Source organism: Peptococcus simiae, assembly GCF_046097595.1.
In the GTDB taxonomy this organism is placed as follows: domain Bacteria; phylum Bacillota; class Peptococcia; order Peptococcales; family Peptococcaceae; genus Peptococcus; species Peptococcus simiae.
In genome coordinates this window covers 230,687-288,357 of the sequence record NZ_JBJUVG010000002.1, presented here as the reverse complement: position 1 = coordinate 288,357, position 57,671 = coordinate 230,687, and the positions used below count along the sequence as shown (strand labels likewise).

The window sequence follows — 57,671 nt, the reverse complement described above, 5'->3', positions numbered from 1 at the left end:
GTTCCGGCGCAGCCATTTCTATGCCCGGGATGATGGATACCGTTTTAAACCTCGGCCTGAATGATGAAACTGTGAAAGGCTTTGCTGCCCTTACTAATGATGAACGTTTTGCCTTAGACTGCTACCGTCGGTTTATCCAGATGTATGCCAATGTGGTTATGGGAATCGATGGCTATAAATTTGACCAAATCATTGAACGGATTAAAAGTGACCAAGGGGTCGAGGTGGACTATGAATTAAATCCCGACCACCTGCGCCAACTCATTGAACAATACAAGGCACTGGTGAAAAAAGAAGCCGGACAGGACTTTCCCCAAGAACCTTCTGAACAGCTGGTCTTAGCCATCTCTGCTGTTTTTGAAAGCTGGGGCAACCCGCGGGCTATTGTATATCGCCAAATTAACCGGATTCCTGATGACATTGGTACCGCTGTTAATATCCAATCTATGGTTTATGGGAACATGGGCAATACCTCCGGTACGGGGGTAGCCTTTACCAGAAACCCGGCAACCGGCGCCCGGGAGTTGTATGGGGAATACCTGATCAATGCCCAAGGGGAAGACGTTGTGGCCGGAATCCGGACCCCCCATCATATTTCCGAACTGGAAAAAGAATTACCGGAAGCCTTTAAACAATTTACAGACACCTGCTCCTTGTTGGAAAACCACTATAAAGATATGCAGGATATTGAATTCACCATTGAAAACGGGTCCCTCTTTATTCTCCAGACCCGGAATGCCAAGCGGACCACCCAAGCGGCTGTCCGGAGTGCAGTTGAAATGGTTAAAGAAGGCCTTATCACTCGGGATGAAGCAGTGGCCCGTATTGATGCCTATCAATTAGATCAATTGCTCCACCCCTCCATTGACCCGAAGGCCGACCTGGATGTCATGACCAAGGGCCTGCCGGCCTCTCCGGGGGCTGCTGCAGGTAGCATCGTCTTTACCGCTGATGAAGCCGAAGCCAAGGGTAAGGCTGGTGAAAAGGTCATCCTGGTCCGGAACGAAACCACCCCGGATGATATCCATGGGATGGTCATGTCTCAAGGGGTTTTAACCAGCCGTGGCGGGATGACCTCCCACGCAGCTGTTGTCGCCCGGGGCATGGGGACCCCTTGCGTTTGTGGTTGTGAAGGCATCAAGGTTGACCTGGACAAAAAGGTTATCCAAGTTGGCGACTTGACCCTGGCTGAGGGGGACATCATCACCATTGATGGGTCCACCGGGAATGTCATCAAGGGTGAAGTCCCGGTTATCCCCCCGGTCATTAGCGACTATTTCCAACAAATCCTGGATTGGTGTGCTGAAATCGCCGATGAAGGCGGTATGAATGTTCACGCCAATGCAGATACCCCGGCTGATGCCCGGAAGGCCCTTGAATTTGGGGCCAGAGGGATTGGTCTTTGCCGAACAGAGCACATGTTTATGCAGGTAGACCGGCTCCCCTATGTTCAGGAAATGATCCTGGCTGAAAATGCTGACCAACGGCGGGCTCCGTTGGAACATCTCTTAAAATTCCAGCAGGAAGACTTTGTCGGTATTTTAGACGCTATGGCCGGTCATCCGACCACCATCCGGCTTTTAGACCCGCCCCTGCACGAATTCCTGCCTAATATGGAAAATCTCATGCTTGAAATCAATGACATGAAACATACCGGTGCGGACGCCAAGGTCATTGCCGAAAAAGAAGACCTCCTGCGGAAGGTCCGTGGTCTTCATGAAGCCAATCCCATGCTTGGTCACCGTGGCTGCCGCTTAGGGATCACCTATCCGGATGTCTACCGGATGCAAGCCAGAGCTATCTTAAATGCAACAGCTGAGCTCATCAAACAGGGTAAGGATATTCATGTCGAAATTGAAATTCCTTTGGTCATTGACCCCAAAGAAGTGGCAATCTTACGGGCTGAAATTGATGACGTCGCTAAAGAAGTCAGCGCTGAAATGGGCATGGAAATTCCCTATAAGGTTGGGGCTATGCTCGAGCTGCCCCGGGCCTGCCTGGGCTGTGATGCCCTCACCGAACACTGTGACTTTTTCACCTTCGGGACCAATGACTTAACTCAGACGACCCTGGGCTTTAGTCGTGACGACGCAGAAGGGAAATTCTTGCCGATTTATATTGAGCAAAAAATCCTGAAAGAAAATCCATTTGCTGTATTGGATAAGCACGTGGCTGAATTGGTGGCCCTGGCTGTTCAAAAGGGCCGGAGCGTCAAACCGGATATCTCCTTTGGTATTTGCGGTGAACACGGGGGGGACCCGGCCTCTGTTGCCAAATGCCATGAAGCCGGCTTGACCTTTGTCAGCTGCTCCCCCTACCGGGTGCCGATTGCCATTGTGGCTGCTGCCCAAGCCCAAATCAAGTCTCCCCGTCAATAATGACTTGTTAACGCAACTGTGACTTTTGCCGCAGTTGCGTTTTGATGTTTTTGTGAAAAGGAGGCGTGACCCTATGGATATTCGAGAGACCATTCTAGCCGGAGAAAAAGCCAACCTATCCCCGCTTGCAGCCTGTGCAGCGGATACTTGCGGCCGTGAAAATCCTGAGCCGGAAGATAATATTCGCACCGTGTACATGCGTGACCGCGACCGCGTCATCCATTCAAAGGCCTTCAGACGGTTAAAGCACAAGACCCAGGTCTTTATTTCACCGGGCAGTGACCATTACCGGACCCGGCTGACCCATACCCTGGAGGTCAACCAAATTGCCAAGACCATTGGTCGGGCCCTCAACCTCAACCTGGACTTAATCGAAGCCATTGCCCTGGCCCATGACGTGGGCCATACCCCCTTTGCTCACTGCGGGGAAGAGGTCTTAAACATGCGGATGCAGGAGGGCTTTAAGCATAATGAAAATAGCCTGCGGGTCCTGAAACGGATCGAAGCCCATGGCAACCGCCGGGGGCTCAACCTCACCCAGGAAGTCCTGGACGGTGTCCTCCACCACAGTGGCTTTTCTGCTTCTGGCAAGGCCTTAACCCTTGAGGGGCAGATTATCCGCTTTGCAGATAAGATTGCTTACGTCCAGCATGATATTGACGACACCATCCGGGCCGGTTTATTAGAAGAAAAGGACCTGCCCGATAAGTATACCGATGTCCTGGGCCACAGCCTTTCTGACCGGCTGACCACCCTGGTTGAAGACCTGGTCCAGGAAGGGCTGGGCTTGAGCCTGGGCCCTGCAGGCGAAAAGCCCAAGCTCTCCTTTAGCCAACCGGTCCACGACGCCTTGACCGGCTTGCGGGCCTTCCTCTTTAAGGAGGTCTATACCGGGGATGTCTGCCAAAAAGAGCGGGAACGAGCTAGTTTTGTGGTTGACTTTCTCTTCTCTTATTACCTCAGACACCCGGAGAAAATGCCGGACTTTTACCGGCAAATCGCTGTTCTGGAAGGCCGGGAGCGGGGGGTAGCGGATTACATCTCCGGCATGACGGATAATTTCTGTATTGCCCTATATAAAGACCTCACCATGCCCCGGTCCTTCATAGGTTAAGTGTCTGCTTGCTGATTTCACTTATTTGTGCTATAATTATCCTTTAATTCCTTAAGTATATGTGCGTGGAGAAAACCTCCGGAGGCATAGTCCTGCGGAGTTTTTTTCACGAGGAAAACAGCATAGGAGGCATATCATGTCGGAAGAAAGAGGCTTGATTCCGCAGGAAATCATTGATGAAATTAATGAGCGTACTGATATTGTCTCGCTTATCTCTAAATATGTATCCTTAAAACGCACCGGGGCCAACTATATGGGGCTCTGTCCCTTCCATGGTGAAAAAACGCCCTCCTTTTCTGTATCACCGAGTAAGCAGATTTTTCACTGCTTTGGTTGTGGCATTGGGGGGAATGTCTTTAAATTCCTCATGGAGATTGAGCACCTGTCCTTTCCCCAAGCAGTCCGTCGGCTAGGGAAGGAGGCCGGCGTTGCCATTCCGGAGCCCCAGCTGAGCCCGGAAAAGAAAAAGGCCCTGCAAGAACGCAACCGGCTTAGGGCTGTTAATGAAAAGGCCCTGGCTTTTTACCGGCAGGCCCTAGTGGCCAACCGGGTGCCTGTCATCCGCCAGTATTTGACAGCTCGGGGGGTGCCGGCGGAAATCGAAGAAAAATTTGAACTGGGGGCCTGCCTGCCGGGCTGGGACCATATGACCCGGGCTCTGATGCAGCAAGGTGTCTCAACGGATGACCTTCTCACCCTTGGCTTGAGTGGTCGCAGCCGTAAAACGGGGCAGCTCTATGATCGTTTTCGTGACCGCTTGATCTTCCCTATCCGGAATGGGTCTGGTCATGTGGTGGCCTTTGGCGGTCGGATTTTAGACCCGGACGCTGCACCACAAAAATATCTCAACTCACCGGAAACCCCCCTTTTTCATAAGGGGTCTGAACTCTATGGCCTATATGCAGCTAAAGACGCCATCCGCAAAGCGGACCAGGTCATCATCGTTGAAGGCTATATGGATGTCCTGGCCTGTCACAAGTGGGGGGTGCAGAATGTCGTGGCCCCGCTGGGAACGGCCCTCACAGACGAGCAAATCAAACGCCTTTTGCGCTATACCTACCACTTCACCACGGCCTTTGACGGCGATGGGGCCGGTATTCGGGCGACCCTAAAAAGCCTTGATCGGATTGAGGCGCTGGGTGGCCATGTAAGGGTTTTACAGTTGCCTGAGGGGCAAGACCCGGACGAATTCTTACAGGCAGAGGGGGTAGAAGCCTTTTACAGCCGAATTGGCGAGGCGCCGGAAGGCTTGGCCTTCCGGCTCAAGCTTATGACCAAGGATGCAGACCTGTCCAGGATTGAGACGCAAATGGGCCTTCTGGAAAAAAGCCTACCGACCTTGGACCTCTGTAAGACGCCGGCAGAAAAGGACCATGCGATCCGCCTGATTGCCAACTTCTTAGACCTATCTGAACAGGTCGTTACAGATGAATATAAGTACCGGATGCGGTACGGCCGTAACCGCAAAAAAGAAGCACCGGAAGTGCCTGCGCAGGAGGTACCTGCCCCGGACCTGACCGGGAGAGAGTGGTTGGTTTTGACTTACCTGCTTATGGATGCAGAGAACTTTGCTCCTATTGAACATTATGGGGGGCCAGCCTTGTTTGATAATGCGGCAAATAGTTTATATCAACTAATGAAGGAGTCTTACCAGACACATAATAAAATATCAGCTGGTTTCCTCCCTGTGATGTATGGAGAGGGGCTGGCAAAAGCCTTGAGCTATATAGAACGACACATACCTGCTGAAAAATACCAGCAGCATTTTAATCAATTAATAACCGAGTTAAGGCTTAACCGCTTGGAGGCACAGTATGCAGCCGGTTTACAAGCCTTGAATGAGAGTGTCGATAGCGATGGTGATCAAGCGCGGGAGATATTGGATCGGTTGGAGGCACTGCTCATTGAGAAAAAATTATTGGAACAAGGGCCGAGAAGGGAGACCTAGTATATGCCGGATGTGAAAAAGGAACGCAAAGAAGTGAATAAAATAAACGATGCGATTTCCAAACTTTTGGCGCTCGGTCAAAAAAAAGGTGAACTCACTTATGAGGAAATCGGAGATTCTTTAGAGAAAATGGAGCTGTCCGCAGAAGAAATGGACAAGCTCTTTGACCAGCTGAATCAATTTGGGGTGGACTTGAGAGGTGGGGATATCGTTGAAGATGAAGACGAGGAACCGGATGACGCCACCCTGGAAGATGAAGAAAAAGAATCTAAAGAAGTTGAAATCGACCTGAGTGTCCCTGATGATGTGGGGATCGATGACCCGGTCCGGATGTATTTAAAAGAAATTGGCCGGGTGCCCTTGCTGCGGGCAGAAGAAGAGGTTGACCTGGCCAAACGGATGCAGGCCGGCGATGAATCAGCTAAAAATGAGCTGGCAGAAGCCAACTTGAGATTGGTTGTCAGCATCGCCAAGCGGTATGTCGGCCGAGGCATGCTCTTTTTAGACCTCATTCAAGAAGGGAACTTGGGCTTGTTAAAGGCTGTTGAAAAATTTGACTACACCAAGGGCTTTAAGTTCAGTACCTATGCCACCTGGTGGATTCGTCAGGCTATTACCCGGGCCATTGCTGACCAGGCCCGGACCATCCGGATTCCTGTTCATATGGTGGAAACCATCAATAAGCTGGTCCGGGTATCCCGTCAGCTCCTCCAGGAATTGGGTACAGACCCAACACCGGAGCAGATTGGTAAAATCATGGAATTGACCCCGGAACGGGTCCGAGAAATCCAAAAAGTTGCTCAAGAGCCCGTCTCTTTAGAAACGCCCATCGGTGAAGAAGAAGACAGCCACTTAGGCGACTTTATTGAGGATGAAGAGGCCCAGGCACCGGACGAGGCTGCCAGCTATATCCTCTTGAAGGAACAGCTGGAAGAAGTTCTTGAAACCTTAACGCCGCGTGAGGAAAAGGTGCTCCGCCTGCGCTTTGGCCTGAATGATGGCCGGTCCAGAACCCTGGAAGAAGTCGGCCAGGAATTTGGTGTCACCCGGGAACGGATTAGACAGATTGAAGCGAAAGCCTTGCGTAAGTTACGCCACCCCAGCCGGAGTCGGAAACTAAAAGACTACCTTGACTAGTCTTTTACTTATTGTTATAATTTCTATTGCATTTACGGGGCAACCCGTACTCGGGCCTATAGCTCAGCGGCAGAGCATCCGGCTCATAACCGGGCGGTCCCTGGTTCGATGCCAGGTGGGCCCATGATAGGGGTGTTTCAGTTTACTGAAACACCCATTTTTTATAGGAGGAAGTTATGTACCTAGCGGATTCTGAAGCGACACGACAGGCCGGTCAGGCCCTGGCAGCTGTCTTAAGACCCGGTGACCTGATTCTTCTGCAAGGGGACCTGGGCGCCGGCAAAACCACCTGGACCCAGGGGCTGGCCGAGGGCCTGGGCGTCCTTGAATCGGTGACCAGTCCCACCTTTGTGATTATTGCAGAATATGAGAGTGGCCGTTTGCCCCTTTATCACATTGATGCCTATCGGCTGGAAAACCCTATGGAAGCAGAGCTTTTAGGGATTCTAGACCTGATTGAGGGGGAGGGCGTTACAGTTATTGAATGGCCTGAGCGGTTAGAGGGCTACCTACCTGAGGATGCCCTGGTGATTTCCTTAACCTATGAGGGTGGGGCCCGGGCCCTTTCAGCTATCGACCAGGGCCATTCAGATATCCTTAAGCGGGGAGGTCAGTCATGTATATTTTAGCCTTAGATACCTCATCTATTACAGGGTCTGTGGCCATCTGGGCCGATGGCCAGGTCAGGGCCGAGATTTTTTTAAATACAGGCTTGACTCATTCTGAACAGGCCATGCCCATGGTTGACCGGGCCTTGGGCTTAACGGGTGCTGATATAGGCACGATTGATGCCATCGCTGTGACTTCCGGGCCGGGGTCTTTTACCGGCTTGCGGATTGGGTTAGCCACAGCCAAGGCTCTGGCCCAAGGACTTGGTGTACCCATCGCTACAAAAACCAGCCTGGAAGTCCTGGCCAGCGGTCAATTGCCCTATGTGGGCTACATTTGCCCTATTTTGAATGCCCGGCGTAAAGAGGTCTACACAGCCATATATCAGGCTGAGGGAGACGGGATGATCCGGGTTGCCGGGCCCCAGGCCATTTCTCTGGCTGCCCTTTTAGAAGAAGTCGGAGAGGACCGGGTGCTTTTTTGTGGCGATGGGATTGATGTTTATGGGGCGGCCATCCAGGCAGCCATGGGCGACCAGGCCTTCTTTGCTAGTGGCCTCAACCGCTATGTCCGGGCCGGTGCCCTGGCAGAGATCCTGGCCCCTATTTTTATGGCGGGCCAGGGCCAGACCTACCTGGATATAGAGCCCTTCTATCTCAGACAGTCTGAAGCGGTTTTAAACTGGGAGAAGCGTCATCCAGGTGAGAGCCTCTATGATTGAAGTTAGACCCTGTACTTTTGCCGACCTACCGGCCTTGATCCGCGTGGAGCAAGAGACCTTTGCCCACCCCTGGACCAAGGAAAGCTTACATACAGCCCTATCCGCCCGGGAAACGCACCTGGCCTTGCTGGCGGCAGAGGAGGGGCAAGTCTTTGCTTATGCCCTTTTTCAATACCTCCTTGACGAAGGAGAACTGTGGCGGCTGGCCAGCTTGCCGGCCCAGCAGAACAGGGGCCTGGGCCAGCGCTTGCTGGAAACCGGCCTGGATGCCCTCCAAGCCAAGGGGGTTCACCGGGTCTTTTTAGAAGTGGCAGCGGATAATGGGCCAGCCATTCACTTATATGAAAAACTAGCTTTTGAACGTATTGCGGTCCGGCCCAACTACTATGGGCAGACGGACGGCTACATATATAGATGGGAGGGGTAGCATGTCTCTGACAATCCTGGCCATAGAGTCTTCTTGTGATGATACCGGTGTTGCCATTGTCCGTGATGGCAAGGACCTGCTTGCCAATGTCGTTAGCTCACAAATCCAAATCCATCAAAAATTCGGTGGTGTTGTCCCGGAAGTGGCTTCCCGGGAGCATTTGACCTATATCAACAGGCTCATCGATAAGGCCTTGGAAGAAGCCGCCCTGTCCTACCAGGACATCGACCTGGTGGCAGTTACCTATGGTCCTGGCCTGGTTGGGGCCTTATTGGTTGGGGTTTCTACAGCAAAGGCCCTGGCTTATGCAATAAAAAAACCGCTTTTGGGTATACATCATATAGAGGGGCATATATACGCCAACTTTCTCGCCCATCCGGACATTCGCCTGCCGGCCTTATGCCTGGTTGTCAGCGGTGGGCACACCAATATCATCAAAATCAACCGCCATGGCGAATATCTGAGCCTGGGCCAGACCCGGGATGACGCTGCCGGAGAAGCCTTTGATAAAGTGGCCCGGGCTTTGGGGCTGCCCTATCCAGGGGGTCCTGAAATTGACCGGCTTTTTAAGGTCGGCAACCCGGAGGCCATTACCTTTCCAATCGCGAAGCTGGACAACCCTTATGACTTTAGCTTCAGCGGCTTGAAAAGCGCTGTTTTGAACTACTTAAACCAGGAAAAGATGAAAAACCGACCGATAGAGGTCCCGGATGTCGCAGCCTCTTTTCAGATGGCTGTGGTCAAGGCCTTATGTGAAAAAACCTTTCTAGCCCTGGAAAATGAGCAAATGTCCACTCTCCTACTGGCTGGTGGTGTGGCTGCCAATAGTCAGTTGCGTGAAAGTTTGGCTAAGGGGTGTGCCGAGCGGGGCATTCAATTTTACTGCCCGCCCATGGCTTATTGTACAGACAATGCCGCCATGATTGGTGCCGCTGCCTATTACAAGGCCCAGGCCGGTCAAGTCAGCGACCTGACCCTCAACGCCCACGCCCAACTACCCTTTTCAACCCTATAGGGTATAAAAAGCTTGACAACTGATATCTCATATATATACTAGGGTTAGTATTGAATTGGCATTCTCTAGGGAGGTGTCCACATTGAAGTTTAAACGTTTAAGCGATGATAAGCTGCAAATCATCATTACCCAGGACGACTTAAACCTGCACGCTCTGAAAAAATGGGAACTGGCGCCCTACAATCCGCAAGCCCAGGAACTTTTTCAAGAAATTTTGGAAAAGGCCAACCGCGACTGCGGCTTTGAAGTGCACAGAGATAGCCAACTCATGGTTGAAGCCTATCCCATTTCAAGCGAAAGTATGATTATGACCATTACAAAGGTTTCTGAAGGTAGACTTCCCTTTGACTTTGATCAAGCCAGTGAATCATCCGATGATGCGCTGAAAGAAAATCTTGCCCAGTACATGGACGCAATTGAGGATGACCTTGTGACAATCTACGAATTTGATAGCTTAGAGTATGTCATTGAGACAGCTCATGCCTTAGATGGCTTTTACCAAGCAGAAAGCCAAGTATACAAGGGCCGCGATGGCCAGTATTACTTGCTCTTTGGTGATATGGGGGCCTTGGATGGCAGAGTCCTCGGCCACTTACTGGAATACGGCAATCGAACCCGCTATTCCCGCGCCTATTTAAGTGAACACGCACATTTAATAATTGCTGACAAGGCGATTGAAAAATTAGCATCTGTGTAATTGATGCTGCACCCCTCCTTGAGCGTGGTGCAGCTTTTTTGTATAAAAGGAGACCGAATGACTGAACGTGAATGGGCCATACTTGACCGCTTAAAAGAGGAATACGGAGACATCGGTTCCGGCTTGCGTTTTAATAACCCCTTTGAACTGCTGATCGCCACCATTCTATCCGCCCAATCAACGGATGTGCGGGTGAACATGGTGACCGAAGACTTATTTAAAAAGTACCCTACAGCGGCGGCCTTTTTATCTTTAAATGAAGAATCTCTGAGCCGGGAAATAGCCAGCATCGGCTTATACCGGTCAAAGAGTAAAAATATACTCAAGACCTGCCAAATCCTCGTCACAGAATACGGGGGAGAAGTGCCTGATGACCGGAGTCGGCTCGAGGCCCTGGCGGGGGTCGGACGGAAAACAGCCAATGTTGTCCTATGCAATGCCTTTCACAAGCCGGCCTTTGCAGTGGATACCCATGTCTTCCGGGTGACCAATCGGCTGGGTTTTGCCAACCACAGTACGGTTGTTGGTGTAGAGAAGCAAGTCACTGAACGTATACCTGAAGACCTCTGGTGTGATGCCCACCACTGGTTTATCTGGCATGGACGGGGCCCTTGCAAGGCCCGCCAACCGAAGTGTAAGGCCTGCTTCTTAGCGGATTTATGTGAATGGTCAGATAAGCATAAATATCAATAAAAAGTTAAAAATTGATTATTTAGAAAAGTTTTCGCTTTTATACTATACAATTTTTCATTCAAGTGCTACAATTTTCACAGATAGATAAGGAGGGAAGGCTGTGCATGATGCAAGCGTTTGGACAGTTGTCCACCAGGCACTCGGTGAACATAGGAGCGACTTATTACTCATTATGCGCGATTCTTGGTCCGCCGAGACGGTTTGGAAGGCCCCCTTGTCATTCTTTAAAGAAAATTATCCAGATGTGCCCATGGCTGTTTGGGAAAGATATGAAACACTTCGGCAAAAGGCGGATTTAGCCTTGCGGGAGCAATGGCTCCATGACCGCAAGGTTCAATTGGTTTTCCGCGGGGATGCCGATTATCCGATGGCGCTGGAGGGTTTATACGACCCGCCGGCTCTTTTGTATTCTCGGGGCGCCTTTGCGCCGGACAAGCTTCACCTGGCCATCGTTGGCAGTCGCAAGGCCACCTATTATGGTAAAGATGTGGCCCAGCAGCTGGGGGCGGAATTGTCCAGCGAGAATTGTGTGGTGGTCAGCGGCCTGGCCCGGGGCATTGATGCCCGGGCCCATGAAGGGGCCTTGGAAGGTGGTGGCGGCACAATTGGCGTCCTGGGTACCGGCATTGACCGGGTCTATCCCAGGGAAAATAAGGACCTTTATGAAAGAATCCTGCACCACCCCCATGGGCTTATTTTAACGTCCTTTCCACTGGGGGCAGAGCCAAAGGGCCACCACTTTCCCCGTCGGAATAGGATTATCGCCGGCTTATCTGCTGGCCTGGTGGTTGTTGAAGCGGCCAGCAAAAGTGGCGCCCTCATCACCGCCAACCTGGCTTTAGATAATGGGCGGGATGTCTTTGCTGTACCGGGGATGATCACCAGTCCCCAGTCTCAAGGCTGTTTACGGCTTATCAAGGATGGCGCAAAAATGGTTTGCGACGTCAATGATATTTTGGAAGAATACGGTCAGCAGATGCTTTTTGAAGGGGAAACAGCGGTGTCCGCCCAGGCGGATGATCCGCAAACCCGATTAATCATGGACCAGCTGAGCGCTGTGCCTGTATCTCTAGACTATTTACTTCAAGAGCTGGACATGCCCATTGAAGATTTGTCGGCCCAATTGAGTTTACTCTCTATTCAGGGCAAGGTTGAGGAGTTGCCCGGCCGGCAGTTTAGAAAAAGATAAGTAGGAGTAGGTATTTACATGGCAAAAAGAGCTAAAAATTTAGTCATCGTAGAGTCGCCGGCAAAGGCTAAGACCATTGAAAAATTTCTTGGTCGCAGCCATTATCAGGTCGTCGCCTCTATGGGACATGTGCGAGATTTACCAAAAAGTCAACTTGGCGTAGACATTGAAAATGACTTTACGCCTAAATATATAACCATCCGGGGCAAGGGCCCCATCATTGCTGATTTAAAGAAGGCCGCCAAAAAGGCCAATAAAATCTACCTGGCCAGTGACCCTGACCGGGAAGGGGAGGCCATTGCCTGGCATTTATCCCAGCAATTGGGCCTGGATGAAGATGATAAGTGCCGGATTACCTTTAATGAAATCACCAAGGACGCCGTCAAAAACGCCGTCCAAGAGCCGCGGACCATCGACATGGATCTGGTCGATGCCCAGCAAGCCCGCCGGGTCGTTGACCGGATTGTAGGGTATAAACTATCCCCGCTTTTATGGCGGAAGGTAAAAAAGGGCTTTTCCGCCGGCCGGGTCCAATCCGTGGCCCTACGGCTTATCTGTGAGCGGGAAGAGGAAATCAAAAATTTTGAACCGGTAGAGTACTGGTCCCTGACCTCGACTTTTAGCAATAGCCGCAAAGATACTTTTACCGCTAAACTCGCAAAAATTGACAATAAAAAAGCGGAAATCCCCAATAAAGAGGCCATGCAGGCCATCCTGGATGACCTTGAGGATGCTTCTTACCAGATTGGCAAAGTCAAGAAGACCATGCGGAAGAAAAATCCCCCGCGGCCATTTACGACCAGCGCCCTCCAGCAGGAGGCTTCTCGCCGCCTGAACTATACGGCTCGTAAGACCATGCGGATTGCCCAGGGCTTGTACGAGGGGGTAGCCCTTGAAGGCAGTGGCCCTGTCGGTCTGATTACCTATATGCGTACCGACTCTGTTCGGATTTCTACTGCGGCCCAGGCTGAAGCCCGGGACCTGATTACTGCCGATTATGGTCAGAAGTATCTGGGCGGCTCGGCCAAGAGGGCTAAGGCCGCCGGCGGCAATGTGCAAGATGCCCACGAAGCTATCCGCCCCACATCAGCCATGCGCCGGCCCCAGGATGTCAAACCCTACCTATCCAATGAACAGTATAAACTCTACAGCCTTATTTGGACCCGGTTTATTGCCAGCCAAATGGCGGCTGCTGATATCCAGCAAACGTCGGCAGCGGTTCTTGCCAAGCAGTATACCTTTAGCGCAACCGGCAGCGTCATTATTTTTGACGGCTATCTGAAGGTTGAGCAGGAATTTAATAAAGACAAGAAGGAAGAAGGTTTTCTGCCGGAATTGAACGATGATGAAGCGGTCCAGCTCAAGAAGCATGAGCCCAAGCAACACTTCACCCAGCCGCCGGCCCGTTATAATGAAGCCTCCCTCATTAAAACGATGGAGGAACTGGGCATTGGCCGGCCGTCCACCTATGTGGCCATCATTGAAACCATCACAGGGCGAAATTATGTGGTCAGGGAAAATAAGCAGTTTTACCCGACTGAGGCCGGTGAACTGGTCAATGACCTTTTAGTCACCCATTTTGGAGATACCATTAACGTTGACTTTACCGCCGAGCTTGAATCTGAATTGGACGATGTGGAAAGTGGCGACCGCTATTGGAAGGACGTCATTCGGGCCTTTTGGCAGGCCTTTGAGCCCCACTTGGAAAAGGCGGAAGAGAATATTGGCGATGTCAAGATTGAAGATGAAGTGACCGATATCATCTGTGAAAAGTGTGGTAAGCCCTTTGTCATCAAAATGGGGCGGTTTGGGAAATTCCTGGCCTGCTCCGGTTTCCCGGATTGTAGAAATACCCGGCCCCTCTTAGAAAAAATTGGGGTGGTTTGTCCCAAGTGCCGTGAAGGAGATGTGGTCAAACGCCGGAGCAAGAAAGGCCGGGTCTTCTACGGTTGTAGCCGGTATCCGGATTGCGACTTTGTCAGTTGGGACAAGCCGACTGGCGAGACTTGCCCGGCATGTAAAGAGGGCTACCTGGTTGAAAAAAACACCAAACGGAGCCAGCGGATTGTCTGCAGCAACAAGGACTGTGGCTATAAGGTAGAGAAAGAGGCCGATCATGAATAAGGTAACCATTATAGGTGGCGGCCTGGCCGGGAGTGAAGCCGCTTGGCAATTGGCCAAGCGGGGGATGCAAGTAGACCTTTATGAAATGCGGCCGGACGTCATGACGCCGGCCCATGCCAGCGGGGACCTGGCTGAACTGGTTTGCTCCAACTCCCTGCGGGCCAAGGACCTAACCAATGCAGCGGGCCTACTGAAGGAAGAGCTGCGGCAGGCTGACTCCCTGGTCATGCAGATGGCCGACCGGCATGCCATAGGGGCAGGCGGGGCCCTCGCCGTTGACCGGGAGGGCTTTCAAAAAGGGGTCACCCAGGCCCTGATGGACCATCCCCTGGTCAACTTAATCCGGGAAGAAGTTAAGGCAATCCCTAGAGAAGGGGTCAGGATTATAGCCAGTGGGCCGCTGACCTCAGAGCCCCTGTCGGCAGATATCCAAAAAATCACCGGGAGCGACCAGCTCTACTTTTACGATGCGGCTGCCCCCATTATCAGCAAAGAATCCATTCATATGGAAGATGCCTTTTGGCAGTCCAGGTATGACAAGGGACCAGCCGAAGATTACCTGAATTGCCCCTTAGACGAAGACCAATACGCCGCCTTTTATGAGGCCGTCCTGGCGGCTCCCTGGGCCCCGACCCGGGACTTTGAAGATGAAGTCTTCTTCGAAGGCTGCATGCCCATTGAAACCATGGCCGGTCGCGGCCGGGACACCCTGCGCTTTGGCCCTATGAAGCCAGTTGGCCTGGTTGACCCTAAAACCGGGGAACCCCCCTATGCGGTGGTCCAACTGCGGCATGACGATGCCCACGGCCAATTGATGAATATCGTCGGCTTTCAGACCCGGATGCGCTGGGGGGCCCAGGGAGACATCCTCCGGATGATTCCCGCCCTAAGGGATGCGGAAATTGTCCGCTACGGGGTCATGCACCGGAACACCTATATTAAATCACCGGATATCCTCCTGGCAACTGGGCAACTGAAGGCAGATCCTCAACTCTTCTTTGCCGGACAAATGACCGGGGTAGAGGGGTATGTCGAATCAATAGCCGGCGGGCTAGTGGCCGGAGTCAATGCCTACCGCCTTCTGCAGGGGCTAGATCCGCTGACCTTCCCCCAGACCACGACCCTTGGGGCCCTGATGGGCTATATCAGCCATTCTCTGAGCCCCAACTTCCAGCCGATGAATGTGAACTTTGGCCTGCTGCCCCCCTTAGAGAAGAAGGTGCGGAATAAAAAAGACCGCAACAGCCAGTATGCTGACCGGGCCCTGGCGGACTTCGCTTCCTTTTTGAAGGAGAATGATCTTGATTAATGATCAGTTAACCCTTTTCTTAGACTATCTCGCCTATAACAGGCGGTTATCCCCCAATACCTGTGCAGCCTACGCCCGGGATTTAAACCAGTACAAGGCCTGGCTAGAGCGGGAAAAGCTTTCTTTTGCGGAAGTAAGGGCCAATGATGCCCGGCTATACGTCTATGAGCTGGGCGACCGCCAGTATGCCAAGACCACCGTTGCCCGGAAGCTGTCGGCCATCCGGGCCTGGTATGATTACCTGGCCCGGACCGGGGTCATTAGTGAAAACCCCTGGCAGGACATGACCGCCCCCAAGGCTAGCAAGCACCTGCCTGTAACCATCACAGAAGCGGAAATGGCCAAATTTCTAGACCAAATCCGACAGGATACCAGTCCCTTGGGCCTGAGGGATGCCGCCATCTTTGAATGCCTATATGGGTCCGGCTTACGGGTTTCCGAGCTGGTCGCCCTCAATCTTGGTGATATTCAAAAGGCAGCAGCCTTTCCCATTTTGAAAGTTACCGGCAAGGGGCGGAAGGAAAGGATGGTCCCCATCGGGCGGCAGTCCATGGCGGCTTTTACCGCCTATATCGACAAGGGCCGACCGGCTCTGGTTAAAGATCCAGAGGAAGCGGCCTTATTTCTGAATTTTTTGGGTAAAAGATTAACAAGACGGGGGGTCAATTACCTCCTGGATGAATACATAAAAAAAGGAGCCCTCAAGTTTCGGGTCTCGCCGCATGCCTTCCGGCATAGCTTCGCCACCCACCTTTTGGACCATGGTGGTGACTTGCGGATGATTCAAGACTTGCTGGGTCATGAAAGTCTATCGACCACCCAAATTTATACGAAAGTATCTGCGCAACGATTACGCGATGTTTATTTACAAGCACATCCCAGGGCACATGAGAAATGAGATGATCAAATGAGTCAATTCCATGCAACAACAATTGTTGCTGTCAAAAAGCCTGAAGGCGTTTCGCTCGCCGGCGATGGACAAGTCACCATGGGCGAAACAACAATTATGAAAGGAACGGCACGCAAGGTTCGCAGACTTTATCATAATCAAGTGCTTGCCGGCTTTGCCGGTTCGGTGGCAGATGCCTTCACCCTTTTCGATAAGTTTGAACAACACTTGGAAGCCTCCGGCGGCCACCTGGTCCGGGCAGCCATTGCCCTGGCCAAGGAATGGCGAACAGACCGGATGAGCCGGCAGCTGGAAGCCTTACTTATTTTAGCAGACCGGGATAACCTCCTGATTGTCAGTGGCGGTGGGGAAGTGATTGTACCGGAAGATGGCATTTGTGCCATCGGTAGTGGCGGCAACTATGCCCTGGCCGCTGCCAAGGCCCTAAAAGCAAACACCGACCTCCCTGCAGAGGAAATTGCCCGCAAAGCCATAGAAATTGCAGCAGATATATGCGTGTATACCAACCACAATATTATTGTCGAGACACTTAAAGGAGGGGATGCTGATGAATAGTGACCGACATGTACCCAATTTGTTGCCTAAAGAGATGGTGGCCTACCTGGACCGGTATATTATCGGCCAGACGGAGGCCAAGAAAAGTGTCGCCATCGCCATCCGCAACCGCTACCGCCGGAGCCGGCTGCCGGAAGACTGGCAGGAGGAGGTTGCCCCCTCGAATATCATTATGATGGGGCCCACCGGCGTTGGTAAGACAGAAATTGTCAGGCGGATATCAAAGATCCTTGGCACCCCCTTTGTGAAAGTGGAAGCCACTAAGTTTACCGAAGTCGGCTATGTCGGCCGGGATGTGGAATCCATGATTCGGGACCTGGCTGAAGCAGCGGTGCGAACCGTCCGCGAGCAACGATTTGAAGAAGTTAAAGACCAAGCCCAGCGCCTGGCCAATGACAGGTTACTCGACATCCTAGTCCCTAAGAAAACCCTGCGCCAGCGGGCATCAGATGCCGGTAACCCCCTGGAGCTCATTTTTGGGGGCACAGCTGATAAAGATAATCCACTCCTGACCGATAGTGTTGATGAAGTCAATGAACGCAATGACAAACGCACTATTTTCCGTGAGAAACTCAAGCGAATGGAACTGGAAGATGAAGTGGTTGAAATAGAAGTCGAAGAAAAACCGATGACCAATGACCTCATGGCACAGTCCGGTATGGACCAAGTCATGGACAATATGAATGACCTCATGAAAAAAGTCATGCCGGATAAGAAGAAAAAACGTCGGATGACCATTGCTGAAGCCCGGAAGATTTTAACCGAGCAGGAAGCAGACAAGCTCCTAGATGACGATGCCGTAGCAGAAGAAGCCATCAAGCTGGCTGAAAACCACGGAATTGTCTTTATTGATGAATTGGATAAGATTGCCAATGCTCAGGGGGGGAGCGGCCCGGATGTTTCCCGCGAAGGGGTACAACGGGATATCTTACCCATTGTCGAAGGGTCTGTGGTTAAAACCAAGTATGGAAACTTGCGGACAGACCATGTGCTTTTTATAGCGGCAGGGGCCTTCCATGTCGCCAAACCGGATGATTTGATCCCAGAGCTCCTGGGCCGGTTTCCGGTCAAGGTCCGGCTGTCCAGCTTAAGCGAAGAAGATTTTGTCCAAATTCTGACCAACACAGACTATTCTTTAATTGATCAATATCGCAAGATTCTCGCCACAGAGGACTGTGAAGCAGAATTTACCGAAGACGGTATTGCTGAGCTGGCCCATATCGCCTACCTGATGAATGCGTCAGAACAAGACCTGGGCGCAAGGCGCCTGGTGACCGTTATGGAGGATATGCTGACCGAGGCCTTGTACCAGGCCGGCGAAGAAGCTTGCACCCTCCAGATTAACCAGGCCTATGTGCGGGCGCACGTGGCTTATGCCGGAGAAGAGAACGATTATAGCAAGTACTTAATTTAACTGTAAATAGGATGGATACTGCAAGGGCTTTCAAGAAAGGAACATTATGTCTGAATTATTAGAGAAAACACGCCGATTAAATAAGTTATTGCAAGAAGGCTCCGAAAATGACAGCACCTACATTGATTTTAATAACATTGCCGATATTTTATCGGATATGATCGAGTGCAATACCTATATTTTAGGGGAGCACGGGGCCCTCTTAGGTCACCACTTTATGGATGACTTCAATTGCTCTTTAATGGAACAAATCATCCTTAAGGATAAGCGGATGCCTAAAAACTACAATGATGACTTGATCAACACCGATGCAACCAAGGCTAATGTGCCCAATACCGGTGACCGCTGCTTCTTCAGTGAAAAGAACTGTGATTTTGGCGGCAAAATCACTACAGTGATTCCGATTGTCGCCGGTAAGCGCCGGCAGGGGACCCTGCTTTTAGCCAAGTTCAAAGTGGAGTTTACCGATGAAGACCTGGTCTTAGCTGAATATGGCGCTACGATTGTTGGTATTGAAATCATGCGGAGCAAGGTGGAGCGTGATGAAGCCAAAGGCCGGGAAAAGGCCGCTGTGCAAATTGCCTTGGATACCCTGAGCTATTCTGAAATGGAAGCCATCGAACACATCTTTAACGAATTAGATGGGGAAGAAGGCCTGCTGGTTGCTTCTAAAATTGCAGACCGCGTTGGCATCACCCGGTCTGTCATCGTTAATGCCCTGCGGAAGTTTGAAAGCGCAGGGGTTATTGAATCCAAGTCCCTGGGGATGAAGGGGACCTATATCCGTGTCCTCAATGAATTCCTACTTGAAGGCATTGCCCAGCGGACCAGCAAACACTAGTGACCAATAAAAAAAGAGCCCTAGGGCTCTTTTTTTATTGCTTATTCATATCTTAGGGCGTCAATCGGGTTCAGCTGGGCCGCCTTGTTGGCTGGGTAGTAACCGAAGAAGACCCCAATTAACATGGAGAAGCCGGTTGCCAGGAAGATGGCCAGGAGGCTGGGCCCGGTGACTGCTTTTAAGGCCAGACTGCCTAAAAATCCGAATAGCCCGCCGGCTAAGATACCGATTAAGCCGCCGATGACACAAACAATGATGCTCTCGACGATAAACTGGAGGCGAATATCAAAGTTGGTGGCCCCCAGGGCCTTGCGAATCCCGATTTCCCGGGTCCGCTCTGTGACAGAGACGAGCATAATATTCATGACGCCGATCCCGCCAACCAATAGGGAAATACCGGCAATAACAGAAATAGCCAGCTTGACACTGTTTAAGGTGGCATTGACTTGGTTGGTCATTTCTTCAACGCTCTGGGTCAAGACTTTGAACTGGGAGTTGTTGGTGTAGTACTGGTTCATATAGTCTTCCAGCTCTTTAGTAAACTTGATGGTGTTTTCGCTGGTGGCGGCGGTGACGGTAACCTGGCGGTAGCCCTTGGAACTGTCATTGGTCAGCCGCCCGGCGGTGGAGACCGGGATATAACAGGCCGTTGTTTTGCTATTTGGGTTGCGCCCGTTCATGGCGGCGGTCATGGGGTCGTCGTTGTATTCATAGATGCCGACGACGGTAAAGGTATGCATTCCCGAGGCTCCCCGGACCTCAATTTCCTTATTGAGGGCCTTGCTTAACTTATCTCCGTAGAGTTCCTTAGCCATCTTATCGGAAATGACTGCTGTATTGCGCAGGTTTTGTACGTCGGCCTCCCGGATAAAGCGACCGGCTAGGATTTTGATATTATTACTTTCGGCCGACCCGGGGCTCACCCCGTTTAAGGTGATGTTGGCCTTCCGGTAGCCATGGCGGACTTCGCCGCTGCCGGCAGACTTCTCTAAGCTCACGCCGACAATCCGGTCACCGAACCGGGCCTGCATGGACTCAAGCATTTCCGGCGAGATGAGGTCTTGCTCAGAAGGCTCATACATGTAGTCATCATCCCGGCTATTGACATAGAGGTAGACGTTTTGGGACCCGAAAGTCGAGAGGGAGGAGCTAATGCTCGAGGTCATGGCATCCCCGATGGTGAGGATGCTGATAACAGACGCGATGCCGATGATGATCCCCAGCATAGTAAGCAGGGACCGGATCTTATTGGCCCGGAGGCTTTCTAGGGCTAGGCGGATATTTTCGGTAATATTCATTGGCTCGCTGCCTCCCCCTCAAAGAGATACCCATCCTGCATGGTTAACTTCCGTTCTGTCTGGTCGGCCAGTTCAGGGTTATGGGTGATGAGTAAAATGGTCTTTTTAGACTCTTCATGGAGGCGGTGGAAGATATCCATGACCATGTGGCCAGTGGCTGTATCCAGGGCCCCGGTGGGTTCGTCAGCCAGGATGATGGCTGGATCATTGACCATGGCCCGGGCAATGGCGACCCGCTGCTTTTGCCCCCCGGAAAGTTCATTGGGCTGGTGGTTCATCCGGTCTTTCATGCCCACTAAGTCCAGGAGGTATTCAGCCCGTTCCCGGCGTTCCTTGGCAGGGGTGCCGGCATAGAGCATGGGAAGCTCTACATTCCTGAGGGCACTGGACCGGCCCAGGAGGTTAAAGGTCTGGAAGACAAAACCGATGAGGCGGTTGCGGATGCCGGATAGGTCCCCATCGCCGGCTTCGGCAATATTTAAGCCGTTGAGGAAGTAGCTCCCTTCAGTAGGTCGGTCTAGGGCGCCGATGATATTCATCAGTGTGGATTTACCCGACCCGGATTGACCGACAATCGATACAAACTGGCCCGATTCAATGGTCAAGTCAATCCCGTGGAGGATTTCCAGTTCATTGGGTTCGCCAATATAGTAGCTCTTGCGGATATTCCGCATGCGGATTAAAGAGGACTCACTCATAGGCTGCTCCCATCCTCGCTGGTCTCACCCTCGTCTGACTTCAGCTTGTCGCTGACCGTTACCCGACTGCCCTCGGTCATTTCCTCAGGGTCATTGAGGATTTTCAGGTGGTCCTTTAAGGCCTTACCGGTAATCACGACATTGACGTCATTTTCCAGCTCTGTTTTGACCGGGATCTTCTTTAATTCATAAACGCCTTCCTTGCCTTGGACCGGTTCCAAGGCCATGACATGCTTGCCCTGGTCGCTGTCGATAATGGCTCCGAAGGGGACGGCATAGACGTTTTCATCTTCGGCGGTGATGATATTCAGGCGGACCTTCATACCGGATAGCAGTTCTCTAGGTGCCTTTTCAATCACGATTTTTGCCGTAAAGGTGGGGTTGGCATCGCCGCTGGCACTGGGGGCAGCCCCATCGGCAGAAGGCATAGCGCTGGCTGCACTTTGGGTGGCTGCATTAGCGATAGAGACGACCCGGCCATGATAAACTTTGTCGCCGGTGGCGTCAGCCTTGATTTCAACAGACTGGCCAACGCGGACGGTCCGGAGGTCAAATTCCTTAAGTTCGGTCTTGATGACCAGGGCGTTTAAGTTTTCCAGCTTAAAGAGAGCGCCACTGGGCACACTGCCTTGCTTGGCAAAAATCTTGGTGACGGTGCCGGCCATGGGGGCCCGGATGGTCATATCCTGGAGGTCTTCATACATGGTGGCCAGTTCCACTTCTGCAGCGCTGGTATCGCCGGCTGCGGCTGTGGTGGCGATATTATCTTCATAGGTATTGATTTCTTCATTGGCTGCGACCCGGGCGGCAGCTAGGCTCCGCTGGGCCTGGTCATAGTTGCTTTTAGCGGTTTCAGCTTGCAGCTTGGCTGTGCTCAGGTTGTCTTGCCGGGCCTTGGCGGACTTGCCGCGAAGGTCCTTCTGGAAGTTTTCATTTTCAAGGGCCTGGTCATAGGCCAGCTGGGCCTGAGCCAAGGCCTCTTCCCGGCTGGTGATTTGGCTCTCCCAGGAAGACTTATTGGCATCGGCGCTGGCATACTTAGACTCGGCATCAGAGAGGGCCGTCTGGGCTCTGGAAAGGTCATTGTTGAGTGAATCCAGGTCACCGTACTGGGCATCGTTGGCCGGGAGCTGGCCCGGTACTTCCTGGTCCTGGTAGATGGGGTTGCCCGCTTCATCCTTGCCAATTTCGACTTGCTTGGTGGTGGTATAGCCGGCAATATCTCTTTGTTTTTGGGCAATGGCGGTTTGGGCATTATCCCGTTCGGTCCGGAGCCGCTGCCGGTCTTGGTCATATTGCTTGGCATCGTTAACCGCTTGGTTGTACTTGCTACGGGCTTCGCTTAACTGGGCCTTAGCTTGGTCTAAGCGTTGGGCCGCATTTTCCCGGGCTTGCTTGCTGCTGATTTTTGCTGAGGATTCATTGGTCAACTCAGGGTGGTAACCTTCTTCCAGGGCCTTTTTCATGTCCTGGTAATTTTTTTCAGCGGCATCCCAGGCATACTTGGCTGATTCGACAGCATTACCGGCAGAAACCAGGGTTGCATTGGTCCCGTTGTTTAAGGCCCGGGCCGCAGCATTATACCGGTTACGGGCGGCCTGGACTTGGGCATGGGCACTGCGGGCACTGACGCCGGCAGCTGCTTCCCGCTGGCGGATTTGCTGGCGGAGTTTCTTATCGTCCAACTTGGCTAGGACTTGGCCCTCTTCGACTTTTTCCCCTTCTTCAACGAAAATTTCTTTGATGGGGGCGGTTTGAGAGGTATAGACCTCCACATCCTTATCGGTTTGAATTTCCCCTGTGGCAGAAACGGTGGTGGAGAAGTGGGAGGGGGTCAGTTCGGTAACCCGGTCTGCAGCGATGGCCTCATCCCGGCCCTGGTTTAAGGCCGCATAGGCGACCCCACCAATGAGGAGGGCGATGACAACGCCACTGGCAATCAACCGTTGTTTTCGGGTAAACCGGCTTTTCTTTTGCCCTTGCTCGCCTTGACTCGCTGAGGCTTCTTTTTTAGAAAATGGATTTTGCATGGTGTCTATTCCTTTCATATTTCTTGGAGTGAAATCATTGTATCGCACCAATGGTACAATGTCAATTCAGGAAAGGGAAGAAGGGGAAAGAAGCCTATTCATTATAGCTATTTTATGGTAAAATATTAATCGCATAAATTCGTAAATATAATGAAGGTGATATTTTGTATTGTAATCATTGTGGCAATCAATTATCTGCAGGTGACCTTTTTTGTTCCCAGTGTGGGTCCAAGGTGGAACAAAAGCCGGTTGAGCCCTGGGATTTAGATGATAATGATTTTGATAGTACCCGCTTATATGATCCCCAGGAAACCCTGGACCAGCTCAATAAGACCGCACCGGTGGAGGCGTCCCGGTATAGTAGCCAGGCGGAAGAGCGGCCATCTGTCGGTCATCGGCCTTACAGCAATTACTATGAAAGGGAATCCAGCGCCCGGGCAGCCCAGCGTTTAAGCCGGCGCTGGCAGGATGCCAAAGAGAGTGTTTACACCCCTAAGGCTGACCAGGCTCCGATAGCAGAACGACCTGAACCGGTTCAAAAAGAAAGCAAGGAAAAAGAGGGCTCCCTGTTCAACCGCTTTTCAGCCAAGCTTGGCTATGGGCCGGAAGCTCAGCCAGCCAGTGATGACCACGTAGCGGCCAAGGCCAAGAAGAAGGCCCGGGTCAGTGAAAGAAAACAGGCCAAACAGCGTCATCGTCAAGAAGGAGAAGCGCCGAACTATCGGAGCCTATATGCTGGAATTGTTATTTTAGGGATTGTGATTGGGGTTATCTTAGGGCTCTTATTGGTTAAGCCCTGGAGTAATGGAAATCCGGAGCCCCAGCCGGTTGCAACCGGTGTGGTCGCCCCAGTTGAGCTTGCTCAAGCAGGTGAATAAGCGCATAGAAAAAAGGGTCTGCAGATGCAGGCCCTTTTCTTTTATTTAATCAGTTTGGAAATGGCTTTAAAGTCGGGGTGCTCAGAGGTCCGGCATAATTCGAAGAGGACGGCTTCAACTGTGGTTAGGCCGATGCCCTCGTGCATCATCCGTTTTAGGCCAATCTTGTGATCTAGCTCATAGCGGCTGGAGCAGGCATCCACCACGAGAAAGACCTGGTAGCCGGCAGCGGTCATGTCAATGGCGCTTTGGGCAACGCAGATATGGGTTTCAATCCCGTAGAGGAGGATGGTCTTCGGCGCCCGGTCTTTTAAGTCCTGGCGCAAGTCATCAGCGTCATAAATGCTGTAGCTCCGCTTGTCGTAGACCGGTGCGCCTTCTAAAACTGGCCGGAGGTCAGCAACGGTATCTCCCAGGCCTTTAGGGTATTGCCGGGTCACAGCGACCGGGACTTGCAGAATGTTGAGCCCTTCAGTGAGGATCCTCGCCCGGGCAAGGATGCGGTCAGCCTCCCGCATAACCGGTAGGAGTTTTTCCTGGTAGTCAATGGCGTAGGCAAGGGTTGAATCGGGAAATAGTCTCATAACATTACTCCTTTTTTGTAAATGCGTCAGGGTTTAAGGGGAGGAGGTCCTCGGGTAGAAAGAGACCGTCATGGCGAATGCATTCACCATCAAAATAAATATCGCCACCGCCCCATTCCGGCCGCATAATAAGGACCAGGTCCCAGTGGACATCGCTCTTATTACCATTGAAGGCGTCATCGTAAGCTGAGCCGGGGGTCAGGTGGATGCTGCCTGCAATCTTCTCATCAAAGAGGATATCGTTCATGGGATTGAGGATAAAGGGGTTACAGCCCAGGGCAAATTCCCCCAGATAGCGGGCCCCTTCATCGGTGTTAAAAATAGCTTCTAAGAGGTCGGGGTGGTTGCCGTCGGCATGGACAATCCGGCCATTTTTAAAGGTCAGGGTGACGTTTTCAAAGGTGGTGCCCCGGTAGCGGGAGGGGACATTATAGCGGATGACCCCGTTGGCGCTATCCTTGACAGGGGCGGTGTAGACTTCGCCATCAGGGATATTGCATTCACCGGCGCACTTGACGGCGTCAATCCCCTTGATGGAAAAGGCAATATCCGTTCCCGGGGCAACCAGGCGGACTTGGTCGGTCTGGTTCATCCTTTGGACCAGGGCATCCATGGCGGTGCTGAGCTGGCTATAGTTTAAGTTACAAACCTGGAAGTAGAAGTCTTCAAAGGCTGCAGTGCTCATATTAGCGGACTGGGCCATGGCCCCATTGGGGTAGCGGAGGATGACCCAGCGGGACCGGTCCACCCGGTCCCGGAGGACGGGGCTCATGGCCTTGGCATACCGGGCCAGCTGGGCTTGGTCCACATCGGCCAGTTCAGCGGAATTATCGCCGGCGCGGACGGCAATATAGGCGTCCATTTTTTTCATCCGGGCCAGTTCTAAGTCAGCCAGGTCAAGCATTTGGCTTTCCCGGGCCCCCTTCAGGTAGGCCCGGGTGAGCCGGGGTTCTGATAGCTGGAGGTAGGGGTTGGCCCCCAGGTCATAGCTGGCTTCCAAGAGGGCCTCAGCCAGGGGTAGGGCATCATGCCCGGAAATATCCAGGAGGACATTATCGCCTTCCTGGAGGTTTACCGAGTAGCCGGTGAGGTTTTTGGCGAGTGTTTTAATCCGATCATCCATTGATTTAACTCCTTAATTAATCTGCCACTGTTTTTTATCGAGGGTGCGGTACTGGATGGCTTCTGCAATGTGCCGTTCACTGATCGGGCCCCCGGTATCCAGGTCTGCTATAGTCCGGGCCAGTTTCAAAATCCGGTCGTGGGCCCGGGCCGATAGGCCTAGACTTTCAAAGGCCTGGCGCAAGAGGGCCTTAGGCTTGGGGCCCAGGGCGCAAAACTGCCGGATGTCCTGGTGACTCATGCTGCCATTGGCAAAAATAGACCGGTCGGCAAAGCGGTCGAGCTGGAGCTTTCGGGTGGCGATGACCCGCTTGCGGATCGTTGTGGAAGATTCAGCTTCTTTTTTATCATATAAGTCATTAAAGGCCACCGGGCTCAGCTCAATTTGAATATCAAAGCGGTCCAGAAGAGGGCCGGAAATTCGCTGGCGGTAGCGGCTGACCTGGGCAGGGGTGCAGGTGCATTCGTGGTGGGGGTCATTTAGATAGCCGCAGGGACAGGGGTTCATAGCGGCTAAAAGGATAAAATCACAGGGGTAGGTCACCTGGGCACTGACCCGGGAGACGGTGACCTCGGCATCTTCCAGGGGCTGCCTTAATCCTTCCAGGACCTCCCGGCGGTACTCCGGCAATTCATCCATAAATAGGACCCCGTGGTGGGCCAGGGAGACTTCACCCGGCCGGGGGATGCGGCCACCGCCAATGAGGCTGGCCTGGGAGGCGCTGTGGTGGGGACTGCGGAAGGGGCGGTCGGTGACGAGAAAGTGTTGGTCCGTTAAGAGGCCGGCCACAGAATAGAGCTTACTGGTTTCTAAACTTTCGGCCTGGGTGAGCGGGGGCAAGATGCCGGTAAAGGCCCTGGCCAGCATGGTCTTACCAACGCCAGGCGACCCGATAAATAAAACATTATGGGCACCTGCAGCCGCAATTTCCAGGGCCCTTTTTGCCTCATCCTGGCCCTTGACATCTGAAAAATCATACTTTAAGGGACGGTCGGCCTGGAGGATCTGGTCTATATCCGGTTTCGGCTCACAAGTGACATCTGCCGGATCCTTCAAAAAAGCGACCACCTGGCTTAAGTGGTTAAAGCCGTAGACCGGGGCATCGCTTAGGGCCGCCTCCTTGGCATTGGCAGCCGGCAGGACCATTTTAAGGCCGGCGGACTTGGCCTCCAGGGCTGCCGGTAAGACGCCATGGACCGGGTGCAGGGCCCCATCCAGGCCCAGCTCACCTAAGACCATAAACTGGTCAAGGCCTTCGGCCGGTAGCTGCTCGGTGGCAATTAAAATAGCCAAGGCGATGGGCAGGTCATAGCTGGGCCCTTCCTTCTTTAGGTTGGCAGGGGCCAGGTTGACCACAATCTTCCGTGGCGGAAAATCAAATCCGGCGTTTTTTAAGGCAGTATGGACCCTTTCCTTGCTTTCACGGACGGCAGTATCCGGCAGGCCGACGATATCCCAAGAGGGTAGGCCGCGTGCGGCATCTATTTCAACAGAAACGGTATAGACCTCTAAGCCGGTCAGGCAGGCACTCTTTAATTGGGCAAGCATGGGATACCTCCTAGGAAGTGATCTGGTAACTGGTCCATAAACTGGAAGTGACGGCGTGCATCATCCGGTCTCTGATACCGGGGTTGTCTTTCGCCAGCTGGGCAATTAAGGCCTTTTCCTCTGACCGCTTGGTAAAGCCGTCTGCCGGGCAGGCATTATGCATAATCGGCAGGTCTAACTTTCTGACGATCCGGCGGATATCGGCCTCTTTTACAAAGACCAGGGGCCGGATAACGGTGAGGTCCGCCCGGCTCAAGTAGGCCCTGGGGGCAAAGGTGTGGAGCCGGCCCTCAAAGAAAAGACTCATGAGGAGGGTCTCAATGACATCATCTAAATGATGGCCCAGGGCGACCTTGTTACAGCCATTGGCTGCGGCCCAGTTGTTGACTGCCCCTCGCCGCATCCGGGCACAGAGGGAGCAGGGATTTTTTTCCTGGCGCTCTTCAAAGACAATGGGGCCAATATTAGAGGGCACCACTTCAAAGGGAATGGATAATTCTTCACATAAGGCCCGGTGGGCGGTATAGTCGTTTTCCCAGCCCAGGTCCACGCTCATGGCCTTAATTTGGAAGGGGGTCGGCAGGGTCTTTTGTAAGACTGCCAAACTATAGAGAAGTAGGGTGCTGTCCTTGCCGCCGGATAGACCGATACCGATACAGTCACCAGCTTCAATCAGTCCGTAATCCCGACTGGCCCGGCGCATAGGGGCAAAAAGGTCCTTATTATAGGCCCGCCAATTTCGCTTCATATCATCGCTCCTTTTCTTTATTATAGGAAAGGCACCGGTAAACAGCAAGTAAGAGGAACAAAAAAGAAACAGTTGCCGGGAAAACTTGAGGGGCGGCTCCCCTTCAGCTATAGTAAAGGTAAAGACGATTGAAGGAGGTTTCCTAATGCTGAAAAAAAGAATCATGGCCCTCATGGCCGGGGCCCTATGCTTAACCGCCTGGTCCCTGGCCACTGCAGAACCAGCCCAGGCCCAAGTGGTCCGGTCTGAACCGATTGCGCCGGGTGTTGTGGAAGAAATGCACCACTGGCAGAATGCCCGTATTGGGGTGTGGCGGTGTGACTTAACCAACCCCAACACAGACTTACGCCTGGTGGCCGGTGCCGGTGAGTATACCCGGCGGGCAACGGTCGGCCAAATGAGCGCTCGGACCAATGCCGTCGCCATGATGAATGGCGATTACTTCAACATGGCCCTGCAGGGCTCGCCCATAGGTCCATCTATTGTGAACGGCCGCCTGCAGAGCTCGCCGGCGGTGATTATCGGCCTTTACTCCCTGGGTATTGATGCCGGCGGTACAGCCCATATCGAAGCCATGACCTTTAATGGTGGCGTCAAGGCCGCCGATGGGGCCAGTTTCCCTCTGGATGGTCTGAATAAGACCTACTACTGGCATGACCCATCCGGCCAAGAAAGCCATACCGATACCATCCAGATGTACAATGATTTCTGGGGCAGCGCTTCCCGAGGCCATGCCACGAATACTGAAGTTCTTATCGGTCCTGATGGCACGGTCGAGCAGATTTCCTATGGGAAAAACCTGCCCTATCCGGTCCCGGATGGAAAGATCATCTTACAGGCCAATGGCCAAGGGGAGCTTTTTGTCAAAAAACACCTGAAAATCGACCAAAAGGCTCAAGTCTGGGCCGGCGTCCAACCGGACCGCCAGTGGAAGTTCCTGGTTGGGGGCCATGCCCTCCTGGTCAATGACGGCCAGCTGGTACCCTACACCAAAGATATCAATGTCTTAGGGGGCGTCCGGGCCCGGACCGCCGCCGGTATTTCAGCTGACGGCAAGACGGTCTACTTTGCTTGTGCAGAAGGGCGGACCAGCCGGAGCGCCGGCCTTTCCTTGGGCCAGCTCAGCCGCTTTATGCAGGCGCTAGGGGCTGATAAGGCCGTCAACCTGGATGGGGGCGGGTCCAGTACCCTGGTGAGCCGGCCTCTGGGGAGTTTTAACCGGCAGGTGGCTATTGCCCCGGAAGGCTTTGGGGCCCAAAGGGCTGTGGTCAATGGCATCGGGATATTTAATGAAACGCCGGAAGGGCCTGTTGTAGCCGGAAAATTATCCGGCCCCAGCCGGCTGGTACAGGGAGAAAGTGGCCAGTTTGGCTTGGCAAGTGCCTGGGACGCCAATTACCACCCTAAGGCCACCCAAGGCCTGGCCTTAACCTATACAGATGGTGGCCAAAATGGCATCTGGGATGGTCCCTGGTTTGTAGCCCTCCAGCCCGGTACGGTTTCGGTCAAAGCTCTGGCTGATGGTCGGGAACTTGCCCAGAAAGACTTGGTCATCCAGGGCCCGGAAGCGGTATCCGGTATCCGAATTCAGTTGGACAAATTTATGGTTCAGCCCGGTGACTTCGTCAATGCCCGGGTCTTTGCTAAAACCCTGGATGGTCGGTCTATAGAGCTATCTCCTCGGGTGATTAATTGGCAGCTGGAAGGCTTTACCGGCGACATTACCGGCGAGTATGGGGCCTTCGGGATTAACCAGCTCAATAACCTAGCAAATGGTAAAATTAAGGCGACCTTTGGCAACCATACCGCCGAAGCCTACCTGGGTAACCCAGCCTATCGCTTGCTAGACCTGGGCATTGGTCAGAGCCAGTATTGGCTGGATGGCCAGGCTCATCAGCTGGATGTGGCGCCCTATATTCATGAAGGGCGGACCCTTGTGCCCTTGCGGCTCATTGCTGAAGCCTATGGTGGAGAAGTGACCTGGTCCGATGAGCGGCGAGAAGTGGAAGTGGCCCTTGGCCAAACCCGGATTATCCTACCGGTTGATGAAAACCGGGTGACAGTGAATGGGGACAGCCGACCCATCGATGTATCCCCGCAGATTCGTAATGGCCGCACCTTCGTACCCATCCGCTTTATTGCTGAGACGGTAGGGATGCAGGTGGAATATAACGACCAAAGTCGGACCGTTAGCATCATTGCGCCAAAGGAATAGCCTGGTAAATAATCCTTGGCGAAAATAAAAAGCCGGGCCGAATGAGCAAATCATTCGGCCCGGCTTTTTAGCTGGCTTAGTCTTCGTCCGGGGCTGTCCATGTTTTAAAGGTCATCATATTGAGGGGGACATCCTTGACCAGGGGAATTAAGTCGGGGCGGCCCCAATATTTTTCCTTGTTTTCGATGGATTCTAAGAGGACCACCACAGGGACCTTCCCGCCAAAGCCCTCATGATACTGGAGCATCCGCTTGGCCCGGGTTTCAGGGTCTAGGTCTAAGAAGTTATTTTCAACGACAGCGACGCCAATAACGCGTTCTTCGGTTTTTACCAGAGCACCGTTAAATTTCATTTTATCACCTCAGCTGCCATTATATCATAGGCGCGAAAAGGCGCAACTCTGTTGCCGAGATTCCTTTTACAGGGTAGTATTAAGGGGAGGAGGGGAGCCTGATGCGTCGAATCTTACATATTGATATGGATGCTTTTTTTGCCGCCGTTGAGCAACGGGACCATCCCGAATGGCAAGGCAAGCCGGTGATTGTTGCCGGGGCTTCCGATACCCGGGGCGTGGTTACGACTGCCTCCTATGAAGCCCGGGTTTTTGGCGTTCATTCGGCGATGCCCGTCATGCGGGCCAAACGCCTTTGCCCGGCAGGTATTTATGTACCGGTTAGGAAAGATGCCTACCGGCAGGAGTCCAAGGTGATTATGGGCTTACTGAGCAAGGTCACCCCCACCATGGAAATTTTATCTGTCGATGAGGCTTTTTTAGATGTGACCGAACAAACAGCAGATATGGCAGCCGCCATTCGCCTGGCTAAGGCCATCCAGTACCGGATTCATGCCTTACGAGGTCTGACCTGTTCGGTAGGAGTATCCTATCAGAAGTTTGCTGCCAAGCTGGCCAGTGATTTTAATAAGCCGGCTGGCTTGACGGTCATTAACCAGGAGAATTTCAAAGACCAGGTCTGGCCCCTACCGGTCGGCCGGATGATGGGGGTTGGTCCCCATACCCAGGCCCTTTTGGAAGGCGAGGGGATTTATACCATAGAAGACCTGGCTAAAAGCAACGTACATAGCCTTGCCCGCTTACTGGGCAAGCGGGCAAGCGATATTTATGACCGGGCCAATGGCGTTGACCCCCGGCCGGTCGTGACCGTAAGGGAGGCTAAGTCCATTGGCCGGGAGCGGACCTTTTCCATCGATATTGCCGATAAAGAGGCCTTGAAAAAAATCCTGGCTGACCTGGTCCAGGATGTATCCAAGCGCTTAAGGCGGGAGGCCTTACTGGCAAAAACCGTCACCTTAAAATGGCGGCTCAGCGATTTTACCACCCATACCAAGCAGGTCCAGCTGCCCTGGCCGGTCAATGGCTTTAAGCCCCTTTGGCAGGCGACAAATGCCCTCCTGAATGACTGCTATACCGGGGCCCCCCTGCGGCTCATTGGCATGACGGCCTCCCAGTTAAGTGGTGAAAATGATCCGGATGTCCAGCTGGCCCTTTTTAATGAAAGCGGTGACCTAGATGACCTGGACCGGCTGATTGAACGGCTCCAGATCAAGTATGGCAAGGACAGTATGATGCGGGCCATACATTTACCGAAAAAAGGGGACCATCGTCCAAGATAGGAGGTCAATATGACTTTTGATAAGCAATCCATCGCCCAGGTGAAAACGCAGGTGAAAAACATGGCCCCGGTAGACCAGGAAGCCCTCATTCCAGCCTTACGGGCTGATGCCCGCCGGGGCCTCCAGCTTTTAGCTGACCAGCTGGAAAGGCAAATGGTGCAGAGAAAGGTAGAGGAGGACCGGCTGAGGGCCCTTTGGGCCCATGAGAACCGGCTAAGAAGCCAGGGCTATATTCGGATTGCCGGGACCGACGAGGCAGGTCGCGGGCCTTTAGCGGGACCGGTTGTTGCTGCTGCTGTCATCCTGCCGGCGGGGATCCTCCTACCGGGCTTAAATGATTCTAAGAAACTAAGCGAAAAAAGTCGGCAGGGCCTGGCCAGTCAAATTCGGGGCCAGGCCCTGGCCTATGCCCTTGGGCAAGCGAGTGTGGAAGAAATTGACCGGCTCAATATCCTCCATGCGGCGGAGTTGGCCATGAACCGGGCCCTGGGGGCCCTGGGTGACTTTTCGATTGTCCTGGTAGACGGCACCAACCGGCTGGCGCCGGCATTTAAGCAAGAAAATATTATCGGCGGTGACCAGGTCAGTGCCTCTATCGCAGCGGCCTCTATCTTAGCGAAAGTCCACCGGGATGCCCTGATGGTCAAGTTGGATGAGCTATACCCGGGCTATGGCCTGGCCCGGCACAAGGGCTATGGTACCGCCGACCACTATGCGGCTCTCCGCGAGCTGGGTCCCTCTCCCTGTCACCGACGGTCCTTTAACCTGGGCCATACAAAAAGATAAGGAGTCCCGGGAGGGCTTGCACCGGATTTTCAGGATACTTGAGCAAATAGAGGGATTTTTCGCCTTTTTTTCTTAAAAGAAATTTATGCCTACTGAATCGTTTTGGAAAATGCTGCAATTAGGGTACAATAGTATATATTAGGATGATGAGGAGGTGCCTATGGCCAAGCCCCGTAAACGGCCCGCAAGACAAAGGCCGCGGCAAAAAAGCAAGGGACGGAAAAGAGCCACCCAGCGGCGGTCCCAAAAAAGCAAAAGTCGCCTGGCGATTATCGTCGTCTTCTTTGTCCTCCTCGCCCTAGCCATCATGCTCAATAACCCCTCCAGTCCGGAGGCGGTCACCGTTGAATATACCGGTAACCATGAATTTTACTTTGAACAGATGGCGCCGATTGCCCAAAAATATGGCAAACGACAGCATATCCACCCCTCCCTTATCCTGGCCCAGTCAGCTCTGGAATCCGGCTTTGGTCAATCGGACCTCGCCCGCATCCACAATAACTACTTTGGCATCAAGCGGACCGATAAGGAAAATGCAGCCACCTACGACACCGAAGAAGTGCTGGGTGGGGAGTCCATTACCGTTTCCGCTGAGTTCCGGGCCTATGATTCTGTAGAGGCGTCTGTCAAGGATTATACCAAGCTGGTCGGAACCCTGCCCAGGTATCGGGGTGTCGTGGAGGCAGAGACCCCTGAGGCTGCAGTCAAGGCCCTGGTCAAAGGCGGTTACGCCACTGACCCGGCTTATGCTCAAAAACTCATTCAAATCATCCATACCTATGAACTGGACAAGTATGACCAATAAAAAAGCGCCTGATGACAGGTCATCAGACGCTTACAGCTTAAAAGAGGTAGAAGTAAGTCAAGACCACAATCCCCAAGACAATCCGGTAGTAGCCAAAGGCCTTAAAGTCATTACGTTTTAAGTAGTTCAGCAAGAATTTAATAGCCATGATGGAGACCACAAAGGCAACGACCATGCCAAAAATCAAGTAAAAAGCTTCGACAGCTGTAAAGTCAAAGCCAAACTTGACCAATTTTAAAAGGCTGGCACCGAACATCACCGGGATGCTCATAAAAAAGGAAAACTCTGTGGCGATAAAGCGGGAGGTCCCACATAACATCCCACCGATAATGGTCGAACCTGAGCGTGAGGTGCCGGGGATGAGGGAGAGGACCTGAAAAATACCGATGGCCAGGGCTGTTTTATAGCTGAGCTGGTCAAAAGATTCAATATTAAAATGCCCTGAGCTGTGCCGGCGTTCAATTAAGATAAAGACGACCCCGTACACAATTAAGGCAATGGCAACCACTGTCGCATTAAAAAAGTGGGCTTCCATCCAGTCATCCAAAGGCAGGCCGATAAGGGCTGCCGGCAAACAACCGACGAGGGTTTTGCCCCATAAATTAAAGGTGGCCTTCTTTTCCACAGGGCTCTTCTTCTTAGCCCAGGGGTTGAGCTTTTCAAAGTAGAGGACAACAACGGCTAAAATAGCCCCCAGTTGGATGACCACTAAGAACATTTCCCAAAAATCACGGGAAACATTTAATTTGATAAACTCTTCCACTAAAATCATGTGACCGGTACTTGAAATCGGGAGCCACTCTGTGATCCCTTCCACGATGCCAAGTACTAAAATCTTTAGTAATTCAGCTATATTCACGTTTTTCCTCCTAATATCAAATGGCAATATGCTTATTTTAATGGATAGGCCATTTGGGTTCAAGAGGTTAGAAAGGATTATTGTGACCAAGTCGGTAAACGATTATCAAAAAGTATGGGCCATAGGTGACCTGCACCTCTCAATCGGTTTATCTCCTGACCTGGCCAAGCCGATGGATGTTTTTGGCGACCACTGGCTAGACCATACGGCACAAATAGAAGAAGCCTGGCAGGCGAAAGTTGGCCCAACGGATATTGTCTTGCTGCCCGGCGATTTATGCTGGGGGAATAAACTGGAGGATGTCCTGCCTTCCTTAGACTGGCTGGAATCCCTGCCCGGTCAAAAAATCCTCTGCCGCGGGAACCATGATAATTGGTGGCAGAGCATTCGCCGATTGCGTGATAGCCTACCGGCCAGTATCCACCTCATCCACAACGACTGTGTGGTCCTCGGCGATATGGCCTTTGCCGGTAGCCGGGGCTGGAGCTTTTACGACCAGGAGGGGGGCGGGCACCAGGCTAAAATGATCAGGCGGGAAGTGCTCCGTTTGGAAGCCAGCCTCAGTAAAATTCCGGAAGATGTCCGGTTGAGGTTTGCCCTCATGCATTTTCCACCCTTTAGGGAAGCCGGCGAAGAAAGTATTTTTACGCAATTATTGGCAAAATACCAGATCAATTATTGTGTATATGGCCATTTACATGGGTCAGATTGCTGCCGCTTTCAAAAAGTATCCATGGGAATGACAGAATTTCAGCTGGTTTCATCAGATTATCTTGATTTTTCTCCAGTTAATATCTATAATAAATATTGAGAAAAGGTGACAATGAAGGTTATATTAAAAAAGGACATGGAATGCAAAATTTGTAGGGAATTTAAAAGCGCCCATGTTCAAATCAAAGGGAGGTTAGTTTATGTTTGAGCAGTTGTTATTAGCACGCTGGCAGTTTGCCATTACAACGGTCTATCACTTTCTATTTGTACCGTTGACCATGGGTCTGCCTATTATGATTGCATTAATGCAAACCAAATACGTGCGCACCGGTGATCCCAAATATAAAACCATGACGAAATTTTGGGGTAAGTTATTTATTATTAACTTTGTATTAGGGGTAGCCACCGGTTTGGTACAGGAATTCCAGTTTGGTATGAACTGGTCTGGGTATTCCCGCTTTATGGGGGACATATTCGGTGCACCCTTGGCTATTGAAGCCTTAGCCGCATTCTTTATTGAATCTACTTTTATTGGGATTTGGGTATTCGGTTGGGACCGGTTACCTAAAAAAATTCATTGTCTCTGCATCTGGTTGGTTGCCTTTGCTTCTAACTTATCGGCCGTTTGGATTTTGATTGCAAACTCTTTCATGCAAAATCCTGTCGGTTATCAGATTGTCGCTCACGAAAGTGGAATGGATCGGGCGGAAATGACCAGCTTCTTAGAAGTCATTACCAATCCCTACGTCTTGCATCAATTCCCACACGTCTTTACCGCTGGCTTATGCACAGCAGCCTTCTTTGTCTTAGGTATCAGCGGCTATCACCTGGCTAAGGGTCAGTATAAGCCCGTCTTCCAATCTTCTTTCAAAATTGCTGCAGTGGTAGCTATCATTGCTTCCTTAGCTGTAGCCGGCATTGGCCACTTCCAAACCCAGTACCTGGGTAATGAAAAGCCGATGAAATTGGCTGCCATGGAAGCCCTGTGGGAAACCACAGAAGAAGCACCGCTGGCACTTTTTGCAGGTATTGACCAGGAAAATGGTACCAATACCACAGAAGTCGCTATTCCTAAACTCTTATCTTTTATGGCCCACAACAACTTCACTGACCCTGTTCAAGGGATCAATGACCTACAAGAACAGTACAGTCAAGAATATGGCGAGGGGAACTATATCCCTGATGTCTTTAGTATGTTCTGGAGCTTCCGCATCATGGTTGGGGCCGGTATGTTAATGATCGTCCTGGCCTTAGCAGCTCTTTTCATTGCATGGCGGAAGAAATACCATGATGGTGGTGCAGTTAATCTTCTGTATAAGATTTTACTGCCGGCCATTGCCTTACCCTACCTGGCTAACACCTTTGGTTGGTTAATTGCGGAAATGGGTCGTCAACCGTGGATTGTTTACGGCTTACAAAAAACCGAAGATGCTGTTTCTACAGCGATGCCTGCCAGTTATGTGTTAATTACCCTGATTGGCTTTACCCTGGTTTATTTGGTATTGGCGATTATTGACGTAAAGCTTATTGTAAAATACGCTAGAAAAATTGACGATGAAGCCAAAGAACCTATGGCAAAAGAGGAGGGCTCATTGTGGATTTAAATATTATCTGGTTCATTTTAGTCACTGTCCTGTTTATCGGTTTCTTCTTCTTAGAAGGGTTTGACTATGGTGTTGGGGCCCTCATTCCTATTGTCGGTAAGACTGATGATGAGAAACGGGTTGTCCTAAACACGATTGGGCCCTTCTGGGATGGGAATGAAGTATGGTTAATTACGGCTGGTGGGGCAATCTTTGCAGCTTTTCCCCATGTGTATGCCACCCTCTTTAGCGGCTTTTACCTGGCCCTGTTCCTGATCTTAATTTGCTTAATCTTACGGGCTTGTGGGATTGAATTCCGTTCTAAACAAGCCAGCACCAGCTGGCGGAATGGCTGGGATACCATCATTTCCGTTACGTCTCTTCTATCAGCCGTCCTTTGGGGCGTTGCTGTTTCTAACCTGGTGGCAGGGGTGCCTATTGATGAGAGAATGGAATTTGTCGGTAACTTCTTCACCCTCTTATCACCCTTTACCATTCTTGGCGGTATTGTATTTGCCCTGGTCTTCTTGTATCATGGGGCTACCTACTTGCAATTGAAAGTTGGCGAAGCTACGGTCCTCGATCGGTTGCATGCGTTGGCACCTAAGCTTGGGATTGGTATGATTGTGGCAACAGTCCTTTGGGTTGTATATGCCTACTTCACCACAGGTATGTTTGATAAACCGGTTTGCCTTGCCCTCTGCGCTGGCGCTGCGGTTTGCATGATTTTATCTGTACTTTTCAACCTTAAAGGCCGGCATGGTATTGCCTTTATCATTATCGCTTTAGCCATTGCCCTGACCACAATTACGGTATTCGTTGGTCTCTTCCCGAATATCATGATTTCTACCTTAAACCCTGAATGGTCCTTGAATATTTATAATGCGTCTTCCAGTCAATACACCTTGAAGCTCATGACCATCGTTGCTGTTTGCCTGGTGCCGGTGGTACTGGCTTACCAAGCCTGGTCTTTCTATGTATTCCGGAAACGGGTTAAAAAAGAAGACGTTCATTATTAAAATCAGGTAAGCTTAAAACGGCCACCTTTGGGTGGCCGTTTTCTTTTTTATCCTTTAGTTGGTTTCGCTTCAGGGTTTTTAATCAGTCAAATCATCGCTCAGCTATGATGCGTTATGAGGGAGGCTTCTTTTGATTAATAAAAATTTACTGGGTGAGCTCAAAAAATCCCCACTCCTATTTTCTCTTACCGTCCTCTTGGCCTTGCTAGGGGCCCTGGCAACGGTTGTAGAGTACTGGGCCTTAGCCTCCCTCATTGATGGTCTGATTTTTTCAAACCTAGGAGATGAAAGGCTAAAGGGCTATCTTTTCCTGACCCTGGCCGGCTTGGCGGTCAAGGTCCTATGCCAGCTGGGGTCTGACTTCTTTGGCCTGCAATTAAGCGAAATGGTCCAGGTGGAACTGAGGGAGGCCCTGGTCAATAAGATGAAGACCACCAACCCGCTCCTTGTTCGGTCCCAATCTATCGGTCAATTGATGACCACCTACCTGGAAGGGGTGGACAAGCTGGCGGTTTATTTCCATAGCTACCTGCCCCAGCTGGTGAAGTCTTTCGGTATTCCGATTTGCTTTTTGGTCTTTATCTTCCAGCTCGACCTCATTAGTGGCTTGGTTATGGTGGTCACCCTGCCCCTGATTCCCTTCTTTATGGTCTTGATTGGCAAGTGGACGACCAGCATTACCCACCTGCAATGGAAAAAGCTACAGATTTTAGCGGCCTATCTCCAAGATGTACTCCGGGGCCTGGAAACCCTTAAAATTCTTGGCAGAAGCAAGGACCAGGGTGAGCGGATTGCTGAAGTCAGTGAAAGTTACCGGGTAACGACCTTGAAGGTTCAGCGCTGGGCCTTTCTATCTTCCCTGGTCCTTGAACTGGCGGCTACCTTGTCCATTGCTATTGTTGCGGTGGGCCTGGGCCTACGCTTGGTGACCGGGGAGTTAAATTACCTGCCGGCCTTCTTCATCCTCTTACTGGCCCCGGAATACTACCAGCCCATGCGGGAACTGGGCGGGTTTTTCCACTCCGGTATGGATGCCGATGAGGCGGCCCAGGATATTTATGCCTTTTTGCAGTTGCCTGACCGGCAGACCCAGGTCCGGGTACCGGCCCAGGCCTTTGACCATTTGGAATTTAAAAATGTTTCCTATAATTATCCGGGGAGCCCGGCCTTGGCTGTCGAAGACATCAGTTTTAACTGGCGGGCAGGGGAAAAGCTTGCCTTGGTGGGTATGAGCGGCAGTGGGAAGACCACCCTTTTATACCTGGCCCTAGGCTTTATCACCCCCACAGCCGGTGAAATCCTCTTAAACGGCAAGCCCCTCAAGGACCAGGTTGCCATCTGGCAGGCAAAAATAGGCCTAGTTCCCCAGGACCCCTATGTATTTCGGACCACCATCGCCCATAATATTGCCCTGGAAAATCAGCCGGAGCCCAACCGGGTGAGGCGGGCATCTGAGGTATCAGGCCTGACCGGTCTGCTGGCTGACCTGCCTGCAGGTCTGGAAACGCCTGTCGGTCAGGGGGTCCATACCCTTTCCGGCGGTCAAACGGCCTTATTAGCCATTTCCCGGGTCTTTTATCAGGCTTCAGAAGTCGTTTTTCTGGATGAACCGACAGACCACCTGGACCTGGCCAGTGAAAGCCAGGTTCTAGGTGCCCTGAAAAACCTTCTAGCCGGCCGGTCGGCCTTTATGATTGCCCACCGCCTTCATACCATCCGGGATGCTGACCAGGTCCTGGTTATGGATAAGGGCCGGCTGGTGGAACGGGGGACTTACGACCAGTTGATGGCCCGACAAGGGGCCTTCTATGCTCTGACAGGAGGTGGCAGCCATGCGTGACGCCTGGCAGTTTTTACTGCAGATGCTTAAGCCGATGCGGTATCGGATTATTCTGGGCGCCTTATTGGTTGCCCTGACGGTTTTTGGAAATGTAGGCCTCCTGGCAACGTCCGGGGTACTTTTGACCCGGGCGGCCCTGAAGCCTGAGCTCCTCCTGCTCATGCCCCTGATTACCGGGGTTCGCTTTTTTGGGACAGGCAGGGCAGCTGTCCGCTATGCAGAACGCCTTTATAATCACAGCCTGGCCTTTCGAATTTTAACAGGCCTGCGGGAGGCCCTCTACAAGCGCCTGGAGCCCCTGGTCCCAGACCTGATTCAAGGCTATTCGGAGGGGCAGTTATATAACCGCCTCATCGGTGATGTGGAGGTGCTCAAGTACTTTTACCTCCGAGTGGTTTCCCTGCCGGTGGGGACGATTTTGGTCATCCTGGGGACCTCGATTTTTACCAGTCTCTACGTGCTGCCGGCCGGTATCCTCCTGGCCTGTGACTTGCTGGTTTCCTTCTGCCTGATTCCGCTCCTATCGGTGCGCAGTCAGATTAAGATTGACCATAAGCGCCGCCAGTCCAGGGATGAATTATCCAATACCTTTACGGATATCTTTCATGGCCTCTTTGAATGGCAGACCAGTGATTTTGGTGACCACTTGGAAGACCGGGTCAACCAACTATCCCATGCCGACTTGCAAGCGCAAAGGCAGGGGGTCTGGGTCGAAAGACTGGCCATTCATGGTTTGGCCTTTTTGGCTCATGGTACGGCCCTGGGCGTCTTAGTGCTTACAGCACCGGCAGTCAGGGCGGGGGACTTGTCGATTTGGGTTTTACCCATGTTGACCCTTGTGGCCATGGCCAGTTTTGAGACCCTCAACCAGCTGCCCCAGGCCCTGCGCGAGTGTTGGATGTCCTTAGAGGCAGCGAAGGAATTGGCAGATATCCGGCCCAGCAGGCCCCTTCCACCCGCTGGCGACCAATTACCCGCCAGCCTGGATATCCAGGTTGAGGGGGTAGGCTTTTCTTACCACCAGCTGGAAGGAGAGGCCCTCAAAGATATCCATTTGGAAATCCCTCATGGCCGCCATGTGGCCTTTGTAGGGACCAGTGGCAGCGGTAAAACCAGCCTCGCCCGGCTCTTGCTCCGCCTGTGGCGGCCGGATAGGGGAGAGGTGCGCCTAGGCGGCCTGCCCTTGGACCAGGTGGAGGAAAGTTTTTTACGGGATACCATCGGCTATTTGGAGCAAACGCCGGCCTTTTTCAATACCTCTATCCGAGATAACCTGCGCTTAGCTAAGCCGGAGGCAGAGGACCCAGAGCTCATGGAAGTTCTCAAGGCTGTCCAGCTGGACCAGGTGGTTGCGGCTTGGCCGGAAGGGTTAGATACCTCCATTTTAGAAAATGGGACCCGTCTGTCCGGTGGGGAGCGCCAGCGCTTGGCCCTGGCCCGGGTGATCTTGCAAAATCCGGATATTGTGATTTTAGATGAGCCCCTGCATAACTTGGATGGTCTAACCTCCCAGATGTTGGATGCCTTTTTAGACCAATGGGCAGCCGACAAGACGGTCATCTTAATCACCCATGAATTAAAAACGTTACCCTTTGTTGACTTTATTTACCTCTTTCAACATGGTAAAATATGCGCAAGTGGTCCTCATTCAACATTATTGGCAGAATCGGAATATTACCAGAATTTGTGGCGGTTAGAGCAAGAGCGAATATAGGAGGGCAAATGGTGGAATTAAGAACGGAGAGAATGTTAACTTGGCTGACTGCCTCAAGCTTTGACCGGCATCCCGGCCTTTGTCATGCCTTTTCAACGCGGTTAGGTGGCGCCAGTCGCTACCCCTATCGCGGTTTAAACCTAGGCTTAAAGACCCAGGACCTGCCGGCGTGTGTGCAGGCCAACCGTATCCGCTTTTTAAGCCAGTTTGGCATTCGCCCGGAAGAGGCTGTTAGCCTTTCCTTTGTGCACAGCAACCGGGTGGCTTATATCGGCGAAGAGGACAAGGGGAAGGGCTATCTGGACCTGGGCTCAGTGCCGGCAGAGGCAGACGGGATGGTCACCAATGCCAAGCGGTGTGCCTTATTTGTGACCTTTGCCGATTGCCCGCCGGTCCTCTTTTATGACCCCTACAACCAGGCGATTGGGGCTTGCCATGCCGGTTGGCGGGGGACGGTAAGTGGGATTGCCGGCGAAACAGTCCGGGCGATGACCATGTACTTTGAAAGCGATCCGGCAGAAATAGAGGTGGTCATTGGTCCCTGTATTGGACCGGATGTTTTTGAAGTGTCGACGGAAGTCATTGAAGCGGTTCAAGGACATAGTGGCAACTGGATGGACCTCTTGCGGGAAAGCCCTTATGATCATAAGGCCCTGTTTGATATTCGTCTGGCCCTAACCTGGCAACTGGAAGGGGCTGGTATCCGTGGGGAAAACATTGACCACATCGACCTGTGTACCTTTAGCCGGAATGACCTCTTCTTTTCGCACCGGCGGAGCTTTGCTGACACCGGTCGGATGGGTGCCTTTATTATGCTCGATGGGGCGGTATGATGCTCTCTAACCGCTTACAAACCATCACTGGCTATGTTCCGGCGGGGAGTCGTCTGGCGGATATTGCCTGCGACCATGCCCAGTTGGCTCGCGCCTTAGTGCAAGCAGGTGCGGTGGATTTGGCCATTGCTGCTGACCTCCGGTCAGAGCCCCTGCGTCGGGCCCGGCGGGCCGCTGCAGAAGAAGCGATTCAACCCGGCCGGCTGGTCTTCCGTCAGGGCGATGGCCTAGAGGTCTTAGACCCCGGTGAATGTGACGTGATTGTCATTGCCGGCGTTGGCGGCAAGCTCATTGAACAAATGCTCAAGGCCAGGCCGGAAGTGGCCCAGGCCGCCGGTCGCCTCATCCTGTCCCCCCAACGGTCCCCCTGGCTGGTACGCCAATGGGCCCAAGACCAAGGCTATGCCATCTATGATGAACAGGTTGTCATGGAAGATGGCTACTTTTATGAAATTATTGTTTTGGACAAGGCACCAGAGCCCCAAGGACTCAGTCAGCTGGATATCCGCCTGGGGCCCATCATCGCCCAGGGAAGGGACAGCTTATCCCGTACCTACTTGGCCTGGCGGAGAGCGGCAGACAAACGGGCCTTGGCCAAAATGGCCCTTGCAGCGGAGGAGCATCCGGCCATCCGGGAGAAAATGATCAGTCTACAAGCGATTTGGAAGGAATGGGAGAAGCGATATGGCTATTCAGATGCATGATATTATCCAGGCAATGGAAGCGCTGGCCCCAAGCCGGCTGGCAGAATCTTGGGATAACCCAGGGCTGGCCTGTGGCCGGCCAGACCAGGCAGTGACCGCTGTCTTCCTGGCCCTGACGCCCACTATGGATGTGCTCCAACGGGCGCAGGAGGTCGGGTGTGAGGCGGTGATTACCCACCACCCCCTGATTTTTAAGCCGGTTAAGTCCCTGGCGGAAACGGCCTCTCCGGCCCGGGAATTGGCCTTCCTGGTGCGCCATGACATGGCCCTTTTTTCTGCCCATACCAACCTGGATATCTGTGAGGGCGGCGTCAATGATGTCCTGGCTGACCTATTCAATCTGGAGGGTCGGGAACCCCTTTCCGTTACGGAAAGGCAAGCCTACTACAAGTTGCGTGTCTTTGTACCCGAGACCCATCTGGCAGTAGTGAAAGAGGCCTTGTTTGCTGCTGGTGCCGGTAACCAGGGTGACTATGACCAGTGTGCCTGGCAAGTGGCCGGCCAGGGACAATTTCGCCCCAAGGAAAGGGCCAACCCCTACCTGGGTGAAGCCGGACAGGTGGAGACGGTGCCGGAAATGGCCTTAGAACTTTTGGTTTCCAGTCCGGCCTTGCCGGCCGTCTTAGCCGCCATGCATCAGGCCCATCCCTATGAAGAAGTGGCCTATGACCTCTTCCGCCAGGAAGGCCGGTCAGAGGCCTTGGGCCTGGGCCGGATAGGCCACTTGCCCGAGCCCCTTTCCTTTAAGGATTTTAAGGCCATCGTTCGCGACCGGCTCAAAACGCCCATCCAGTCCAGCACGGATGATGACCGGCTCATCACCACCCTTGCCCTCTGTGGCGGGTCGGCCTCCGGCTATATTGCAGAAGCCAAGTCCAAAGGGGCGGACTGCTATATAACCGGTGACCTAGGCTACCATGACTTTCAACAAGCCCGCGAAGCCGATATCGCCCTTATTGACGCCACCCATTTTGCCAGTGAGCGGCCCGTCTTAGGGGCCGTCAAGGACCACTTAGACAATATTTTTGCCCATCGATTGAATGTCGTTATTGATGCAGAAGAAAAAAATATGTTTACGTGAGGTGTCATATGGTCCTTAAAAAAGTAATTTCTTATGTGCTGTTGCTCACCCTACTGGCAGTTAGCCTTACGGGCTGTGGCCAGGCGGACTCCGGGTCAGAAGCATCGGAAGCCGGCTCAACAGCTGCCAGCCAAGAGGGGCAAGTCCTCCGGGTTGGTGTCCTCTCTATTGATGATGTCCTCCCCTTTATTGTGGCAGACCGGGATGGCCTTTTTAAAGAAAAAGGCGTCCAAGTTGAGCTCTATCCCTTTAAGAGTAGCATTGACCAATCCAAGGCCTTTGAAGCAGGTCAGCTGGATGTAGTCATGAATGATATGATTGTCCAGGGCTTGATGAAAAAAAGCGGAACGGATACCCGGATTATTTCCTATGCCTTCGGTGCGACCCCTCAAGAAGGCCGGTTTTTAATTTGTGCCGCCCCCAATAGTGGCATTGAAAAGCCGGAAGACTTGAAGGGAAAACGGGTGGCCATTTCCAATAACACGATGATGGATTTCCTATTAGACCAGTACTTGGACTATTACAAAATTGACCGGTCCAGTGTCGAGCGGGTGAATATGCCGGACCTGATGTTGCGGATGGAAACCCTCCTGGCCGGGAAGGATATTGATGCCGCAATTCTGCCGGACCCCCTGGCCAGTGCGGCGGTCCAGCAAGGGGCCAAGGTTGTTATTGATGATACCACCTTAACGGAGAACTTTTCCCAGTCCGTCGTCCTAGCGTCTACAGAAGCTATTGAGACACAAAAAGAGGCCCTGAAAAAATTCACAGCAGCCTACTTTGAGGCCATGCAGCGGATTAATGACAATCCGGACCAGTACCGGGCCCTAGCCCTGGAAAACGCCCATGTGCCGGATACCCTGAAAGACAGCTACCGGATGCCAACCTATACCCCGAAAGCTGTCCCCAGTGAAGAAGAAGTTGGCCGGGTCAGTCGCTGGCTCTTAGACCGCCAGTTGATAGATAAGTCCTATAAGTATGAAGAGATGGTTGACCAGGCATTTATCAAATAAAGAAGGTAGAACATGGTTTATGAAATATCCCAGCTGAATTTTTCCTATCCAGACGGCAAGCCTGTCCTAAAGGATATCCATTTGAGTATAGGCGCCGGCGAGCACTGGGCCATCATCGGTCGGTCCGGGTCCGGCAAGACCACTCTGCTCCAATTATTGGCCGGCTTATTGATGCCGGACCAGGGGCATGTCGGCTATCAAGGCGGGCCCCTCTCAGGCCCTTGTGAAGGAATTCAGATGGTATTTCAAAGCTATGGCCTTTTTCCCTGGAAAACCGTTAGCGACAATTTGGACCTGCCCCTCCGCCTAAAGGGTATAGACCGAAAAAGGCGGCAGCGGGCCATTCAGGAGATGCTGGGCCAGCTCCAATTAGAAGAATATGCAGACCGTTACCCCCAGACCCTATCCGGCGGGCAGCGGCAGCGAATTGCTTTAGGGCGTGCCATGATGACACGCCCTGAAGTCTTGTTATTGGACGAACCCTTTTCGGCCTTAGATGCCTTTACCAGGGAGAGGTTGCAGGGCTTTTTACTGGACTTGTTAGATAACAATAATATGACGAGTGTTTTAGTCACCCACCAGATTGAAGAAGCCGTGCGGTTAGCAGACCACTTTTTTCTCCTGCAGCCGGATGGCAATAGCTTCATCTTACATAAAAAGCAGTACTCAAATGACTTGTCCCAATTAAAAGCCCGGATTGCCCTAGCCCTAAGTGAGGATAACCATGAAGCATAAAACTACTTTGCTTGCAACCTTTATTTTGCTCGCCGGTTGGCATGGCCTTAGTCTTTTGATGGACAAGCCCTTCTTGCCAACGCCTCTGGCGTCCTTTTTAGCCTTTTATGACCTGGCCAGGGAGGGAGCGCTGGCCAAGGATTTCACAATTAGTCTGATGCGGGTCTTGGCCGGAACAGGCCTGGCCCTGGTTTTTGCCTTGCCTCTGGGCCTGGCCATGGGGCGGAAGAAACAGCTGAACCGCTTGCTAGACCCCTTTATATCCATCTTATACCCAGTGCCTAAAGTTGTCTTGTTGCCGATTTTCGTGGTCCTTCTGGGCCTGGGAAACGCTCCTAAGATTTTTTTGATTGCCTTAATTGTATTCTTTCAGCTATTAGTTGTCCTGCGGGATGCCGCTGCAGCTGTGCCGGCAGAGAGCCTTCTTGCGATGCGGATGCTTTCTGATTCCCGAATCCAGGCCTTTAGGCACCTGCTCCTCCCCTGGTGCCTGCCGGACCTACTCACCGCTTTACGGGTGAGCATGGGGACAGCCGTTTCAGTCCTCTTTTTTGCCGAAACCTTTGCCTCCTTTGATGGCCTAGGGGCCCTTATTTTAGATGGCATGGAACGGCGGGACTATGCGGCCATGTATGGGGCCATCATTGCCCTTTCTTTACTGGGTGTTTTTCTGTATGAGCTCATCGGCTTAGCTGAGCGACACCTATGCCGGTGGAAGCGGGTGGATGGGTGAAAACTTGTGGATAAGAAGATCTTTGAGTATAATAGCCTCAAAGAAGGAGAATGCCTATGAAAAAAATAATCCAGGTGCTCTGCTTAATGACTACCCTGGCTTTTTTGGCCGGCTGCTCCCTGGTTTTGGCTGAGCCGGAAAATTTGATTACAGCACCGGTGAGTGATACCGCTCAGTTGAAAGAACGTAAAATAATCATGTCTTTACTGGCAGATGATGAACACCTGGTCGTACCGGCCAAGATGGATAATCCTGCACCCTATATTAACCTTGATTTAACGGATGACGGCATTGATGAAAAAATTGTCTTTTGGGCTAAAAATAACGGCTATCAAACCGGGGTTAATATCCTGCAAAAACAAAAAGATGGCCAGTGGATTGTCTGGGAACAAAAGCGGCTTTCAGGCAGGGCCGTTTCTTATTTTAAAAAATTAGACATTAACGGTGACGGTAAGGATGAGCTCTTTGTCGGCATCGATAGCGGGGCTTATAATACCCTTTATATTTTTGGCGCAGACCAGAAGAAGGGCCTTGCTCTTGTGGACCAAATCAACTACACCCACCTGGCTTTTGCATCGCTTCAAAATAATGACCACATGACCCTCATTACAGCCCTGACTGATGCCAGCTCAGAAACGCCAACCACCGACTTAAATATGTACGACTGGGCTGATGGACACCTGCGTCGGACCTTCCGCCGCCAGTATGACGGTTTCTGCCAAGGGATGCGGTATGGGGCCATATCACTAGAGGAATCAGGTCTCTACCTGGCCCTGAGTACAGACTTTAACAGTTTAAATATCGTCCTCCTGCGCTACCAAGACGGGGCCTTCCGTGAACAATTACGGCGAGAAGTCCTCTATGTTAATGCCCTGGCCGAACAGCCGGATGGAATGATTCGTGATATTAACGATGACGGCGTCCTGGACGTGCTCTCTGTTCGTCCACCGACTGACGCATCTAAGATGGAACCGCGCGAATTTCTGCAGATTTGGAGCAGCTGGGATGGGGCAGCCGGGTTAAATCCCATCCAGGCCTATATCGATAACAAGGCTGACGGCTATCGCTTTATCGTCCCCACCAGCTGGCTGGGTAGCTTGCAGTATCAATATGTCCCGCAGAGCGGTAACAACCAACTTAAACTTTACGATAAAGACAATAATACCGGCGAACCCTCGGTGACCATCATCACCCGGGAAGTGGACAAGGAAACCAACCTCAAGGCCTTAAAAGAAGAATATACTTTCTTAGGGGCCTCCCCATCCAACCAACGGGTCTACCTGGCCAAACTGGGTAAGGACAGCTTTGGTTCCACTAAAATTACAACTGCCGATATTGCAGAAGCATTCCGTATTGAAGGAGGCCGGTAAAATGGCAACAAAAATACTGGTAGTAGAAGACGAAGAAGCCATTCGCGGCTTTATAAAAGTCAACCTGAAGAGAAATAATTTTGATGTAATTGAAGCCGGTAGTGGGGAAGAGGCCATTAACTTACTGGATGACAGCATTGACGTCATCCTGTTAGACGTTATGCTGCCGGGGATGAATGGCTTTGAAGTCTGCCGGCAGGCCCGGGAAGCCTTTCCCCAGCTGGGTATCATCATTCTGACCGCCAAAGGCCAAGAAGACAATAAAATAGAAGGGCTGGAGGCCGGGGCAGATGACTATATCGTCAAGCCCTTTAGTCCCAAAGAGCTCCTGGCCCGGATTAACTCCCTGCTGCGCCGCTTATCTATCCAAGTGGAAGATATCCAAGAGGATGAGAACGACCTCCAGTCAGGTATCTTCCGCCTGGTGGTAGATGAGCGTCGCTTTACCAAAAATGGTGAAGAAATCGAATTAACCCCTATAGAATTTTCTCTGGTCAAGTACTTTATGGAAAATGCCAATAAAGCCATCCACAGGGATGAAATTTTAAATAATGTGTGGGGTTATAATTATGTGGGGGATTTTAAAATCGTGGATGTTAATATCCGCCGGATCCGCCAAAAAATAGAAGATGACCCGTCAGATCCCAAATTTATTGAAAAGGTGTGGGGCTATGGGTATCGCTGGTGGGGCGGTGATTAATTGTGCCAAGTATCGGGCGCAAGCTGACCTACAGCTATGTTCTGATTAGCCTTATCACCGTCCTAATCATGGAAAGCCTCTTTGGCATGGCCATCTACCAGTATTATGTATCCGGGATGAGCCAGACCCTCATCAATCACGCTGAAGCCAGTGCTACCATGTATGATAAGTATGCCCCCTCAGGCACCATCGATGACAAAGCCGCCTTTATCTATGAAAACATGAAGGTCGACGAAAATGCCCTCGTTGAGGTATATGGTCAAGATCGCCAGTTTATCGTAGATAATACAGGCAACCGGTCCAGCCATATCACCCTGGGCAAGGACTATGACGAAGCCCTAGCCGGGGATACCGCCATCTGGCGGGGCAGAACCAAGACCAATGAACCAATCATGTCCGTATCGGTTCCCCTCAAAGACCGGGACCAGGTCATTGGCGTCTTGCGTTACGTCAGTTCCATGTCGCCGGCCCATTCTGTTATGCGGAGCAATGCCGTCATGGCCCTGATTATTGGCCTTATCATTCTTTTAGTGGCGGCCTTGCTGGGTTATATGATGAGCCACCGTATTCTAGTCCCCATCAAGGACCTGATTCGGGTCACCCGAGAGGTGGCTGCCGGTAATCTGACCGTTAAGGCCAGGCGGTATTACCACGATGAAATCGGCCAGCTGGCCAATGTCTTCAACAAAATGACCGATGAAATCCGCCGCAGTAACCAGGCCAAAACAGACTTTATCTCCAGTATCTCTCACGAATTGCGGACGCCGCTCACATCGATAAAAGGTTGGGCGGAAACCATCGATGACAATATTAAAGATGACGAAACCGTCCGGCTGGGCATAGGGATTATTGACCGGGAGACCAACCGCCTGATTCACTTGGTTAATGACCTCCTGGATTTTTCTAAATTACAATCCCACCGCATCGAGCTGAATATCGATACCCTCTGGCTAGATGACCTGCTCAAGGGTATTTACCACCAGTTCGCAGCCCGGGCCAGTCAGGAAGAAGTCGTCATCCGTCTTCATCTAGACAGCCAAGAGCCTATGATTTTAGCTGATGAAGATAGGCTCCGCCAGGTCCTTATCAACATTATCGATAATAGCTTTAAATTTGTTAAAGGCCGGGCCAATGCTGAAATCATTATCCAGTCCCATATGCTGGATGACCAGGTCGTTATTACTATTGAAGACAACGGCCCCGGTATGGGGTCAGACGAGCTGGTGCGGGTCAAGGAAAAATTCTACAAGGGGTCTACCAAGCAGGCCGGTACCGGCTTGGGCCTATCCATCGCCAATGAGATCGTAGAATTGCATAAGGGGACCCTGTATATCGATAGTATCCGTGGCGTCGGCACCAAGGTATCCGTTGTTTTACCCGTTGCTGACCGCCAACTGGAAGAGCAAATGCTTCATTTAACTGAAGGTACTGAGTCGGCAGAATCCTAGGATCTGCCGACTTTTTGTTTGAAATGAAGGCGGTTGGGTATATAGACAGTAGCAAACGTGATTAACCGGTGGATTGTTAGAAGGAGATAATAGTATGTTAAGTGAAAAAATGGCAAAAGCGATTAATGAACAAATCAATAAAGAATTTTTCTCTGCCTACCTCTATCTTGAAATGGCCAACTACTATGCTGATGAATCCTTAGATGGCTTCAGAAACTGGTTTACCGTTCAAGCAAAAGAAGAAGTCGCCCATGGGATGATTTTCGTTAACTACCTGCTTGACCATAGCTGCAAGGTTGAACTGGAAGCCATTGACAAACCCGGTAAAGTTTATAATGACTACAAAGAACCCCTTGACGGTTCCCTAGCCCATGAAAAGGAAATCACCGCTTCCATCAATAAGCTCTATAAGCTGGCTGATGAAGAAAATGATTATCGGACCCGCCAAATTTTAGACTGGTTTGTTCGTGAACAATATGAAGAAGAAGTCAGTGCTCAAGATTTAATCGACCGCTATGAAATCTTTGGTGAAGATAAACATGCCCTCTGGGAAATGAACCAAGACCTAGCCGGCAGAACCTATGTTGAGCCGACCATTAACGAATAATCTTTCCTTTAAGCCAGTGACCTTAGTCACTGGCTTTTTTTGTTTTTGCACAAGGGAAGAAGGGTATATCACTTACCGCAGTGCCTTTAAACTGATCTTTATGGAGAGCGGTCACCTTTGACAAAAAGTTGAAGGACATTTTCTCTTGACTTAGAGGTCAAGAATGGATATAATAAATTTGTTGTCACAGTAAATTTGGCGACATGGCCAAGTGGTAAGGCAGAGGACTGCAAATCCTTTACCCCCAGTTCGAATCTGGGTGTCGCCTGCATAAAAGCGGTTTCTGAGTTTTCTCAGAAACCGCTTTTTTTATTACTGGGACTTCACTACTAACTAGAGGAGGAACATGCTATACTGGATTTATTCATATAAAAAGGAGAGATGTATCATGAAAAAGTGGTTGTTGGCTTTGGCATTACCTCTGGCTCTACTATTCGGGGCAACGCCGGCCCAGGCAATTGATGTCTTTATTGACGGCAAACCTCTACAGTCAGATGTACCTCCTCAAATTATGTCCGGCCGGACCATGGTGCCCATGCGGGCTATATTTGAAGGGCTAAATGCCCGGGTGGACTTTGAACTGAGCCAAGATAAGAGGTCTGCGAATATTTGGGCCCATAAAAATAAGCGGACTATTGGCTTGACTATGGACATGACAACTGGACAAGGATGGCCAGTTGCCTATGTTGTTGACGAGAGTACAGGTAGTAAAAAAGAGAGTAACCTTTATTTAGACGCACCACCTTATTTATCTGATAGCCGAACTATGGTTCCTTTGCGTTTTATCGCGGAATCCCTCGGAGCCAATGTAGATTATGAGAATGGTATTGTCCGTATTGTTACGAGCGGAACTGGACAAGTAGATGAAAAATATACATCCGTTTTGGAAGGAGGAACTCCTGCGCGCTTGAGTGCTGAGGATAGCCGTTTACTTGGGCGTGCGCTGAATGAATATTATGCTTTTTGGGAGAATGAAGACAAACGAATGGATTTTTTTGAATTTGTCATGCAACAGCCGATAGAAGATAGAGCTGAAGGTTTCCGAATTCTCTCAGAAGGGTATTTGCTTAATTTGGGCTATTGGCCAGCTATTAGTGAAGCTGCATATAGTGTAGCCAATCCGGAACTTAAAGAGGCTTTGGTTGATACTGAAAAAGTATTAGACCTGTACTGTGATGCTTGCGCTAAAGGATATGGACGCGCTATTTATAACGGAACAGTGCCGGACTATGACAGTGATATGATGATAGCTCGACTTCGATTACTTTCTAAAAGTGGGAAAGTTTTAGATGCTTACACCCCTCAAGCATTATGATATAGTTATTTTCAGTGTTGAAATTTAGATAAACTGTTCTATCTTCTGCTAGACGTTCCAATGAGGGTGGATAGATAGAAGACTCTTCATTATCAAAAGAACTGGTTCCGAAGAATTTTAGGAACCAGTTCTTTTCTTTATAGGGCAACCGGCTTATATATTTAAGAGGGGGAGAGCAAGGTTAGCAGGCTATCTGCCTAGAGGATAAGAAAGCTCTCCCAAAAATTTGGAACAAGAGATAACGGGGCATTTTCTTTAGTAGCGGGTATAAAATCCACCTGATCCCTGCAGAGCGGTACCAGATCTAAAAAGAAAATCCTGCTCTTACAGTGTTTAATCGCTAATAGAGCAAGCACCAATAAATGCTTTTTTATCGGCTGCCAAATGGTGATCCCGGGTCAACAAACAGGGCTAAGGTTCTGTGTCGGTGCTCCGGCTCACCCGGCTATGAATACAGCGTTGCCTGAACCGGCAAGGGAGAGGGCCTTCAACCTAAATGGTGGGGGGCCCGGTTTGCCGAGCCTAAATATAGCCCAACCGAAGCTGGCAGGGGGGCAGGCGAGCCTGGCGGTAGATGATGCCCGGTTGCTTAACCCGCCGATTAGACCTAATTTTGGGCAAGAAAAAGCCGCCCCGGAGGCGGTGACGGAAGATGTATCTTTTATGGGGCCCGGGATGCAACAGTTCTTGAATGATGTAAGCAAGCGGAGCGGGCTGGACATTCGGATTAGCAACGAGATGGGGCCGGCCAAGGGCTTATTACAGGGAAAGACGGTCTACTTAAACGAAGAACTGTTTGAAGGGAACCCGGAATATGCTGTTACCAGTATTCTAACCCATGAACTGACCCACGCCATGGAGGGGACCCCAGAATATAACCGACTGGCGGACATGGCGGTGGAGGCCATGAGTGCCGACTATGGCGGCATGGACTTTGCCGGTCTGGTGGACCGGAAGGTGCAGGAGTATGCCGCCGGTGGGGTGACCCTGGATGCCGCCGGGGCCCAAAAAGAAATTGTAGCAGAGTTCATGGAACAGGCCATGAGTGACCCGGCAACCGCCCAACGACTACTGACCCAGGAGCCGGGAGTCTTTGAACGGATGCTCCAGTGGATTAAAGACGCCCTGGAAACGATTATTAACTCCGTATCCTTGCGGAAAGACAAGGTGGCCCAGGCCCAATACAAGTGCTACAGAAAGGCCCAGCAGGTCTTTGTGGAGGCTTTGAACAACAACCTGGCCGGTAGGGGGCAGGGGCAATTTGCCATTGACTATGTACCGGTTAAAACGGAAGATGGGCAAAAAGTAGTGCCCCTGGTCTATTCTGAGGCAGACTTGTATGAGTTTGGGTTTGATGAAAACTTATCCCAGGAAGATAATTTTTACCAGATGAGAGGGGGCGTTAAAGGCCATCTGAAAAGCCGGTTGGCAGGCAAAACCCTAACCGGTGCTGACCAACGAAAAATGGTTACGGAGTACCCGACCGAGCGTTACGATTTAGCCGATGAACTCACTTACGGCAGACAATTCAAAGAAGAAAAAACCGTTCGCAATAGAGGGTTGAGCTACCTGGATATGGCCCTTAACATTGAAGAGGTGTCCATGACGTTAAAGACTATGCCAAAAACAGAGCCTTCAACCAGACACCCCGAAATGGCGGCTAAGGGTTTTGACGCACCAATGTTCTTATTTATGGACGGCAACGGAGAAACGTTTATATGCAAGGCCAAGGTAGCCACCAACAAGGACGGCATTAACACCTTATATGCTATACCGAGCATGAAGCGCTTTAACATAAACAGCGACACACTCACAAAAGAGCGGGAAAGCGCCCTCAATGTTTCTGGAATCCATATAGAAACAGAAAAAAAGAGCCCTCAATTTCCGGAGAAGTGAAGCTGGATAGTGTATCCAACCCCAAAGGGCAAGGTGCAAGCACCCCCCAAGACCCCCGGAAAGAGGACCCTTTCATTGACAATACTATACCACCGGACAGCCCGGCTGTCAACGGGAAAAATAACGAAAGTGGCCAATACGCTATTTCCCCGCACCTGGAAACGCCTATTGAGCGGGGGAACCGGCTAGCCAGGGAAATGGGCTTAAAAGAAAGTGGGCTTAAGGCCTTGAGATTAGACCCCCTGGGCCGGGAACGTGTCGGTTCATATAGAAAGTATGGCCCTGAAATGAAGGGCTTTTCAGATGGAGACCATCTGCTTGGCCGGCTGGGCAATGCCCGGTCCAGCCTGTATGCCCGCCTGGTAGATGACGCCAGCCCCCTGGTGCGATTATCCAAGGCCCTACCGGAAGAGTACAAGAACGGGGAATTGGACCGGGTTATGATTGAGGACCGGCTCCAACAGGTCCGCCAGGCCGGGGGCACGATAGACTATATTGCTGAAAAGGCCTTACTAGACGCTAACGGCCAGGTAATAGGGGAAAGCTGGGCCGATATGGATGCCCTGGTGCCCAAGAAACTAAGGGGCGAATTTAACGCTTACAGACAGGCCCTCCACCAACTGGACCGGCTCCAGGAGGGCAAGGATGTAACTTCAGACACCATGGAACGGGCCGCCTGGAAGGTGGCGAATATTGAAAAGGCCCACCCGGCATTTGTGGATATTGTGGATAAGCAAAACGCCTGGTGGCGGTCCTTTATGCAGGCCTGGGCGGTGGATACGGGCTTAATTAGCCAGGACACCTTTAACCAGTGGCAGGAGATGTATCCCAACTATTTCCCCACCTACCGGACCAATAAAAAGGGTGGCGGTAGTGGCATTAAGTTAACAGACGCCGGGGACTTTAAAAAGGCGAAGGGGTCTCATGAAGAGGTGGCCGACTACAGCGACAACATGATGCGGAAGGTGGCAGAGATTGTCGTTGCTGAAAGAAAGAATGAACTCCATGGGGACCTGGTAAAGGCCCTGTCATTAGGTGACTATGACATGAGGGGCTGGGGCCGGGTGCTGGATAAGGGGAACATGGAAGAGGCTCGAGTGGAAGACGGCTTTGAGCTTTTCCCGGAGTCAACCGAGGCCGGGAAAGAACAAACAGAAAAGGGCAAGAATGAGTTCATCTACCGGGTAGGCGGAGAGGCGGTTCCTTTTGTAGTCAATAACGACCTGGCCTATGGCCTAAACTCTCTCCGGGCAAAAGATTTTGGTCAATTGGCCTACCCCTTAAAGCTCATGAGAACGGCTGTTGGGGGGATGAAGATGGTTACTACCGGGGCCAACCCCTACTTTGCCATTAACAACGGGATTCGGGACATCCAGGCCGGCTTTGTCCATTCCAGTGCCAATGCCAGGTACCCGAAGGAGTATGCCCAGGCCATGACGAGTATTATCTCTAATGGGGACATGTGGAACGAATACCGGCAGATGGGTGGGTCCGCCTCCGGCTTTTACAGTGACACCCGGGATATGGTCCGGGCCTATTCCAAACGGAAGGGCAAGGGGGCCAAGGTACTAGATGCCCTGGGGGCCTTTAACGAGGTCATCGAGCAGACACCCCGACTACTGGAATACACCCGGGTGCGGAATGAGGAGGATTTGTTATAAGCGTTTGCCTTTCACAAGGGCGTAAATGATATAGGCGAATAGGGCAATCATGATTAGGTCATAGGCTATTTTTAAGGTGGTCATGGTCAATTCTCCTTGTCCTTGTAAGGTGTTCGGGATATAATAAAACCATAGGGGGCGGGCAACCCCCTAGGTTTTTATGCTAGTCCATCAAGAGGTCTAGCAGGTACAACAGCAGGTTTATTAGTTTTTCTATTAAACCTACTATTGCGGTGGCAAGGACCAGGGTTTCAAGTGTAAGGTCCTTGCCTTTTTTGTTGCTATGAAGAGGCAAAAAAGATGCCGAGTATAAAAAAGGGCAAGGCCTAGTTGCCTTGCCTCTTTGGGTATAAAAAATCCTTGCTCATGAGAGCAAGGATGCCGGAGACCGGGGTCGAACCGGTACGAAGTTTAACCTTCGCGGGATTTTAAGTCCCGTGCGTCTGCCTATTCCGCCACTCCGGCGAACAGCTTACTATGGAATTATAGGTGGTGGGGGATTTTTTGTCAAGGGTTTATGTAAAAGTTATTGGTTTAATGATATACCCAGCAAAGGGATTTTACATTCCGGCTGGCTGGATCATGTCAGTGATTTTGGGCTTTTTGATTTTAAGCTACCGGGTTTTCCTGAGGGGGAGGGTTGATTTTTAGAAAATCCTACCCCATCTAGGATGACCTGGCTGGCAATCGCTGGTATAATGAGAGTAAGGAGGCGGTTGCATGCAGGTTCGGGTAGCGGCTTTTAGTAAAATCAATTTATTGCTTGATGTCCTCGGCAAGCGGACTGATGGATACCATGATGTCAATATGATTATGCAGGGCGTCCGGTTATCTGATCAGGTAATTGTTGCAGAAGCGGCCACGAATACCATTACAACGAATAGTCCTTATGTACCGAATAATAAATCAAACCTTGCCTTGAAGGCGGCCCTCTTGATGCAGGCCGCTCTTGATTTACCACCGGTGGCAATTAAGGTTGATAAGCACATTCCTGTATCGGCAGGGATGGCCGGTGGGTCTAGCGATGCAGCGGCCGTTCTCCTGGCGATGGACCGGTTATTCGCCTTGGGGCTTCGTCGCCAGCAGTTGGAGGCCTTTGCCGCAGAGATTGGGTCAGATGTGCCCTTTTGTCTGTCGGCCGGAACAGCTGTGGCCACCGGCCGCGGCGAGCTTATTCAAGACTTATCTCTACTGTCACCCTTTCATCTGGTTTTGGTTAAGGCTGACTTTGGTGTGCCGACGGCCAGGGTTTATAAGGCTTATCGCAAGAAGAAAAAGCCGGTGGCCGGTGAGGACCGATTAGACTATTTCTTAAAGTTGATACGAGAGGATGACACCCTCGGGATTTTAAATTCTTTATACAATGACCTTGAAGAAACGACTTTTTCAATGTATCCTAAGGTGCGAAGTATCAAAGAGAAACTTAAACATTTGGGGGCTCGCCATGTTTTGATGAGTGGGAGCGGGCCAACCGTTTTTGCAGCTTTTCATACGGAAGCGGAGGCTTGGCAATTTTATAAGAAGGCCAAGGCAGCGTTTCCAATGGTTTATTTAACATCTACTGTTAGCCGGTGGGATTTGGACCGGCGTATTGGTATGAGCTGAGGGAGGTAGACTATGGAGAAAGTGGCCATCGTATTAGCAGCCGGAAAGGGTACGCGGATGAAATCTGTCCATGCCAAGGCTGCTCATACCTTGTGCGGCAAGCCGATGATTTCCTGGGTTTGTGATGCGGTCCGGGAAGCCGGCTATGATAAAATCTATGTTGTTTGCGGCCATCGGGCAGATGAAATCCAGGAGATTCTTGGGGAATCAGTGACCTATGTTTTGCAGGAAAAACAGTTGGGGACCGGTCATGCTGTTCAGGTAGCCCTGGAGGTCATACCAGACCTGGATGAAGCGGAGGTTTTAGTTACCTGTGGGGATACGCCCCTACTCAGAGGGGAGACCCTGCAGCACTTATCCCAAGCCCATGGTGATTCTGCTGTGACCGTCCTTTCGACAGAACTTGAAACGCCCTTCGGTTACGGGCGGATCATTCGTAAGGATGGGGCTGTTTCTGCCATTGTTGAAGAAAAAGATGCGACAGAAGACCAGAAAAAGGTGCGGGAAATCAATGTCGGGACCTATGTCTTCCGCCTGGCCTTCCTCAAAAAGGCTATTTCCGCCCTGGATACGAATAACGCTCAAGGCGAATTTTATTTGACAGACTTAATCGCCGCAGCTTATGCAGAGGGTCTGGGGACAGCGGCCTATATAATGACCAATGCCAATGAATCCCTGGGGGTCAATAACCGGGCCCAGCTGGCTAAGGCGACCCTGCTTATGCAGGAAAGAATTAACGCCCACTGGATGGCCCAAGGGGTGGGGATGATTAACCCCGCCATGACCTTTATTGATGCCCAGGTCCAGTTGAGACCGGA

General features: G+C 51.6%; 51 protein-coding genes, 3 tRNA genes and 1 pseudogene (2 of these 55 running past the window's edge). 45 read left to right on the top strand and 10 right to left on the bottom strand.

The genetic code is table 11. The features are described from left to right. From ppdK to codY, 18 genes are all read left to right on the top strand, one after another. Positions 1-2,378, top strand: partial view of a pyruvate, phosphate dikinase gene (gene ppdK / locus ACKQTC_RS02855; RefSeq protein WP_408976916.1) — the 3' portion only. 277 nt of this gene lie to the left of the window's left edge; 2,378 of the gene's 2,655 nt are visible here — the last part of the coding sequence; the start codon falls outside the window, past its left edge; it ends in the stop codon at positions 2,376-2,378. Positions 2,379-2,451: 73 nt separating this feature from the next. Further along, positions 2,452-3,492, top strand: coding sequence for a deoxyguanosinetriphosphate triphosphohydrolase (locus ACKQTC_RS02850; RefSeq protein WP_408976915.1), 1,041 nt, complete (start codon positions 2,452-2,454; stop codon positions 3,490-3,492). 136 nt (positions 3,493-3,628) lie between these two features. Further along, a complete protein-coding gene (dnaG, locus tag ACKQTC_RS02845) occupies positions 3,629-5,440 on the top strand; it encodes a DNA primase (RefSeq protein ID WP_408976914.1) in 1,812 nt (603 codons plus the stop codon). Between the two features lie 3 nt (positions 5,441-5,443). After that, positions 5,444-6,577 (top strand): RNA polymerase sigma factor RpoD, encoded by a 1,134-nt coding sequence (gene rpoD, locus ACKQTC_RS02840; protein WP_408976913.1) that lies wholly within the window; start codon positions 5,444-5,446, stop codon positions 6,575-6,577. 52 nt (positions 6,578-6,629) lie between these two features. Further along, positions 6,630-6,701 (top strand) — tRNA-Ile (locus ACKQTC_RS02835). A 52-nt stretch (positions 6,702-6,753) separates the two neighbouring features. Then, positions 6,754-7,206 carry a tRNA (adenosine(37)-N6)-threonylcarbamoyltransferase complex ATPase subunit type 1 TsaE gene (gene tsaE, locus ACKQTC_RS02830; RefSeq protein WP_408976912.1) on the top strand — a complete coding sequence of 151 codons (453 nt, stop codon included), beginning with the start codon at positions 6,754-6,756 and terminating at the stop codon, positions 7,204-7,206. Then, positions 7,194-7,907, top strand: coding sequence for a tRNA (adenosine(37)-N6)-threonylcarbamoyltransferase complex dimerization subunit type 1 TsaB (gene tsaB / locus ACKQTC_RS02825; protein WP_408976911.1), 714 nt, complete (start codon positions 7,194-7,196; stop codon positions 7,905-7,907). The genes tsaE and tsaB overlap by 13 nt, the downstream gene beginning before the upstream one ends. After that, complete coding sequence (gene rimI, locus ACKQTC_RS02820; protein ID WP_408976910.1) at positions 7,900-8,334, top strand: ribosomal protein S18-alanine N-acetyltransferase; 435 nt, start codon at positions 7,900-7,902, stop codon at positions 8,332-8,334. The genes tsaB and rimI overlap by 8 nt, the downstream gene beginning before the upstream one ends. Position 8,335: 1 nt before the next feature. Continuing rightward, on the top strand, positions 8,336-9,349 hold the full coding sequence (gene tsaD / locus ACKQTC_RS02815; protein WP_408976909.1) for a tRNA (adenosine(37)-N6)-threonylcarbamoyltransferase complex transferase subunit TsaD: 1,014 nt from the start codon (positions 8,336-8,338) through the stop codon (positions 9,347-9,349). A gap of 82 nt (positions 9,350-9,431) precedes the next feature. Next, positions 9,432-10,046, top strand: coding sequence for an adaptor protein MecA (locus ACKQTC_RS02810; RefSeq protein ID WP_408976908.1), 615 nt, complete (start codon positions 9,432-9,434; stop codon positions 10,044-10,046). Between the two features lie 57 nt (positions 10,047-10,103). Next, positions 10,104-10,739, top strand: coding sequence for an endonuclease III (gene nth, locus ACKQTC_RS02805; RefSeq protein ID WP_408976907.1), 636 nt, complete (start codon positions 10,104-10,106; stop codon positions 10,737-10,739). A 100-nt stretch (positions 10,740-10,839) separates the two neighbouring features. Continuing rightward, entirely contained in the window at positions 10,840-11,928 is a 1,089-nt protein-coding gene (gene dprA, locus ACKQTC_RS02800) for a DNA-processing protein DprA (RefSeq protein WP_408976906.1), read from the top strand. Positions 11,929-11,946: 18 nt separating this feature from the next. Then, positions 11,947-14,052, top strand: coding sequence for a type I DNA topoisomerase (gene topA, locus ACKQTC_RS02795; protein ID WP_408976905.1), 2,106 nt, complete (start codon positions 11,947-11,949; stop codon positions 14,050-14,052). Then, the gene (gene trmFO / locus ACKQTC_RS02790; RefSeq protein WP_408976904.1) at positions 14,045-15,361 is read left to right on the top strand and encodes an FADH(2)-oxidizing methylenetetrahydrofolate--tRNA-(uracil(54)-C(5))-methyltransferase TrmFO; all 1,317 of its coding nucleotides are present in this window, start codon (positions 14,045-14,047) and stop codon (positions 15,359-15,361) included. Before topA ends, trmFO begins: the two co-directional genes overlap by 8 nt. Further along, positions 15,354-16,259: a tyrosine recombinase XerC gene (xerC, locus tag ACKQTC_RS02785; protein ID WP_408976903.1), complete on the top strand. Its 906-nt coding sequence runs from the start codon at positions 15,354-15,356 to the stop codon at positions 16,257-16,259. Before trmFO ends, xerC begins: the two co-directional genes overlap by 8 nt. A gap of 9 nt (positions 16,260-16,268) precedes the next feature. Next, entirely contained in the window at positions 16,269-16,826 is a 558-nt protein-coding gene (gene hslV, locus ACKQTC_RS02780; protein WP_408976902.1) for an ATP-dependent protease subunit HslV, read from the top strand. Next, positions 16,819-18,240 (top strand): ATP-dependent protease ATPase subunit HslU, encoded by a 1,422-nt coding sequence (gene hslU, locus ACKQTC_RS02775; RefSeq protein ID WP_408976901.1) that lies wholly within the window; start codon positions 16,819-16,821, stop codon positions 18,238-18,240. The genes hslV and hslU overlap by 8 nt, the downstream gene beginning before the upstream one ends. Positions 18,241-18,286: 46 nt before the next feature. Beyond that, positions 18,287-19,081, top strand: coding sequence for a GTP-sensing pleiotropic transcriptional regulator CodY (gene codY / locus ACKQTC_RS02770; protein ID WP_408976900.1), 795 nt, complete (start codon positions 18,287-18,289; stop codon positions 19,079-19,081). Between the two features lie 41 nt (positions 19,082-19,122). On the opposite strand, the gene ACKQTC_RS02765 is transcribed toward codY, so the two are convergent. The 3 genes from ACKQTC_RS02765 to ACKQTC_RS02755 are packed head-to-tail and all read right to left on the bottom strand — an operon-like array spanning position 19,123 to position 23,125. After that, entirely contained in the window at positions 19,123-20,379 is a 1,257-nt protein-coding gene (locus tag ACKQTC_RS02765; protein WP_408976899.1) for an ABC transporter permease, read from the bottom strand. After that, a complete protein-coding gene (locus ACKQTC_RS02760) occupies positions 20,376-21,077 on the bottom strand; it encodes an ABC transporter ATP-binding protein (RefSeq protein WP_408976898.1) in 702 nt (233 codons plus the stop codon). Before ACKQTC_RS02760 ends, ACKQTC_RS02765 begins: the two co-directional genes overlap by 4 nt. Further along, positions 21,074-23,125, bottom strand: coding sequence for an HlyD family efflux transporter periplasmic adaptor subunit (locus tag ACKQTC_RS02755; RefSeq protein WP_408976897.1), 2,052 nt, complete (start codon positions 23,123-23,125; stop codon positions 21,074-21,076). The genes ACKQTC_RS02760 and ACKQTC_RS02755 overlap by 4 nt, the downstream gene beginning before the upstream one ends. A 146-nt stretch (positions 23,126-23,271) precedes the next feature. On the opposite strand from ACKQTC_RS02755, the pseudogene ACKQTC_RS02750 reads away from it, so the two are divergent. Together ACKQTC_RS02750 and ACKQTC_RS02745 are read left to right on the top strand one after the other, a co-directional pair. Then, positions 23,272-23,337: pseudogene (locus tag ACKQTC_RS02750) on the top strand (zinc-ribbon domain-containing protein); the annotation flags it as partial. Between the two features lie 3 nt (positions 23,338-23,340). Then, a complete protein-coding gene (locus tag ACKQTC_RS02745) occupies positions 23,341-23,985 on the top strand; it encodes a hypothetical protein (RefSeq protein ID WP_408976945.1) in 645 nt (214 codons plus the stop codon). 41 nt (positions 23,986-24,026) lie between these two features. Here the strand turns inward: ACKQTC_RS02745 and ACKQTC_RS02740 are convergent, their stop codons facing one another. Genes ACKQTC_RS02740 through ACKQTC_RS02725 form a run of 4 tightly spaced genes read right to left on the bottom strand, consistent with a single transcriptional unit; the run spans position 24,027 to position 27,988 of the window. Continuing rightward, complete coding sequence (locus ACKQTC_RS02740) at positions 24,027-24,569, bottom strand: hydrolase (protein WP_408976896.1); 543 nt, start codon at positions 24,567-24,569, stop codon at positions 24,027-24,029. Between the two features lie 4 nt (positions 24,570-24,573). Beyond that, on the bottom strand, positions 24,574-25,692 hold the full coding sequence (locus ACKQTC_RS02735) for an aminopeptidase (RefSeq protein ID WP_408976895.1): 1,119 nt from the start codon (positions 25,690-25,692) through the stop codon (positions 24,574-24,576). A gap of 12 nt (positions 25,693-25,704) precedes the next feature. Beyond that, complete coding sequence (locus ACKQTC_RS02730) at positions 25,705-27,240, bottom strand: YifB family Mg chelatase-like AAA ATPase (RefSeq protein WP_408976894.1); 1,536 nt, start codon at positions 27,238-27,240, stop codon at positions 25,705-25,707. Positions 27,241-27,250: 10 nt separating this feature from the next. Continuing rightward, complete coding sequence (locus ACKQTC_RS02725; protein WP_408976893.1) at positions 27,251-27,988, bottom strand: tRNA 2-thiocytidine biosynthesis TtcA family protein; 738 nt, start codon at positions 27,986-27,988, stop codon at positions 27,251-27,253. A gap of 145 nt (positions 27,989-28,133) precedes the next feature. Here ACKQTC_RS02725 and ACKQTC_RS02720 point away from each other — a divergent pair, with 145 nt between their 5' ends. Further along, positions 28,134-30,203, top strand: a complete 2,070-nt coding sequence (locus ACKQTC_RS02720) for a stalk domain-containing protein (protein ID WP_408976892.1) — start codon at positions 28,134-28,136, stop codon at positions 30,201-30,203. A gap of 76 nt (positions 30,204-30,279) precedes the next feature. Here the strand turns inward: ACKQTC_RS02720 and ACKQTC_RS02715 are convergent, their stop codons facing one another. Continuing rightward, positions 30,280-30,555, bottom strand: a complete 276-nt coding sequence (locus tag ACKQTC_RS02715; protein WP_408976891.1) for a hypothetical protein — start codon at positions 30,553-30,555, stop codon at positions 30,280-30,282. Between the two features lie 101 nt (positions 30,556-30,656). Between ACKQTC_RS02715 and ACKQTC_RS02710 the strand changes: the two genes are divergently transcribed. The 3 genes from ACKQTC_RS02710 to ACKQTC_RS02700 all read left to right on the top strand — a co-directional run bounded on the left by ACKQTC_RS02710 (position 30,657) and on the right by ACKQTC_RS02700 (position 33,426). Next, on the top strand, positions 30,657-31,835 hold the full coding sequence (locus ACKQTC_RS02710) for a DNA polymerase IV (protein ID WP_408976890.1): 1,179 nt from the start codon (positions 30,657-30,659) through the stop codon (positions 31,833-31,835). Positions 31,836-31,844: 9 nt separating this feature from the next. After that, entirely contained in the window at positions 31,845-32,621 is a 777-nt protein-coding gene (locus tag ACKQTC_RS02705; protein WP_408976889.1) for a ribonuclease HII, read from the top strand. 160 nt (positions 32,622-32,781) lie between these two features. Beyond that, positions 32,782-33,426: a glycoside hydrolase family 73 protein gene (locus tag ACKQTC_RS02700; RefSeq protein WP_408976888.1), complete on the top strand. Its 645-nt coding sequence runs from the start codon at positions 32,782-32,784 to the stop codon at positions 33,424-33,426. A 37-nt stretch (positions 33,427-33,463) separates the two neighbouring features. On the opposite strand, the gene ACKQTC_RS02695 is transcribed toward ACKQTC_RS02700, so the two are convergent. Beyond that, complete coding sequence (locus ACKQTC_RS02695) at positions 33,464-34,285, bottom strand: undecaprenyl-diphosphate phosphatase (RefSeq protein WP_458295181.1); 822 nt, start codon at positions 34,283-34,285, stop codon at positions 33,464-33,466. Between the two features lie 82 nt (positions 34,286-34,367). Here ACKQTC_RS02695 and ACKQTC_RS02690 point away from each other — a divergent pair, with 82 nt between their 5' ends. The 19 genes from ACKQTC_RS02690 to ACKQTC_RS02600 all read left to right on the top strand — a co-directional run bounded on the left by ACKQTC_RS02690 (position 34,368) and on the right by ACKQTC_RS02600 (position 55,248). Next, the gene (locus ACKQTC_RS02690) at positions 34,368-35,096 is read left to right on the top strand and encodes a metallophosphoesterase (RefSeq protein WP_408976887.1); all 729 of its coding nucleotides are present in this window, start codon (positions 34,368-34,370) and stop codon (positions 35,094-35,096) included. A 100-nt stretch (positions 35,097-35,196) separates the two neighbouring features. Continuing rightward, positions 35,197-36,600, top strand: coding sequence for a cytochrome ubiquinol oxidase subunit I (locus ACKQTC_RS02685; RefSeq protein WP_408976886.1), 1,404 nt, complete (start codon positions 35,197-35,199; stop codon positions 36,598-36,600). Continuing rightward, positions 36,591-37,598: a cytochrome d ubiquinol oxidase subunit II gene (gene cydB, locus ACKQTC_RS02680; RefSeq protein ID WP_408976885.1), complete on the top strand. Its 1,008-nt coding sequence runs from the start codon at positions 36,591-36,593 to the stop codon at positions 37,596-37,598. The genes ACKQTC_RS02685 and cydB overlap by 10 nt, the downstream gene beginning before the upstream one ends. Before the next feature lie 130 nt (positions 37,599-37,728). Further along, positions 37,729-39,438 (top strand): thiol reductant ABC exporter subunit CydD, encoded by a 1,710-nt coding sequence (gene cydD / locus ACKQTC_RS02675; protein ID WP_408976884.1) that lies wholly within the window; start codon positions 37,729-37,731, stop codon positions 39,436-39,438. Beyond that, on the top strand, positions 39,431-41,152 hold the full coding sequence (gene cydC, locus ACKQTC_RS02670; protein ID WP_408976883.1) for a thiol reductant ABC exporter subunit CydC: 1,722 nt from the start codon (positions 39,431-39,433) through the stop codon (positions 41,150-41,152). The genes cydD and cydC overlap by 8 nt, the downstream gene beginning before the upstream one ends. 11 nt (positions 41,153-41,163) lie before the next feature. Further along, entirely contained in the window at positions 41,164-41,985 is an 822-nt protein-coding gene (pgeF, locus tag ACKQTC_RS02665; RefSeq protein WP_408976882.1) for a peptidoglycan editing factor PgeF, read from the top strand. After that, positions 41,982-42,689 carry a tRNA (adenine(22)-N(1))-methyltransferase gene (locus tag ACKQTC_RS02660; RefSeq protein WP_408976881.1) on the top strand — a complete coding sequence of 236 codons (708 nt, stop codon included), beginning with the start codon at positions 41,982-41,984 and terminating at the stop codon, positions 42,687-42,689. The genes pgeF and ACKQTC_RS02660 overlap by 4 nt, the downstream gene beginning before the upstream one ends. Beyond that, positions 42,670-43,770, top strand: coding sequence for a Nif3-like dinuclear metal center hexameric protein (locus ACKQTC_RS02655; protein ID WP_408976880.1), 1,101 nt, complete (start codon positions 42,670-42,672; stop codon positions 43,768-43,770). Before ACKQTC_RS02660 ends, ACKQTC_RS02655 begins: the two co-directional genes overlap by 20 nt. A 41-nt stretch (positions 43,771-43,811) precedes the next feature. Continuing rightward, positions 43,812-44,783, top strand: a complete 972-nt coding sequence (locus ACKQTC_RS02650) for an ABC transporter substrate-binding protein (RefSeq protein WP_408976879.1) — start codon at positions 43,812-43,814, stop codon at positions 44,781-44,783. Between the two features lie 12 nt (positions 44,784-44,795). Beyond that, positions 44,796-45,518, top strand: coding sequence for an ABC transporter ATP-binding protein (locus tag ACKQTC_RS02645; RefSeq protein WP_408976878.1), 723 nt, complete (start codon positions 44,796-44,798; stop codon positions 45,516-45,518). Between the two features lie 58 nt (positions 45,519-45,576). After that, entirely contained in the window at positions 45,577-46,251 is a 675-nt protein-coding gene (locus ACKQTC_RS02640) for an ABC transporter permease (protein WP_408976877.1), read from the top strand. Positions 46,252-46,307: 56 nt separating this feature from the next. Further along, positions 46,308-47,621, top strand: a complete 1,314-nt coding sequence (locus ACKQTC_RS02635; RefSeq protein ID WP_408976876.1) for a hypothetical protein — start codon at positions 46,308-46,310, stop codon at positions 47,619-47,621. 1 nt (position 47,622) lies between these two features. After that, the gene (locus tag ACKQTC_RS02630) at positions 47,623-48,321 is read left to right on the top strand and encodes a response regulator transcription factor (protein WP_408976875.1); all 699 of its coding nucleotides are present in this window, start codon (positions 47,623-47,625) and stop codon (positions 48,319-48,321) included. 2 nt (positions 48,322-48,323) lie between these two features. Beyond that, on the top strand, positions 48,324-49,769 hold the full coding sequence (locus tag ACKQTC_RS02625) for a sensor histidine kinase (protein ID WP_408976874.1): 1,446 nt from the start codon (positions 48,324-48,326) through the stop codon (positions 49,767-49,769). 94 nt (positions 49,770-49,863) lie between these two features. Next, positions 49,864-50,376 (top strand): ferritin, encoded by a 513-nt coding sequence (locus ACKQTC_RS02620; protein ID WP_408976873.1) that lies wholly within the window; start codon positions 49,864-49,866, stop codon positions 50,374-50,376. Between the two features lie 197 nt (positions 50,377-50,573). Next, a tRNA-Cys gene (locus tag ACKQTC_RS02615) sits at positions 50,574-50,644 on the top strand. A gap of 120 nt (positions 50,645-50,764) precedes the next feature. After that, positions 50,765-51,691: a copper amine oxidase N-terminal domain-containing protein gene (locus ACKQTC_RS02610; protein WP_408976872.1), complete on the top strand. Its 927-nt coding sequence runs from the start codon at positions 50,765-50,767 to the stop codon at positions 51,689-51,691. A gap of 513 nt (positions 51,692-52,204) precedes the next feature. Further along, on the top strand, positions 52,205-53,587 hold the full coding sequence (locus tag ACKQTC_RS02605) for a hypothetical protein (RefSeq protein WP_408976871.1): 1,383 nt from the start codon (positions 52,205-52,207) through the stop codon (positions 53,585-53,587). Continuing rightward, positions 53,584-55,248 (top strand): hypothetical protein, encoded by a 1,665-nt coding sequence (locus tag ACKQTC_RS02600; protein WP_408976870.1) that lies wholly within the window; start codon positions 53,584-53,586, stop codon positions 55,246-55,248. Before ACKQTC_RS02605 ends, ACKQTC_RS02600 begins: the two co-directional genes overlap by 4 nt. A 379-nt stretch (positions 55,249-55,627) precedes the next feature. On the opposite strand, the gene ACKQTC_RS02595 is transcribed toward ACKQTC_RS02600, so the two are convergent. Then, positions 55,628-55,713 (bottom strand) — tRNA-Leu (locus tag ACKQTC_RS02595). 255 nt (positions 55,714-55,968) lie between these two features. Between ACKQTC_RS02595 and ispE the strand changes: the two genes are divergently transcribed. Further along, positions 55,969-56,853 carry a 4-(cytidine 5'-diphospho)-2-C-methyl-D-erythritol kinase gene (gene ispE, locus ACKQTC_RS02590; protein WP_408976869.1) on the top strand — a complete coding sequence of 295 codons (885 nt, stop codon included), beginning with the start codon at positions 55,969-55,971 and terminating at the stop codon, positions 56,851-56,853. A gap of 12 nt (positions 56,854-56,865) precedes the next feature. Beyond that, a protein-coding gene (glmU, locus tag ACKQTC_RS02585) for a bifunctional UDP-N-acetylglucosamine diphosphorylase/glucosamine-1-phosphate N-acetyltransferase GlmU (RefSeq protein ID WP_408976868.1) crosses the window boundary here: on the top strand, positions 56,866-57,671 show its 5' portion. The gene runs 547 nt beyond the window's last position; only the first 806 of its 1,353 coding nucleotides appear in the window; its start codon is at positions 56,866-56,868; its stop codon lies beyond the right edge, outside the window.

Excerpts from the sequence above, each read along its gene's own strand:
- ACKQTC_RS02850 (WP_408976915.1), top strand. The coding sequence starts at position 2,452 with ATGGATATTCGAGAGACCATTCTAGCCGGAGAAAAAGCCAACCTATCC.
- dnaG (WP_408976914.1), top strand. The coding sequence starts at position 3,629 with ATGTCGGAAGAAAGAGGCTTGATTCCGCAGGAAATCATTGATGAAATT.
- rpoD (WP_408976913.1), top strand. The coding sequence starts at position 5,444 with ATGCCGGATGTGAAAAAGGAACGCAAAGAAGTGAATAAAATAAACGAT.
- tsaE (WP_408976912.1), top strand. The coding sequence starts at position 6,754 with ATGTACCTAGCGGATTCTGAAGCGACACGACAGGCCGGTCAGGCCCTG.
- tsaB (WP_408976911.1), top strand. The coding sequence starts at position 7,194 with ATGTATATTTTAGCCTTAGATACCTCATCTATTACAGGGTCTGTGGCC.
- rimI (WP_408976910.1), top strand. The coding sequence starts at position 7,900 with ATGATTGAAGTTAGACCCTGTACTTTTGCCGACCTACCGGCCTTGATC.
- tsaD (WP_408976909.1), top strand. The coding sequence starts at position 8,336 with ATGTCTCTGACAATCCTGGCCATAGAGTCTTCTTGTGATGATACCGGT.
- nth (WP_408976907.1), top strand. The coding sequence starts at position 10,104 with ATGACTGAACGTGAATGGGCCATACTTGACCGCTTAAAAGAGGAATAC.
- topA (WP_408976905.1), top strand. The coding sequence starts at position 11,947 with ATGGCAAAAAGAGCTAAAAATTTAGTCATCGTAGAGTCGCCGGCAAAG.
- trmFO (WP_408976904.1), top strand. The coding sequence starts at position 14,045 with ATGAATAAGGTAACCATTATAGGTGGCGGCCTGGCCGGGAGTGAAGCC.
- hslV (WP_408976902.1), top strand. The coding sequence starts at position 16,269 with ATGAGTCAATTCCATGCAACAACAATTGTTGCTGTCAAAAAGCCTGAA.
- hslU (WP_408976901.1), top strand. The coding sequence starts at position 16,819 with ATGAATAGTGACCGACATGTACCCAATTTGTTGCCTAAAGAGATGGTG.
- codY (WP_408976900.1), top strand. The coding sequence starts at position 18,287 with ATGTCTGAATTATTAGAGAAAACACGCCGATTAAATAAGTTATTGCAA.
- ACKQTC_RS02765 (WP_408976899.1), bottom strand. The coding sequence starts at position 20,379 with ATGAATATTACCGAAAATATCCGCCTAGCCCTAGAAAGCCTCCGGGCC.
- ACKQTC_RS02760 (WP_408976898.1), bottom strand. The coding sequence starts at position 21,077 with ATGAGTGAGTCCTCTTTAATCCGCATGCGGAATATCCGCAAGAGCTAC.
- ACKQTC_RS02755 (WP_408976897.1), bottom strand. The coding sequence starts at position 23,125 with ATGAAAGGAATAGACACCATGCAAAATCCATTTTCTAAAAAAGAAGCC.
- ACKQTC_RS02740 (WP_408976896.1), bottom strand. The coding sequence starts at position 24,569 with ATGAGACTATTTCCCGATTCAACCCTTGCCTACGCCATTGACTACCAG.
- ACKQTC_RS02735 (WP_408976895.1), bottom strand. The coding sequence starts at position 25,692 with ATGGATGATCGGATTAAAACACTCGCCAAAAACCTCACCGGCTACTCG.
- ACKQTC_RS02730 (WP_408976894.1), bottom strand. The coding sequence starts at position 27,240 with ATGCTTGCCCAATTAAAGAGTGCCTGCCTGACCGGCTTAGAGGTCTAT.
- ACKQTC_RS02725 (WP_408976893.1), bottom strand. The coding sequence starts at position 27,988 with ATGAAGCGAAATTGGCGGGCCTATAATAAGGACCTTTTTGCCCCTATG.
- ACKQTC_RS02720 (WP_408976892.1), top strand. The coding sequence starts at position 28,134 with ATGCTGAAAAAAAGAATCATGGCCCTCATGGCCGGGGCCCTATGCTTA.
- ACKQTC_RS02715 (WP_408976891.1), bottom strand. The coding sequence starts at position 30,555 with ATGAAATTTAACGGTGCTCTGGTAAAAACCGAAGAACGCGTTATTGGC.
- ACKQTC_RS02710 (WP_408976890.1), top strand. The coding sequence starts at position 30,657 with ATGCGTCGAATCTTACATATTGATATGGATGCTTTTTTTGCCGCCGTT.
- ACKQTC_RS02705 (WP_408976889.1), top strand. The coding sequence starts at position 31,845 with ATGACTTTTGATAAGCAATCCATCGCCCAGGTGAAAACGCAGGTGAAA.
- ACKQTC_RS02700 (WP_408976888.1), top strand. The coding sequence starts at position 32,782 with ATGGCCAAGCCCCGTAAACGGCCCGCAAGACAAAGGCCGCGGCAAAAA.
- ACKQTC_RS02685 (WP_408976886.1), top strand. The coding sequence starts at position 35,197 with ATGTTTGAGCAGTTGTTATTAGCACGCTGGCAGTTTGCCATTACAACG.
- cydC (WP_408976883.1), top strand. The coding sequence starts at position 39,431 with ATGCGTGACGCCTGGCAGTTTTTACTGCAGATGCTTAAGCCGATGCGG.
- ACKQTC_RS02660 (WP_408976881.1), top strand. The coding sequence starts at position 41,982 with ATGATGCTCTCTAACCGCTTACAAACCATCACTGGCTATGTTCCGGCG.
- ACKQTC_RS02655 (WP_408976880.1), top strand. The coding sequence starts at position 42,670 with ATGGCTATTCAGATGCATGATATTATCCAGGCAATGGAAGCGCTGGCC.
- ACKQTC_RS02645 (WP_408976878.1), top strand. The coding sequence starts at position 44,796 with ATGGTTTATGAAATATCCCAGCTGAATTTTTCCTATCCAGACGGCAAG.
- ACKQTC_RS02640 (WP_408976877.1), top strand. The coding sequence starts at position 45,577 with ATGGACAAGCCCTTCTTGCCAACGCCTCTGGCGTCCTTTTTAGCCTTT.
- ACKQTC_RS02635 (WP_408976876.1), top strand. The coding sequence starts at position 46,308 with ATGAAAAAAATAATCCAGGTGCTCTGCTTAATGACTACCCTGGCTTTT.
- ACKQTC_RS02630 (WP_408976875.1), top strand. The coding sequence starts at position 47,623 with ATGGCAACAAAAATACTGGTAGTAGAAGACGAAGAAGCCATTCGCGGC.
- ACKQTC_RS02620 (WP_408976873.1), top strand. The coding sequence starts at position 49,864 with ATGTTAAGTGAAAAAATGGCAAAAGCGATTAATGAACAAATCAATAAA.
- ACKQTC_RS02610 (WP_408976872.1), top strand. The coding sequence starts at position 50,765 with ATGAAAAAGTGGTTGTTGGCTTTGGCATTACCTCTGGCTCTACTATTC.
- ispE (WP_408976869.1), top strand. The coding sequence starts at position 55,969 with ATGCAGGTTCGGGTAGCGGCTTTTAGTAAAATCAATTTATTGCTTGAT.